This is a genomic window from Mycobacterium decipiens (genome assembly GCF_963853665.1).
In the GTDB taxonomy this organism is placed as follows: domain Bacteria; phylum Actinomycetota; class Actinomycetes; order Mycobacteriales; family Mycobacteriaceae; genus Mycobacterium; species Mycobacterium decipiens.
Genome location: NZ_OY970459.1, coordinates 4,718,306 through 4,775,976 on the forward strand (window position 1 = coordinate 4,718,306; position 57,671 = coordinate 4,775,976).

Sequence of the window (57,671 nt, forward strand, 5' to 3'; positions counted from 1 at the left end):
CGATGCCGCTGGTGCCCGGCATCTACAAAACCTCGTTCCTGCAGGCGGTTACCGGAATCAGCTGCGCCATTTTCACCCCAACGTTAGCGGCGATCACGCTGGGCGTCGTCGGCCCGCGGCTCTTCGCCAGGCGGATCGGGCGCAATGAGTCGTTCAACCACGCCGGTAATGCGTCGGCCGCCGTCGTTGCGGGCGGACTCGCCTACTTTCTTGGCCCCGTGGTGGTGTTCTGGCTATTGGCTGGGGTGGCCGCGACCGCGGTGGTTGCCACGCTGCGCATCCCGCGTGAAGCAATCGATCACGAGGTTGCGCGCGGCTTGCCCACGGCACCCGAACAACAGCACAACCAGCCGTTCCGATTCACGGTGCTGCTGCACAACCGCAGGCTGACAATCTTCGCGGTGGCAATCGTGGTGTTTCACTTCGCCAACGCCGCCATGCTGCCGCTGGTTGGTCAGCAGCTTGGGTTGCACAACAAGCAGCTCGGCACCACGCTGATGGCAGCCTCCATCGTCGCGGCGCAAGCGGTCATGGTGCCGGTGGCCTATCTCACCGGGATCAAGGCCGACACCTGGGGACGCAAACCGATCTTCCTGGCCGCCTTCGCCGTGTTGACCTGCCGCGGATTCTTCGACTCGCTGTCAGACAACTCCTACTGGCTTGTCGGTATGCAGCTACTCGACGGTGTTGGAGCGGGCATCTTCGGGGCCTTGTTTCCACTGGTCGTCGCCGACGTCACCCGCGGAACCGGCCGCTACAACGTCAGCCTCGGAGCGATCATTACCGCGTGGGGCCTCGGGGCGTCACTATCGAACTTGGTCGCCGGCTGGATCGTCGTCGCCTTCGGCTACCACGCGGCGTTCATGTCGCTGGGCACCATTGCCGGCGCCGGCTTCGTGTTCTACCTCATCGCGATGCCGGAAACAGGTGGGCTCATCGAGACGCCCACCCGGCCGTTTTCGTCACCGGGGGCGTCGACGAAGGTCGACCAGCACCATCGACACCAGATCGAAGCGCCCGTGTATGGCTCCTGCCGTGGTGACGAGGCTCTTGGCCCGCATAAACCAGCCACGGAACAGCCCGACACCGCCTGCCAGCTCGGCTGCACTGACTGCAGCCGCACGGCGCAGCTGGCCACGCGATCCTTGGCAGCCCCCTCAGGTGATTGCCAGGAAGAAGTCTGGACGAGATCGTTGCATCGCGATAGTAAACGATATATCGTTCCGAATGGAAAGAACGCTGACCCAGATCAGAATCGGAGAGACGACATGACCGAACCACAGGCACCCGGCGCGCGGGGGCGCGGGCGAGCGAAGCAAGAGCACACAGATGAGATCACCGACCCCCTGATGCCCGACGCCCCCGTCGGCGATGGTGGCGACGATCCAGTCGAACTCGAAGCCGTTCCCCAGCACCGGCTTGCACGGCAACAAGCACGGTCGAAACACGACGTATCGGACTCTGACGACATCGGCCTTTACCCGGGCGATCGTCAACTCGACTGGGACCACGACGACGAGGCTGAGCTACCCGCGTACGACGAGGAGTCCGAATTCGACGCCGACTACGACGACGAGTCCGATTTGGACTTTGGCTTTGGCCCCGGTGGAGGTCCTGGCCACCATCCGGGCCCCGGCCACGGGCCGGGCCCCAGACTCGCCCCCGGCCCCAAACACGGCCCCGGCCATCACCCAGGACCGCCCCACGAACATGGCCCCGGCGCAAAGAAAGCACCCGGCAAGAAAGCACCCGGCAAGAAAGCACCCGGCAAGAAGGCACCCGGGCCAAAGAAACACCCCGGCCACCCGCCACCACCGCCCCACCTGCACGGCCCCGGGCACGGCCCCGGGCACGGCCCCGCGCACGGCCCGGGCGAATTTGGACCCGACCCGGATTTTGGCCTCGGGCCCGGGACTGATTTCGGTTTCGGGCCCGGCCCCGACTTTGGCTTCGGCCCGGGCCCCGCGCGCGGCCGCCGGGGTGGGCCTGGCCCCGGCCGCCGCAGCCGCCGCGGTGACGTTCGCGCGGCAATCCTGACCTTGCTCACCGACCGCCCCATGCATGGCTACGAAATGATCCAGGAGATCGCCGAACGCAGTCAGGGTATGTGGCGGCCCAGCCCCGGCTCGGTGTATCCGACACTGCAGCTCCTTGACGACGAAGGACTGATCGTCGGCTCCGAAAGTGAGGGCAGTAAAAAGCTTTTCGAGCTGACTGACGAAGGGCGTACTACGGCCGACAAGATCAAGACCCCTCCCTGGGCGCAGATGGCCAAGGGCGTCGACTCGAGTCAGGTCAACCTGCGTACGGCCGTGAATCAATTGCTCGGCGCGGTGGCGCAGTCCGCTTACGTGGGCACCGCCGAACAGAAGCAGCGCATCCTCGCCATCCTGAAGAACGCCCGTCGCGAGATCTACACGCTGCTCGCCGAAGCCGACTAGCCGCGACGGCGCCTGTACAGCGGGGCCGCCTGGGGGACGCGCACCGGCCACGCGCGTCCCCCAGCCCGTGGTCGGGGATTTGTGTCCTCCACCCCGCCCCGTATCCCATTCGCGACACCCCGAAACCGAGGAGTAGTCATCATGCAGCAGCGCGTGCTAGCCGCGACCGCAATCGTGTGCGGAGCGCTCGTAGTGGCGACCGGTGTCGGCCACGGCCTCGCCCACGCCGATCCACCTCCGCCCTGCCCGGGGGGCGCGCCGGGCGGCCCCCCACCGCCGGATTGGGGGGCACCACCCCCGCCACCACCGGGCTTGGGACCGCCACCGCCGGGCTGGGGACCGCCGCCACCACCACCGGGCTGACCGACATCCGGACTGGGCGAAACCCGTTGTGGCACTGCCCCTCCCCCGACCTGGACCCCGATCCGGATCCCTCACCCCGGTGGGCTCCCATCGGACCGGCTCAAGGCATAGAGCATGCAGCCTTTCCAAAGCCTCACGGTTAAAGGTGCGAGGCGCGGCCAGTCAGCGGAACGCAGATCCCTGCTCGCGATCGAGGTAGGTATCGGCCTTGTTCTTGATGAAGAACGTGTAGACGATCAGCGACACCGCGATACACGCGGTCACATAGCCGATGAACATCGGCACCTGATCGCGTGCCTTAAGAGCCTGGTAGATCAGCGGCGCGGTACCGCCGAAGATCGAGTTCGCCAACGCATAGCCAACCCCGACGCCAAGTGCGCGCACGTGCGCGGGGAACAGTTCGGACTTGACCAGCGCATTGATCGAGGAGTATCCGGTCAGAATCACGTAGCCGACGGCGACCAATAGAAACGACGCTGCCGGGGAACGCGTTTCGGGCAGATAGGTAATGAGGACGTAGGTGTAGCTGAGCCCGCCGACACCGAACCACAGCAGCAAAGGCTTACGGCCGACCTTGTCGCTGATCATCCCGCCGACGGGCTGCAGCATCATCAAGAAGATCAGGCCGAATAGGTTGAGCCAGGTGGCGGTCATCGGTTGCGAACCATAGACGCTCTTGACGATCGCAGGTGCGTTGACGCTGTACGTATAGAAGGCGACAGTGCCACCCAGGGTGATCAGGAAACACAGCAGTAGGGGCTTCCCATAGTGGGCGACCAGTTCCCGGATCGAGCCGGAGTCGCGGTCCCGACCGGCCTTGATCGCGGTTAGGCGTTCCTGGCTGAGCGATTCGTCCATGGTGCGCCGCAACCAGAACACCACGATCGCTGCGACACCGCCTACGGCGAAACCGATGCGCCAGCCGAACTGGTGAACCTGTTCGGGGCGCAGCACCGCCAGGATGACCAGCAGGGTGAACTGGGCGAGCACATGCCCACCCACCAGCGTCACATACTGAAACGACGAAAAGTAGCCGCGCCGCTCCCGCGTCGCCGCCTCGGACATATATGTCGCCGACGTGCCGTACTCTCCGCCGGTCGCGAATCCTTGGATGAGCCGGCACAAGATGAGCAGGATCGGCGCACCGACACCGATGCTCGAGCGAGATGGCACCAACGCGACGATCAGCGAACAGGCCGCCATCAGCGACACGCTGAACGTAAGCGCGGCTCGGCGGCCACGGCGATCGGCGAATCGCCCGAAGAACCACGAACCGATGGGCCGGGTCACGAAGGTGACGGCGAAAACCGCGTAGACATACACCATCGAGTTGCGATCGGCCTTATCGAAGAACTGGTCCTCGAAATACGTGGCGAACACGGTGTAGACGTAGACGTCGTACCACTCGACGAGATTGCCCGACGATCCGCGGATCGTGTTCCAGATGGCCCTGCGGGTCTCGGTCCGGCTCGAATGCGTTGGGGGCGCGATCGAAGCGGTCATGTTGTCCTCCGCGCGATTCGCATCGTCGGGTCGGTCGACGGTCACCATGGTGGCCGACGCTATCGCCCTCGGCGCGGTCCGCCGAACCGGGCACAGTCGAGCGCCGCTCACGGGCCCCAGCCTGGCCGATCTCACCCGACTTACCCCACCGGCCGCTCATTAGTGCAACTAATTTCGTTGAAGTCCCTGTGAGCCATAGGACTCCGCGATCGGTTAATGTAGCGTTCAGCTCGTGTTCAGGTGGATGGGACCTCTGACCGAGCCGTGGATGCATTTGCCCGCACAGTTTGGTTGTCCAAGTGGACCTAAGCCATTTCGCGGTCCGTTGTGCACTCGCATTCATTGGACCAGACGCCAGCAACGCCTGTGATGCGCAGGAGGTAGGCGATCAGATCGCTTGACTACCAATCAATCTTGATCTCCCGAGTCGATGCTCGGGCTAATGGGGAGGAATACGCGCGTGGGTTTGACGGCACAACCAGAAATGTTGGCGGCGGCGGCTGAGAGACTCGGTTCCCTGGGTGCAACGCTAAACGCCAGCAATATCGCTGCAGCCGGCCCGACATTGGGTGTGCTGCCCCCAGCCGCCGATGAGGTGTCGTTGCTGCTTGCCACCCAGTTCCGTGCGCATGCGGCGATCTATCAGCAGGTCAGCGCCAAGGCCGCGGTGATCCACGAGCGGTTTGTGACCACGCTGGCCACCTGTGCTAGTTCGTATGCTTCCACCGAGGAAGCCAACAAGATGGCCGCGAGCTAGCTTGATCTGACCAAATCCGGGCAGCGCTAAGCGAAGGAAGAACAGTGGGCGATTTCGAGCTACTACCACCGGAGATCAACTCCACGAATATGTATTCCGGTTCCGGTGCGGAGTCGCTGCTGATCGCGGCCGGGATGTGGGACCAACTGGCTGCCGACCTGTATTCCGCCGCGGAGACGATTCAATCGGTGGTTTGGGGAGTCACCACGGGATCGTGGATGGGTGCGTCGTCGGGCTTGATGGCGGTGGCGGTCGCACCGTACGTGGCGTGGATGAACATCGCCGCGGCGCAGGCCGAGCTGACCGCCGACCAGCTCCGGGCTGCTGCGGCGGCCTACGAGGCGGCATATGAAATGACAGTGCCCCCGGAGCTGGTTGCCCAAAACCGGATCCGGTTGGCGATGCTGACCGCGACCAACATCTTCGGGCAAAACACTACGGCGATGGCGGCCGCCGAGACCGAATACTGCGAGATGTGGGCCCAGGACACGGCCGCGATGTACGGCTATGCGGCCGCAGCTGCGATCGCTACCGATACGTTGACGCCATTCGAGGAAGCCCCGGAGATCACCAACGTCGGTGGGCTCGCCTTGCAGGCCGCCGCAGTGAACGAGGCCTTCGACTCGGCGACGGCCAACCAGCTGATGAACAATGTGCCCGAGGCCCTGTACCAGCTGGCCCTGCCCGCACAAAGCTCCGGGCCGCTTGGCAAGCTGGGTGACGTGTGGAAGGCCATCACACCGCACCTGGGCCCGGTCAGCAACATCGTGTCGATCCTCAACAACCACGTGGGAATGGCCGGTTGCGGTGTGTCGATGCTCAGCACCTTGAGCTCGCTGTTCAAGGGGATGGTTCCCGCGGCGGCCGAGGCCCTGGAGGCCGTGGCAGAAACCGCGGCAGAAACCGGGGTCAGCGCGCTGAGTTCGCTGGGCAGCGGGCTGGGTTTGCAAGGCGTGGGCAGTGGTGTGGCCGCGGGCTTGGGCAAGGCGGTGACGGTCGGCTCGTTCTCGGCGCCGCCGGCCTGGAATGCGGCCACCGAGGCGGTCACACCCGCGGCGCGGGCGTTGCCGCTGGCCAACCTGGTCAGCGACACCCAACCAGCACCCGGACACATGCTGGGCGGGTTGCCGGTGGGGCAGATGGCCAGCGGTGCTGGCGGCGGGGTTAGCAACACGCTGCGGGTGCCGGCGCGGGCCTATGTGATACCCCGCATACCGGCCGCCGGCTAACAACTCCTGGTTTGCAGCCGCGACGGTCGCGCGTTTCCCGGCGGTGTCGGCGTTGTTCCCCGTAGTTGTTGGCGCGCCCTGGCACTCTTAGGCCAAGGGATCCGACTCCCATATCCCTCTCTCGTTGGGGCGGACCCCGCGACATCGAGGGGGCGCAATGGCATTCGAAAAGCCAGCACCGGTGACGGAGTTGACGCAGGAAGTCCGATTCGCGACAACCATGACGGGCGGCGTCAGCCTCGCGATCTGGATGGCCGGTGTCACGCGGGAGATCAACTTGCTCACGCAGGCGTCACAGTGGCGCAGGCTCGGCGGAACGTTCCCGACCAGCAGCCAACTCACCAACGAGTCGGCCGCTTCGCTGCGCCGCTACGCGCAACTCATCGACCTCCTCGACCTGGTTGTCGACGTCGACATCTTGTCCGGGACAAGTGCAGGCGGCATCAACGCGGCGTTGCTCGCGTCATCGCGGGTCACCGGGTCTGATCTAGGTGGGCTCCGCGACCTGTGGCTCGATCTCGGCGCCCTGACCGATCTCCTGCGAGATCCGCGCGACAAGAACACACCGTCCCTCTTGTACGGCGACGAACGCATGTTCGCCGCGCTGGCCAAGCAGCTTCCCAAACTGGCGACCGGGCCGTTCCCGCCGACGGCCTTCCCGGCGGGTGCGCGCACCCCCTCCACCACCCTGTACATCACCACGACGCTATTGACCGGTGAGATAGGCAGATTCACCGACTCGTTTGGCACTCTCGTCCAAGACGTCGATCGCCGCGGTCTGTTCACCTTCACCGAGACCGACCTGGCGCAGCATGACACGGTTCCGGCACTGGCGCTGGCCGCTCGCAGCTCCGCGTCGTTCCCGGTTGCGTTCGAACCCTCCTTCCTCCCGTTTACCAAGGGAACCCCCAAGAAGGGGACCAAGAATGCGGAGGTGCCGGCTCGACCAGCGATGGCGCGCTTCACCAACCTCACCCGGCCGCACTGGGTTACCGATGGCGGCCTGCTCGACAACCGGCCAATCGGCGTGCTGTTCAAGCGCATCTTCGACCGTCCCGCCCGGCGGCCGGTTCGCCGGGTGCTTCTGTTCGTCGTGCCGTCTTCCGGACCCGCACCCGACCCGATGCATGAGCCACCACCGGACAACGTCGACGAGCCACTCGGGCTCATCGACGGGCTCCTCAAGGGTTTGGCCGCGATCACCACCCAGTCGATCGCGGCCGACCTGCGCGCGATCCGCGCCCATCAGGACTGCATGGAGGCGCGCACAGATGCCAAACTGCGGCTTGCAGAGCTGGCGGCGACGCTTCCCGACGGCACCCGCCTGCTCACCCCGTCCCTGCTGACGGACTACCGGACCCGTGAGGCAACCAAGCAGGCTCACGTGCTCACCGACGCGCTGTTGCGCCAGCTCAGCACCTGTCCGCCGGACGCTGGCCGGGCCGCCGAAGGACTGCCCAAGAACTGGGAATCCGAGCTCACCGTCGGCGGTGACGCCGAGAAGGTGTGCCGGCGTCGGATCACCGAGACGATCCTGCTGCGTTGGTCGCAGCCGAGGAACCAGCCGCTCCCGCAGACTCCAGCAGACCTGGCCCGGTTCGGCCAGTCGGCCTACGACCTCGCAAAAGGATGTGCGCTCACCCTCGTCCAGTCGGCGTTCCAGCTGGCACGCGCCGATGCCGATGTCGCTGCCTTGGCGGAACTCACCGAAGCGGTCCACCGGGCATGGCGACCGCCCGCGCCGCTCGATCTGGGTGCGCTGGTCCGGACGGTGTGTAGGAGACCGGCAGTCCGACAAGGGACGCTCGAGAACGCCGCCGACCTGCTCGCCGCGGACTATCTCGAACAATCCACGGTGAACGAGGAAGCCTGGGACCGGCTCGGCGCGGTCTTGGTGAACGCCTACCCGGGCTTGACGCAACTTGCCGCCGGAGCTGCAGCGGACACGGGTGCCCAGGCAGACTCTCCAGTCGCGCGGGACCACGTCGCAGCCGGTCAGCTGACCACGTACCTGACCTATCTGGGGACCTACCAGGGGCGTGCCGACGACCCGCGCAACTCGCGGACCATGGCATGGAAGCTATTCGACCTGGCCACGACGCAGCGGGCGATGCTTCCGGCCGACGCGGACATCGAGCAAGCCCTGGAGCTTGTGCAGGTCAGCGCCGACACCCGCAGCCTGCTCGCCCCGGACTGGCAGACAGCCCAGCAGAAGCTCACCGGCATGCAATTGCATCATTTCGGTGCGTTCTACAAGAGGTCGTGGCGTGCCAATGACTGGATGTGGGGCCGACTCGACGGAGCCGGATGGCTCGTGCACGTGCTACTGGATCCGCGCCGGGTACGCTGGATCGTCAAGGAGCGTGCCGATACCACCGCGCCAGAGAGCCGGGCACAGTGGTTCCTGCGTCAACTCAAAGAACTTGGGGCACCTGACTTTCCGAGTTCGGGATATCCGCTGCCAGCCGTCGGCGGCGGGCCGAGCCAAAACTTGACCGAGGACATGCTGCTCGACGAGCTTGGCTTCCTGGACGACCCCACAAAGCCAATACCCGCCAGCATTCCCCGGACATCGCTGTGGCTGTCGCAAGCGTGGCAGCACCGGATACTCGACGAGGAATTGGACGGGCTGGCCAACACGGTGCTCGACCCGCAGCCGGGCAAAATCGGGGACTGGAGCCCGGCGAGTTCACGAACCTGGGCAACGAAGGTATTGGCCGCGAACCCGGGGGACGCCAAATACGCTCTGCTGAACGAAGATCCGATCGCCCGGGAAACGTTCGCCAGCGACAAGGGCTCACCGCTCATGGCGCACACTGTCGCGAAGGTCGCCGCGACTGCCTCCGGAGCGGCCGGCTCGGTCCGACAGTTGCCCAGCGTTTTGAAGCCACCGCTGATCACGTTGCGAACACTGACCCTCAGTGGATATCGAGTGGTGTCGTTGACCAAAGGCATTGCCAGGTCGATCATCATGGCTGGCGCCGTGCTGCTCGTGCTCGGCATCGCGGCCGCGATCCAGTCCGTAACCGCGTTCGGAGTCACCGGCCTGATCATGGCCGGCACCGGTGGCTATCTCATCGTGATGGGCACCTGGCAGTTCTCCAGCAGGCTACTTTTTGCTCTGTTGTCTTTCTCCGTTGTCGGCGCGGTGCTTGCGCTGGCGACACCCGTGGTGCGCGAATGGCTGTTCGGCACCCAGCAGCAGCCCGGCCTGGTGGGCACTCACGCGTATTGGCTGGGCGCCCAATGGTGGCACCCGCTGATCGTCGTCGCAATCATCGCTTTGGCGGTTGCCGTGATCGCAGCGGCCAGGCCAGGACGAAGGTGACGGCGAGCCACACACGCTGGTTACATCGCATGAAGTCCGTTGTAGAGGACCAGCAAACCGATCACGACCAAGATGACGGCGAGCATCCCCGCATGGTTTTTTTCCATCCAGTCTTTGAGTCGTTCCAGCGAATCGTCGAGCCGGTCACCGGCAGCCAGGTACGCCAGTATTGGGATGGCGACGGTGGATGCGGCCAGCGCGACAAAGAATGCCGTGTAAACCCAGGAGCCCGCGGCGCCGTGCCCGCCGCTGCCGATGGCCAATCCGGCCGCCGCGCAGATGATCAGCACCTCGGGTCTTACCACCACCAGCACCGCACCTACCACCCCCGCGCGGGTCGGGGTGAAGCTGGTGAAGGTGCGCATCCAGCCGGGCATTTCGGTGCTGCGATGCCGGGTCAGCCATCGGACGACGCCGAACACGATCAACGCCGACCCGAGGACCACTCGCAGCCAGGATGCCCAGGCCGGCGGTGTTTTACGCAACCCACCGAGTACGCCGGAGGCCGCAACGAAGACGGCGGTCACCGCGGCCAAGCCGAACAGCCAGCCGACCAGGAAGGCCAGGCTGCTCGGCCGCGGCCGCGGCGTGTGTAAGACCAATACGGCCGGGATGACCGACAACGGCGAGAGCGCAACGACCAACGCCAGCGGCACCAGCCCGGTTAGCACGGAAAACCAATGACCTGTCACGGGCAGCAATTTTCGCATTGACACCGCCCGGTGACCACCGAGCGCGCCGCATACTCAGGGGACTAGCGGCAAGCCTCGATAGTCTGGGCGTCGCGTGCGATGATCCGGCGTGGTGGTCGCAAGATCCGTCGAACACCAGGGGGAAGGATCAAGTGGCAAGTCGGATTCATCTTGGGCACATCTTTCACCTCGCCGACGCTCCACTGGTGACGCATGCCGCCAAGGCGCTGGTGTCGATTTCCGAAGGCGCTCTGATAGTTGGTGATGACGGCCTTATCCAATTCTGCGGAGAAGCGGCGGACGTCCCGTGGCGTTTCCAATCCGCGACCGTGTCGGATCACCGGCCCGGCTTTTTGCTTCCAGGCTTCGTCGACACCCACGTGCACTTCCCACAGACGTACGCGGGCGCCGCATACGGTGGGGGGCAGCTGCCGGAGTGGCTGACCCGGTGCGTGTACCCTGCGGAAGCCCGTTTCGCCGATCCGGCGTTCGCTCAGCCGGCGGCGGTCGAGTTCTGTGACCGACGCATCGCGACCGGAACCACCGCCGCCATGGTCTTCGGATCCGCGTTTCCCCATGCTCAAGATGCCTTGTTCACCGAAACGCAGCGCCGCGGACTACGCCTGGTCAGCGGGCGCGGCATCCAGACCGCAGGCCCAACGGCGGCCGCACCGTTGATGACGTCGGAGCAGGACGCCATCCGGCTGGCCCGCGAGGAAATCGACAAATGGCATGCGGCTGACACCGGCCGAGTGAGCACCGCACTACTGCACGTCGCGGTCGCCCCGCGATATTCGCTAGCGGTGACCCCATCGACCTTGAAAAGGCTTGGCGATCTGTATGACTCAGTGCGAGATCGCGGTGTTTACTTCCACAGCCACCTCAACGAGAACAATCGGCCGGGCACCGGCGAGGTGGCTGCAACCAAACAGGCATACCAAGTCGACTCATATCTGGACACCTACGACGGCAAGTTCCTGCCCGGGTCGGCGGTCGGCGGTTCAAGCATGCTCGGCCGGCGCAGCATATTGGCGCATGCGGTGCACTGTCAGGACTCCGAACTCGAGCGAATGGCCGAGACCGGCACCTCCATCTCGCACTGCCCGATCTCCCAGCAGTTCCTGGGCTCGGGCACCATGCCGTGGCTGCGGACGGTGGAGTCCGGTGTAAACATCGCCGCCGGAACGGATTTCGGTGGCGGAGATGAGTGGCTTATCCCGCAGGTCGTCGCCGCTGCGTACAAGGTGCACATCTCGGAACCGGGCACCGCCGGTGTTTGTATGCATCCGGCCGAAATGCTGTTTATCGCGACACTCGGCGGCGCGCGCGCACTCGACATGGAGGATCGGTTCGGCAACTTCGATGTTGGCAAGGAGGCGGACTTCGTCGTAGTTGACCCGAGACGCACCCCGGCACTCAACGCCGCGCTGAACCACGGCGTGCGCTCAGACGATGCCGAAATTGCCCGTGACCAGACGCTGTTCGGGTTGTTGATGGGAATCCGCGAGACGTCCATCGCCGAAACGTATGTGCAAGGGCGCCGGCTTGGGTGAGCCACCAACGACGTGATCTGATGGTTTCGACGTCCGAGTGCCCCGGGAGAGAAGATGCGCAGGTACATCAGCGGAAGTGCCGGCGCTGCTGCGGCCGGACTGGTCGCGGCGGTGCAGATATGGGGCGCCGCACCGAACTCACCGGTGAGCGAAGTCTCGCTCACCGACGCGAGCAAAAGCATGTGCGGTGCAAATGTCGTGTGCCCTGGCGCTCCGGCCCCCGACGGCGGTGACCAAGCCAGCGCGGAGCAGCGGATCATCGACGGCTACATCGCCAAGCAGGTCGGCTGCACACCCGACTTGTCACCCAACCCACAGTCGATCACCTGGGATCCCCCCGGCTTCACACCGAATGCCGGCGGCTCAGGAGAAGTCAACGACGCCGACCCGCGACTGGGTGGCCACTTCCTCGCCGACTACGTCAACGGCCGCTGGCACATCGACTACATGTACTGCTGAGCTCAGCCCGGCACAGGCTCGCCCTGACAGAACTGCGACGCGAAATCCACCGTCACGGTCGACGGCGTGCTGAACCGAGCTGCGAGGGTGAGCTGCGGATCCACCGGTGGTTGATCGAGCCCCAGTCGCTTTACCGCGAGGTTGATCTCCACGGTGTCGGGCGCAGTTCTGCGAGCATTGGTGTCCCGGTCCGGCCGCATGTTCGGCTCGGCGTTGTTGCTCGCGGCGGGCTTTCTGATCGCAAGGTCGTCGGTATCCTCTTGCGGGCCCAGCTCGACGAACTCTGCCCCGTTGTTGGCGATGGTGTACGTCAAGAGGTAACCGGCAAAGCCAGACCCGAGCGAACCCGATGGCGACGGCGGCAGCGGCTCGGCGAATCGAACTACCAGCCGTAGGACATCGCCCCGGGGATGCGAGACGTCCACGGCGGCCACGGAAATGGTCGCGGGCGGTTTCGGCCCGAGCCGCAACTGGCAGCTCAGTCGCTTCGGCAGCTGCGACCAGTCGTCCCGCGCCGGCCTGACCCACGCGTAGACCGCGACACCGACCATGATCAACACCAGCACGGCGGGAAGTGTCAACCGCAGGCCGACCGGCATCCTTAGCCACCAGCGCCGGAGACGATCGGCGAACACGCCCAGCGGCAATCGTGGTGCACAGGGATCGGGCCGACGATGTCTGGTCCAGTCGTCACCGTCCCAATATCGTTGCCCCGCGCAACCGTCGGGATCGGAATACCATCCTGCCGGCGGCGAAGTGGCCACGTGGTGCTCCATTCAACGGTCGGGAAGGGGTCGGATGCGGCGCCGCCCTCACGGACTACGGCGGCGAGTCGAACACCTCCGGCAGCGGGTCCAGGATCTGCACGTGGTCGCCCTGCCAAGCAAACCCCACGATCGTCAAGATGCCGTCTTGGCAGCCGTCACAGCTCTGCAGCGTCCGATAGCTCAGGACCACGATGTCGTTCGTGGAGGCCGGACCGATCAAGCTGGTGAATGGGTAGGCGCTCGGCGTTGCGGTTCCGACGAACTTTCCCCGATGAAACATCAGCGCCTGGTCGGGGGAACTGTTGGTGGCGTCTTGCACCGTCACCAGCACCGCGGACAGGTCGACGCACGGGTCGTAATTGCTGTCCTCCGGTGTGCTATTCCAGGACCTGCCGGTTTTGGAATCGGGCGGAAGCTGGGCGAGCGCAGCGCGTACGGCCGCTGCTTCATCCGGGCCACACGGCGCCGCTGGTGCGTCGGCTGCCGGGGAAGTGGGGCGCGGCGAGACGGCGGTCGTTGGCGGGGGCGTTGGGACCGCGCGTGGCCGGGCCCGGTGCATGCCCGCGTATGCAATGACCGCGGCAGCGACGCAGGCCAGAACCAGCGACGCCACCAGCCACACGGTGCGCCGAGACCGGCGTTGGGCAGGAGGCGTCGTATCGACGTCGTCGGACGGCTGGTATGCCGGCGGAGGCCAGTCGGGATCAATCTCGTGAGACACCTGATGCTCCCGGTCCCCTCCCGCTGGCTCCCGATACTTCCCGAGCTTGGCGAATTGTAGCCAGAACGTGCTGGTAGCGGAAATAAGCGGGCCGTCTCGGTCGTGCCGCCGGGCCGGGTGAGCCTGACCACATCCAGCATTCTGATAGCTGGCTTCACAGCAATCTGTCCCATACTAGACGTCATGCAGCAAGCGACGGCACCGCAAACCGCTGGCAACGCGCCGGTGGGTTCGATGGTGCCTGGTCGAGGCATGTGATGGCACGTTCCCGGGGCAATCGCCCGCGCCATCGTGCTGTGCGCCAACCGTCGCGGATCCGCCGGCCGCTGGCGCGGGGCCTGATGACGCTGGTGTCGCTGGTTGCGGTGGTGATGACCGGGGCGGGGTATTGGGTAGCCCACGGCGCGCTGAGCGGCATCACCATTTCGCAGGCCCTTACCGCCGAAGATCCCCGTTCCAGCGACAACAACATGAACATCTTGCTCATCGGGCTGGACTCCCGCAAAGACCAGGAAGGCAACGACCTGCCCTGGTCGATCTTGAAGCAGCTGCACGCGGGTGACTCCGATGACGGCGGCTACAACACCAACACGCTGATCCTCGTGCACGTCGGTGCCGACGGCAAAGTGGTCGCCTTTTCGATCCCCCGCGACGACTGGGTGCCCTTCACCGGCGTTCCGGGATACAACCACATCAAGATCAAAGAGGCGTACGGGCTTACCAAGCAATACGTTGCACAGCAGCTGGCCAACCAGGGTGTGGGCGACCGGAAAGAACTCGAGACCCGGGGCCGTGAGGCCGGCCGGGCCGCGACCTTGCGCGCGGTGCGCAGCCTGACCGGCGTTCCGATCGACTACTTCGCCGAGATCAATTTGGCCGGTTTCTACGATTTGGCCCAGACTCTGGGCGGCGTTGAGGTGTGCCTGAACCACGCCGTCTACGACTCGTACTCCGGGGCGGACTTCCCCGCCGGGCGCCAGCGATTGAATGCGTCACAGGCGCTCGCCTTTGTCCGGCAGCGTCATGGCCTGGACAACGGGGACCTGGATCGCACCCACCGCCAGCAGGCCTTCCTGTCGTCGGTCATGCGGGACCTGCAGGATTCGGGCAGCTTCACCAACCTGGACAGGCTCGACAGCCTGATGGCCGTGGCACGCAAGGATGTCGTGCTGTCCGCCGGCTGGGACGAGCACCTTTTCCGCCGAATGGGCGACCTGGCGGGCGGTAACGTCGAATTCCGGACGCTGCCCGTAGTGCGCTACGACAACATCGACGGCCAGGACGTCAACATCATCGACCCGACCGCGATCCGGGCTGAGGTCGCGGCCGCATTCGGCAACGCGTCAGCAACCAAAGCCACCGTCGCCAAGCCCGACCCGGCCACCGTCGTCGATGTGGTCAATGCCGGCAGCATCAGTGGACTGGCCAGCCAGGTGTCCAGTGCGCTGCGTAAGCGCGGCTACACCGCGGGTCAGGTGCGCGACCGCGAATCCGGCGATCCATTCGCCACCACGATCGAGTACGGCGCCGGCGCGAAAGCCGACGCCGAGAACCTAGCGGACCTGCTCGGTATCGACGCCCCCTACCAACCGGATTCCGCCCTGGCGCCCGGCCACATCCGCGTGACCGTGGATACCAACTTCTCGCTGCCGGCGCCCGACGAGGCCGCGTCCACCGCGACGTCCACCAAGACCGGCACATATCCGATGTACAGCGATGACACCGCCAGCTACCCGACGCCCGACCAAGGGGCACCCATCGACGGCGGCGGCGTTCCCTGCGTGAACTAGGCCCCCATTAAGCGTGCGTACCGCCATCGATGCGGATTTCGGTGCCGGTGATGAACGCGCCATCCTCGGACACCAGCATGGCGATCACGCCGGCGACGGCGGACGGATCGGCCATTCCGGCGCCGCTGGACTGCTCCGTGGTGGGCAGGATCGGCAGCAGCCTGGCAAACAACTTCCAGTTGGCGTCCTGCGGAATGTATCCCCCGGTGGCGTCGGTGATCCCGGACTTGATGCTGCCCGGCGCCACACAGACGGCACGTAGCCCGTCACTTGCGTACTCGAGCGCCAAGGCATGGGTGAACGCCGCAACGCCGCCTTTGCTGGCGGAGTAGGCGGCCATGTACGGGTGCGCGAAGGAAGCCGACGTCGAGCTGAAGTTCACGATCGTGCTGCGCGGGTTCTTCAGCAACGCCGGCAGCGCTTCGCGGACCACCAGAAAGGTGCCGGTCAAGTTGACAGCGATGATCTGATTCCACTGCTCGGTGCTGGTCTGGTGGGTGTGTGCGGCACGCAAGATGCCGGCCGCGTTGACCAACGAATCCAGGCCGCCGAGCGTGTCGACGGCGCGGCGCACGCCTTCGGCCACCGACTTCTCCTCGGCGACGTTCATCTCGAACGTGGTGAGCCGATCGGCTGATCCGGCCTCCTGCGCCCGGTCCCGCGTCGTGCCCAGGCCGTGCGCGGCAATGTCGGCGCCGACCACCGCGGCACCCTCGTCCAACAGCCGCAGCGCGCTGGCCGCGCCGATCCCCGACCCCGCGCCGGTCACCAGGATCCGCTGGCCTTCGAGTCGCTTCATGGCCTCAGACCACTCCGCGCAACCCGTCGGGACCGAACACCGGTTCCAGCATCGGGGAGAAATCCGGGCCCCGGCGCAAGATGTGGCCGCCGTCGACGTTGATGATCTGTCCGGTGATCCAACTGGCCGCATCGCTGAGCAAGAACATTGCCAGGTTCGCGACGTCTTCGACCTCACCAATCCGCGGCAGCGGCGTGCAGAGCCGGTAGTCCGCGCTCAGCTCCGGCGACTGGGTCACGGGCACCACCAGATCAGTGCGGATCAGGCCCGGACGGATGCCGTTGACCCGAACCCAGGACGGGCCGAGTTCGTCAGCGGCCAGCTTCATCATGTGGTCGACGGCCGACTTGGTGACCCCGTAGGCCCCAAACCAGCGATGGGTGTTGCTGGCCGCGATCGACGAGATACCGACGAACGAACCGCCGCCGCCGCGCACCAGCTCACGGGCGGCGTGCTTGAGCACGTACATGGTGCCGTTGACGTTGAGGTCCACCGTGCGCCGCCAGGCCTGCGAGTCGATCTGGGTGATCGGCCCAATGGTCTGAGACCCGCCCGCACAATGCACCACACCGTGGAGCCGGCCATGCCATGCCGTTACCGCGTCCACCACGCGGAGGGTCTCGTCCTCGTCGGTGATGTCGGCCGGCTCATAGCAGATCGTTCCTGCCTTGAGCGCCGCGATGTCTTTGACGGCGGCCGCCAGCTTGTCCGGATTGCGTCCGACGATCATGACGGCGGCTCCGGCCGCGACCAGGCCGGCGGCCACCCCCTTGCCGATACCGCTGCCGCCCCCGGTGACCAAGTACGTCCGGTCTTGGAAAGAAAGCTGCACTTGAGCCCCTCACGCCGAAACTGAAACAGGTTCTAGCCATCGAACCATGCGCGGGTCGGCGCGGACACCACCTCCCCCGCCCCCAACTGGTCGGTCACCTATGCGGTATCTACCGGGCTACGGCGTGTCGCGGCGAGCCAGCTTGGTCGGCTTCGCCGTGCGCCAGTCCTCGACATCGGGCGGTAGGCCGACCGGGTATCTGTTCTCGTTATGAGCCGCCCAGTGGGCGTGTCCCAACTCGTGAACATGGAACGCGTGTCGCAGCGCCTCAGTGAATCCCATTGCGTCCGAAGCGGCGTTTACCGAGTCCTTGATCAACAGTGCTGCCATCGTGGGACGCTCGGCGATACGCCGCGCGAACTCGAACGTCTTTTCCTCCAGCTCGTCGACCGGGAAAACCTTGGACACCATGCCCAGCCGATAGGCCTCATCCGCGTCCAGCGAATCTCCGGTCAAAAGTAGCTCTTTGGCCTTACGCGGACCGAATTCCCAAGGGTGCGCATAGTATTCGACGCCCGGCATACCCAGCCGTACCGCCACCACGTCGCTGAACCGAGCGTTGTCGGCGGCGACGATCAGATCGCACGCCCAGATCAGCATCAGGCCCGCGGAGATCGCGTTACCCTGCACCTGCGCGATGGTGATCTTGCGCAGGTCGCGCCAGCGGCAGGTGTTTTGGAAGAAGAAGTGCCACTCCTGCAGATACGTCTTCTCCATGATCGCGTCCCGGGTGCCGCCGTGCGACCGAAAGGTTGGATGCTGCGCGGGCCCGGGTTTACGCTCCAGCAGCGCTGCGTCCGAGCCGAGGTCGTGACCGGCGGAAAAGTTCTTGCCGCGCGCTGCCAGGATCACCACGCGGACGGTGTCGTCGGCCTCGGCGCGGCAGAACGCCTCGTCGAGCTGAACGAGCAGGGTGCGATTCTGGGCGTTCTGGGCCTCGGGCCGGTTGAGCCAGATTCGGGCGATACGCCCCTCGTCGAGGGTTTCATAGGCCACCAGCTGATCAGCGGCAGCGCCGTCCGCCTTGACGCCGGCTTGGTCGGAGACTGTCATTCCGCCCACCTCAGTTAGTCGTCAGATCCCACCTTATTTACACATTACGGCCAGGGTGTAAGTGGATGCCCGCTGGGTTGGTCGCCGCGCTGGGCTGGCAACGGCGCCATCGGTAGGCTCGACCCAAGAATTCATCGGAACAAGAAATCGGGGACCGAGTTGGCGAGAACTGATTCGGCTCGAGTGTCATGGCAGCGACTACAACGCGCCGATGGTCCGCCCGCCGTGATTTGCATACGGCTGTTGGTGGGGTTGGTGTTCCTCAGCGAGGGAATTCAGAAATTTCTGTACCCGCATCAACTCGGTCCGGGTCGCTTCGAGCGGATCGGCATCCCCGCCGCCACGTTTTTCGCCAATCTGGACGGGGTGGTCGAGATCGTCTGCGGCATACTGGTCCTCCTGGGTCTGCTGACCCGGGTCGCGGCAGTTCCACTTCTCATCGACATCGTAGGTGCGATAGCGCTGACCAAACTCCGAGAACTGCAGCCCGGCGGGTTTTTGGGGGTGGAAGGCTTCTGGGGCATGGCCCACGATGCCCGGACCGATCTGTCGATGTTGCTCGGATTGATCTTCCTGCTGTGGGCGGGCCCCGGCCGTTGGTCATTAGATGCGCTACTCACCAAACGCGCCACGGCAGCGGGTTAGCGCGCGGGATAACCCGCGCCGGGTCGCGCACCTCCCCCTCAGAACGCCGTCTCGTGCGCGGACTCGCGCACCGCGGTGGGCCAGCGCAGCCGCACCAGCAAGTCACCGGGCAGATCTGTGTGCCCGTCCAGTCGCTGTATTGACAAGGGATTCAGTGCCAGCAGCGCCGCGCGGTGGTTGCCATGCTGGGGAACCAGGCCTGGCGGCGGGGCGCCCCGCGGCTCCGCGCTGGTCCGGAAGGCACACGCGGCCGCCAGGGTGCGACCGGTTCCGTTGCCGGCGATTTCCAGCGCTGTCCAGGTCTCGCGCGCCGGATGGCACCGGATCGCGGCCAGGGTTTCGGGCAGCGCGTCATCGACGCTGATCCGGTAGGCCGCTACACAATCCCTCTTGCCAGTTGCCGTCTCGCGCACGACCCCGCGCCAGCTCTCGCGCGCCGATCGCGCGACCAACGGCGGGACGTCGCCGGGCTCAGCCGTGCTGGCCGCCCATCCGACTTCGCGGAGCTGCTCGGCGAGCCGGCGAGCCGCGACCTGAGTGGTCTGGTGCAACGGGATGCGCGACGAGCGGGCCTGCAGCGCCGCCAGGTTGTCGACGGCTGACACCGTCAGCCCGATCCAGGTCTCCCAAATTTCAGTTTCGATGTCATGGTTGGTAATTCGGATCCGCTCAGCGCGGATGCCGTAACGATTTAGATACCCGGCGATCAGCGGCAACGGAAGCGCGTCCGGATTGGCCGTCAGCGGTCGGATGCGTATCAGTGCGGTCGTCTGAACGTCGATTCCCGCTATCCGCCCGGACCGTCGGTGGCCGAATCGTCGCCGGCGGCGGGACATCGCCAGCCGGCGGCCCAGGATCGTGGTTAGGTGCACGCCGCGCCACCACGCCAACACCACGATCACAACGACGACAGCGACGCCGAGCACCCATTGCTCGCGTGTCGACCGCCAGGGACAAGCCAATGTCGCAGGCACCGCGACCAGCAGTGCCAGTGTCATCCGGCCGGTGCCCGGCCAGACACTGGGAAACCGCCTTGCGGCTGCGTCGAACCTCACAAAGGCGGTGTCCCCTCATCGCTCATCGAGTGGCGGCCGCGATGCCGATATCACGACGTACGCCACCGCCCGGGAGGCCTCGTCGCCGGTTAACCGCCCCATTTGGCGGCTTCGGCCCCGTCGCGGGCCAGCATGGCCACGGTGTTGGATTCATGGCTGCTGGCCATCGAGTGGTAGGCGCGTATCAGGTCCTCCACGGCAAAGTTCCATCGCGTTTGCCAGCCCTGATAGGTCGACCCGGTATCCCCCTGCCAGGCACGCGACAGTACCGCCTGCTCGCTGGCGATATCGGCCCCCAAGCTCTGCAGCGTGCCCGCATAACCCGACATGTCCCCGGCGTGCGCCATCATCGCCGGGTAGTTGTACATGATCTGCGACATCACAAACCCTTTCAGAAACCCGTGTAACTGGACGCCGCGGCCGCATCGGCGGCCACATAGGTGCCCGCGGCCTCACCCATGTTGGCCTGCGCGATATCCAACAGCATGTTGCCCCTCGAGGCGGCCGCCACGAACCGGGCATGGGCGGCTTGAAACGCCCCTTGATGAAACGCTTGCGCCGACATCGCCGACTCCTCGGCCTGACTAATCGTGTGCCGCATCAACCCCGCCTTGGCGGCAAACGCCGACTGCGACGCCACCAACTGCGGAATATGGGCATCCAACAAACTCATCATGCTCCTCTCGTTTTAGGTTGCCAATTGCTCGCTATCACGTTGCGAAGCCGACCTAACCCTCCTCAACTCGCCACCCGCGGTCCAGCAGGGAACTCATCGCTAGCCAACGTGGTCAGCCCGGCGGGCTGGGTGAGCGTCTGCTTCCGCCACCCCGATCCGAAGGCGCCACCGATTCCGGTGCACCCGCCGGAGCGGCAGCAGCGGCGAACGGCGCCCCAGCCAAGTTCATCTGGGACGCAACGAGCGCAACTAGCGGGTTTGGCAACGCAGCGGCCAATCCGGTGGTGGTGCCTGTGCTCCCCGAAGGCGTTGACCATCGCGATGATGTTGCCGATCGGGTCCTGTCGGAAAGGGCGTCTTCCTTCAGCACCGGCAAGTTGGAGTCAAGGTAGATTTCCGCCAGAAGCTTGCCGAATTCCCGGATCAGGTCCCAGGGGGACTCCTCGGTGCTCATCGCAGTCGCGGCCGGGATCCGCATCCGCAGACGGTCGGCCTCGTTGGGCGCGATCGGGATGACATTGATCCATGTGGAGACGTACTCGACACTCAGCGACGTCCACACCGCTGCGACCGGCACCTCCGGCGGCGGAGCTTCCCAGGCCGGTGCGGTCATAAGCCACCCTGGATCAGGTACGTCGACGCAGCCGCGGCGTCACCGGCCGCATAGCTGGCACCGGTTTCACCCAGCCCAACCCCGGAACGCCAAAGCTCCTCGGCCCCTTCAGCCGCCACCGCGACATACTCATTACCTATCGCGCTGAACCCAACCGCGCTCCGCAACGACACCGGATCCGCGGCCGGCGGCACCACCGACGTGAGCAGCGGCGCCGCAGCGGCCTCCGCGGCCGCCAACCGAGCGGTCAACGCTTCCACCGCAGCGCTCGCAGCCGCCAAACCTTCAGGAATCACCCGGAGCACCACGCGCATCTCCCTACGAGTAGGGGCTATCGCCGGGCGGTGATGCAGGCAGCGACTGCCCGGGAAACCCAAGTTGTCAGGTATCACGTCCGCGACGCTGGGTGACGCTTCAGCCGTAATGCTCACCAGCCGCATGCGAAGCCACCAGGGTTAAATCATCCCAACCTGTGCGACGGGCTGAAGCAAATCGCCCTGCCTATCGTCCGCATTTCCGTATGACGTGTACAAAATGTCCCAACGCGAGCCAAACTTTGTGGCAAATTCGCCATGCCAAAGCGTTATGCGCCCTGTCGCCCGGGAGGTCGTAAACCCAGATTGTTGCCGGTGCCAGGCCGACGCCGGTGCGTCCGCAACGAATGGCCGGTATCACCGAGATTGCGCACCTAGGTTACCCTCCTGAAATGGCCAGACAGTGACAAATTCCCCTTTGTCGAATTATTTTACAACAAGCATACAGCAAATTCTCAGCGATTCGCCCGTACGCTTCAAGGGTTGCGTGATTCCATAAACATGGACAGCCCCAAGCACTGGCCCCGCGCTCCCCGGGCGCGGGACGAACGGCTATCTGAAGACGTTGTCACGTTGCAGTGCAAGCAGATCGCCGCAGCGACCAGCACGCTCGAGGACATTCCGTGCCCCGCCGAACGGACACAGGTTGACTCTAGAGAAGGATGAACAGAATTCATTGCTGCGCCGCTTCGATTTATGTCAGCGCGAACTTCGAAGGTGCGATGCGCCTCACATTGCAACGGGGCGTGAGATATTGGACATGAGCGCAATGAGCTATAAATTGGGTAGAGCTGGATTGCCTATTCGCACGCGTGCTGCGGCTACCGCACTTGGGGCGTGCAGATTTCGCGGATTTCCAGACGGGGATAGACAAACACCTATTCACGTTCCGGTCGCCGAGGTCCTGCACGATGCGCAGCTGGGCGCCGGCAAGCTGGCGAGTTACCTCTTCGCCGCGAAACGTGGCGTCACGGAAATCGGCGAGGCAATGGTGGTAGCAGCGTTGGTAGTCCCGAGTCGCGCACTGCATAAGTTGGGCGCCAACTACCCCGCGGCGCAACGCTACCGCGCCCCCGATGGCCTGCGGCAGGCCAACCTCGATTTCACCAGTAGTCAACCGCTTGAACACGGAGCGAGCGCTGCCTTCGGCTCCACAAAGGCAACAGGAGCGAGCTATGTCCCAGACCACACGATTCCCCAGCGAGGCTGAACCGGTTGCTTGGGAGCAGCCGTCCGAGCGTACCCGCGAATTGATCCGGGCAGGAGCCCGCATCGCGCTCAATCCTCGGCAAGAGTGGCTCGACCGCCTCGACTGCGCCACCGTGGGGAACAACGCGGCAATCGCCAAGGATCCGGTCCTGGCAGCGGCCGTTCGCCGCGCTAGCCGCGCCAACGTGTTGCACTGGGCGGCGGCCAACGTGCACGAACCCGGTGCCCCGGTGCCAGCCAACCTCGGCCCCGCGCCGCTTGCCTTGGCTAGGGATCTGGCGCGCCGCGGCCTGGACTCGGCGGCCGCTGAGATCTACCGCGTCGGGCAGGACGTGGCCTGGCGGCACTGGATCGAAATCGCGTTCGGGCTCGGGGCCCAACCGGAGGAGCTGCGGGACTTCCTGGTCGTGTCCTTCTTGTCCATCAGCCAGTTCGTCAGCGCCACGCTCGCCGCAATCGCCGCTCAGGTTAAGTTGGAGCACCATCACCTGGCCCTGGGCACCGATGCCGAACGTCGCGAGATCGTCGAGGCGATTCTGGATTGCGCCCCTATCGGCCACCAATGCCCCAATGCGAAATTGGGCTATTCCTTGGATCGATCCCATACCGCCGCGATCCTGTGGAATGACGAGTTCATTGGCGACTACATCTACCTGGACCGAGCCTGCGATGCCTTCGGCCTCGCCGTCGGAGCGCCGCGGCCGCTGACCGTCGCCGCTACCGCGGCCACCCGCTGGTTGTGGGTCGCCGACGCCGCCAGCCTCGACGTCGTAGCAATTGAGCAGGCGCTCGACTGCGCACCCGGGGCACGCATCGCCATCGGCCCTACCGCGTCCGGAATCGAAGGCTTTCGGCGCAGCCACCATGATGCGCGAGCCACTCAGCGCATGGTGACACGCCTGCAATCGGACCAGCGGGTGGTGTTCTTCGCCGACACACAATTGGTCGATTTGATCACCCAAAACACAGCAGCCGCAAACGAATTCATCAAAAGCACCCTCGGGGAATTCGAGTCAGCCAGCCCCGACCTCCACGCAAGTCTGTTGACATACATCTACCAACAATGCAACGGCTCCCGGTCCGCCAAGCTCCTGCACACGCACCGCAACACGTTGCTGCGCCGGCTCGAATCGGCCGAGCGGATGCTGCCCCGTCCCCTGTCCGAAACCTACATTCACGTCGCCGTCGCCCTAGAGGCTTTGCAGTGGCGGGGCAACAACACGAGTCAGGCATAGCAGCCTCGGCCGCCACCGGCTACCGAGCTTGCCCGTTGGGCGACTCGGCGCCCAACGCAGCTACCGGCGTCGCCTGGACGATTGTCGTGGCGTCAAAGTCCGCGAAGAACGCACGGCCGAACCAGCGGTGGCCTCACGAATGTACTGCCCGATCTGCCGCAACGACCGGGTCGCTTCGGGCACCACCGGCGCGGCAAGTTGGAAAAGATGAGCCTGACCGGGCCAAACCCGTACCTCGGCGGACACCCCGGCCGCCGCTAACTTGCCAGCACCCAACTGCGCGTCATGCAGCAAAACCTCAGCACCCGAAACATGAATAAGCATCCGCGGCAGATCGGAATCGATATGGTCCAACGGCTCATAGAGCTCTTCGGGCTTGCCGTCCACCGGATTACGGGCAGCCGCCGCCCCGATCCAGGCCGCCAAGCCATCGAACGCCCGCGCCGAAAACATCGCATCGGTCCCAATATTGGGATGGGCCAGCTTGGGCCCCTTGGCCAACTGCAGCAACGGGGACATCGCCACCAACGCCGCCGGCCTCTCACCATCCACCCGCAGCCGCTGCGCCAGCGCCAACGCCAGATAACCACCCGCGGAGTCACCGGCCACCACAATCTGATCCGGCTCATACCCCCGAGCCCGCAACCACCGGTAGCCATCATGACAATCATCAAGAGCCATCCCCAGCGAATGCTTAGGAATCAACCGGTAATTGACCACCAACACCGGCGCATCAGCGAACTCCGACAACGCGGCGACGATCCTGCTATGCGAATTCGCCCCACACATCACGAACGCACCGCCATGCAAATACAGCACCACCCGCCCGCGACCATCCGCACGGCGCACACCCGGCGCACGCACCAACTGCGCACCGACCTCCGGCAACTCAACGGCCTCCCGGACCGTACCCGGCCCCGGTCGCACAACCCGGCACACGAAATCGACGAACCCCAACGGCAACGGCAGCGGCGACAAACAACTGCCCACCGTCATCACCGGCTTAAGCGTCATTCGCGACGCCAACGCCGCCAACCGACCCGCAACACTAGGACCGGACTCAGTAATCTCGACGGGAGAGTGAAGAAGCGATTGATCTACCGCAAATCTCGCAGCTCTCGACAAACGCTTTCCTTTACGTCGCGACTCACGCGAGACGCAGCTCACTTTCCGCGCCTCGCCTCTATCAGCCATTCGGTGGCGCGAACTGCAACAGCCTAACGGCGCCACGCAGAATGAGAACGAGCCGGGGACGCTGGGCGCCCTGGCTCGAACTGTCTATAGATAGACAATCAAGCCCACCTTGAAGTGGGCAGATGTGTAGCTGAGAGTTGGCTGTACGTCGTTTTTGCAGGCAATTTTGGCTGATGAGCCGCGCCAATTCGGCCGCTGCTGGTGGTGACCACGCGGCACGGGGTGTTCGCCCTCCCAGCACACTGCCGGTCATCGGCAGCACTCGCCTGCGCCGGAACCGCCGAAACCACGATCCGAACCGTTCGGCACTACCGCACCATCAGCATTCCAAGCCCCCCGGGGCCCTTCGGTCAACGGCTACCTTGACGCACCCGCAGGATGCCCGGGAGGTTGCTGTGCGCATTTTTGTTAAAACATTTTTGACATGCCGTGCCATATTCTGCGACGCGTCGCGGTGCCCATAGCCTGGGGCCAAATCGCCCAACGATGGCCATGCAATGAGACAAGCTGCCCGCGGCACCGAGCCGCCCGCGACGCGGATTGTGCAAAATGTCCAGTGCGACGCGAAAGACGCAACAATATTGCTTCTTTTGGTGGGTTATCAATTTGATATTCACCTGGTACCTTGCTGCGATGTGCGCTGGACTCAGTCATCGGTGGCGATCGTCGCTGCGACGCTATTGTTATGCGGCAGTGCGAGTTTCGCGGGGGCGGCGCATGCCGACGGCGACTTCGACTCGGAGGGCGACCAAAGCCAGTACGAGGAGTTTTACCACCCGCCTGACCCGCTGCCGCCTGGCCGTCCCGGGGACCTGATACGCACCGAGCCGTCCCGGTTGGTGCTTGAGCCGTCCGGGCAGCTGGGCGCGATCATGGCAACGGGCACTCGAATCATGTACCGCAGCACCGATTCCCGCGGAAATCCGATCGCGGTAACTGGCACGTACTTTGAGCCTGACAATCCCTGGCCGGGAAACGGACCGCGGCCGCTGGTCAGCTATGCAGCCGGCACCCAGGGCCAGGGTGATCAGTGTGCACCGTCTCGAATGTTCAACCAGGGCATCCATTGGTCGCCATGGCTCGACTTCATGGCGAATTACGAGGAGACCTTCATCGCGACGATGGTGGCCCGCGGTTTCGCCGTCGTCATGACCGACTATGAGGGACTGGGCACACCCGGCGTGCACACCTACGTGAACCGGCTGGCCGAGGGCCAAGCTGTGCTCGATGCCGCGCGCGCCGCCCAGCGGCTACCCGGGACGTCGCTGGACCCGGCCGGCCCCGTCGCGTTCTGGGGCTATTCGCAAGGCGGTGGCGCGACCGCCTCGGCGGCCGAACTCGCCCCCACCTACGCCCCGGAACTGAATGTGGTGGGCACCTATGCGGGCGCACCCCCAGCGAACCTGGCTGAAATGCTGCCGTACTTGGACGGCAACGCGATGGTGGGCGTGGTCGGCTATGTGATCAACGGCTTTATCTATGCCTACCCGGAGTGGGCGGAGGCGATTCACGACCGGATGACCCCGCGCGGTGAGGATGTACTGGCCAAAACGCGGCACCAGTGTGCTGGCGAAACCGGCCTCAAGTTCATGTTTCGGCATCTTCGCGGCTACTTCACCGAAGACGTGGGCCAGCTGGCCGCCGAGCAGCCGTTCAAGACCTTGTTTGACATGCAGCGGATCGGTCGCCTCAAACCGAATGCACCGGTATTGATCGACATCAATCGGTATGACCCCTTGGTGCCGTGGACGCAGGCCAATCAGCTCGGCCGCGATTGGTGCGATCAGGGCGCCAACGTCGAGTTCTGGACAAACGAGCAGCCACCCTTCCTCAACAAGACTTCGGCCAACCATGTGCTGACGATGTGGGTCGAGGGCGAGCGCGGAATGCAGTGGATGGCCGACCGATTCAACGGGGTTCCCGCCATATCCACTTGCGGCCATTTCTAAGCCAGCGGCCCACCAACTGCAGATGGCGACGCATCTCGTCATCGTCGATGGCCAAACCGGCGCGGCGTCGGTGCGCACACCTCGGGGCCGGCATCGTCGCATCGCGCCACCCAGAGCCGGCCACGACGGCCCGCTCGTGCAGCGTCCCTACAAACGCGCGCAAGCTATAGATGGACCGCCGACGTGTTTGAGTGCGTGAATATTTCACCGAATTCGGCGAGCAGGCAACGTCGATCGTCCCGGCCGAGCAGCGCGTGAATCCCAGCGCGATCGCGAGAAGCGAGAGCCGGTGACCACGTGACCGTCCGCGTTGAGTGCCACCCCGGCGGGCGCCGCACGAGCGACCAGCTGAAGTGCCGCGGCTGCTGCCGTCCGTTGGTTGGCCGGAAGCAGGCTCAAGGGCTGCGTGCCGTTCGGGTACTCGAAGCTTTGGACCTGGGGCGCTGCAGAGCTCGCAGGGATTCGGCGTTGGCATAGCCCACACGCGTGGCGATCTGGTCGATCGTGAGATCTGTGGTGCGACGAAGGTATTCGGCTCGTTCGACCCTCAGTCCGCGAACGACGTCGAGGGGGCTCAGTCCTAGCACCTTGCGGGTGCGTCGTTCCAGGGATCGCCGGCTGGTTCCGATGGCACGCACAGCGCGTGCGATTTCCATGGGCTGGTCAAGGTTTTGCCGGACGTAACGCTCGAACGCCAGCACGATTGGGTCGCTGTGGTCTAGGTGGTCGCACATGACGGACGCTACCTGGGATGGACGTTCATCGATGAGAAGTAGCCGGGCGACGTGGTGGGCTAGGTTGACCGAAACGCCACGCAGGATGGACAGGGCTAGGTCGATGTGTGCGAATGCCGCCCCAGCGGTTATGAAGGGACCATCCGCGACGACCATGGCGTCGAAGTCGATAGCCACGGCTGGAAAGCGCGTCCGGAACGGTTGAGCGAGAAACCATGTGGTGGTAGCACGCCGTCCGTCCAGCATCCCCGTTTCTGCCAGGGTGAACACACCGGTGCAGGCCGCGGCCAAGCGGGCGCGGCCTGGGTCCACGGTTCGAAGCGCGCCAACGATACGCTGCCCGGCTTTACTGGCAAGGGCCGATTCGGTGGTTGGCCCTGTGATCGTGCCCAGAGCAGGCACAATCACGATGTCGAGATCGGCCAACTCCGACAAGGTCCGCGTCGCGTTGATCGTCATCCCGGCCGTGCCCGTAACACTGCGCCGTGACGCCGCCACTTCTACCGTTATGGCCACGATTGACGAATCGATCTGCGATCGGATGGCCTCGGCGGTCTCGAAGATGTCAATCATCGATGCGACCGCCGAGGCGAAGCATCCCTCCTGCGCCACGATTCCGATCTTCATGGCGCAAACAGTAGTAAAAGAGCCGCATAAGCCGGTGTTTAGCCGCGTTCACCGCTCCTACTGTTGCTAGGGCGCCGCCTGGTGCGGCACGAAACCCGATAGGAGCAGCCATGCTAGCCGAACAAATCACACCCACCGTGTCCCTCGTCGTCCAGCTCGTGGCTAAGCCCGAGACCGCTGATGAAGTCCACACCTTCCTCGCCGAGGCCGTCGAGCTTGCCAACCAGGAACGGGGCACCATTGTCTGGTTCGCGCTGCGAACCGACCAAACGACCTTTTGGATCGTTGACGCCTTTTGCTCCGACCGTGACCGGCAGGCCCATCTGGACGGCCCGATCGCGGCGGCCCTGCTGGCCAACGCCGCACGCCTACTAGACGCGCCACCGGCCATTCTTCCCGCCGAAGTCCTCGCCGCCAAGCTGCCTCGTTGACCCAGGTCGCTGCATAGTCGCGGAGCGGGCCGGTGTTGGGTAGGCCCGCTCCGAGCACACGAATGGTCACCCTTAGGATTGCGGACAGATGCAGTTTGTCGGATGATCGGTGCTACGACCTACTCGATAAAGCGTTGCGGCGCACTGAAATCAGACGACATCGTCGCAGGCTCACAACCCTGTGGCCGATGAACCTCCCCAGCATGACCGCCTATGCGATCCACCCCAAAATGCCTCAGAACGCGCACTTTTCCTTCGGAAACACCCGCAACGCGGTCTGGGTGCTTAGATGCGGCCGCCCGCACTCAACGGAGTCACGCCCGGTTCGAGCTCTGGCCTGCTTGCATCGACGCGATCCATTTTGCGCATGGCCGTCCTGGTTGTGCTATCCGGCGGCCGGCGGGCGTGGCATCACGAAACGCCGTGCCGCGACCCGGAACACACTGGAGATCGCATTGCCGTCAGCCGGACGCGACGCCGCCCCCATCGGCAACCCACCCAACAACTGTCCCGTCCCGATCGCGCCACTGCCGCCGGTTGGCGGCAAGGCGCGGACCGCCGGTGCGCCTGCCTGATTCTCCGCTTCCCAGGCCTGGGGCACCGATAGCTTGCCGACCAAGGCCGCCTCGCCCAAGCTCCCAGCCACCCCCGAAACGCCAAGGCCAGATGCGCCCAGCCCACCGCTCAGGGCTGACCCCAGCGCGGCAGCCTCGCTTTGGACCGCACTTTCGACAGCGCCGGCCGCCGCGGGCGCCATCCCCTTCAGTAATGAGCTCATCGTGTTGGTCATCGAAACACCGGAGTTGAGCATCGAAACATGGTTGCTGAGCATCGACACCACGCTGCTCAGCGGCGAAAAGTGCGGCGAGATGGTAGTCCACGCACTCGCCAAACTCGATAGCATTCCCCCCGGCGCGGGAGCCACCGCCCCCGCCGCCCCGGCCGCCCCGGGAACTGGCGGGGGCGGCGGGGCTTGCGGGGTTGGCACGGGCTGGGCAAGTTCCTCCAGCGCCACCGAAACCCGAGACATAATCTGCTGTGCCGCAGCGACGTCGACGGCTTCTTCGACCGAGGCGATCTCGCCGAGCCAGCCCGCCGGGTTAGTGGTCTCGGGCGCCTCCTCGAACGGCGTCAGCACCGACGCCGCCGCTGCCGAACCCGCATAGTCATACATCGCGGTGGCGCATTGAAGCCACATCTCGATGTACTCCACCTCCGTCTCGGCGATCGCCTCGAGGTTTTGCCCGAAGAAATTTGTAACGATCAGCACCTGCAACTGCGCGCGGTTCGCGGCAATCACCGGCGGGGGCACCATTAGCCCGAACGCCGTCTCGTAGGCGGCCGCCCCGGCGCTCAACTGGATCCCGGCCACTTCAACGTTCGCCGCAGTGACGTTGAGCCACACCAAATACCGCGCGGCCGCGCTCGCCATCAACGCCGACGACGGACCCATCCACGGCCCAGCGACTAGTCCCGCGATCACCGCCTGATACTGCGCCGCCGCGGCGTACAGATCGGCGGCCAGCCTGCTCCAGACCGCCGCAACAGCGCGCAGCGTGCTCGCGCCAGGACCGCAATACATTAGGCCGGAATTGGTTTCCGGTGGTCGCGCCCCAAAATCCGGCATCTCGCATCACCCCGTCATCGACTTGTGGCAGTGCGCTTCGGCCCCCGGCTACTTGTCCTGCCGTCAAGACCGGGATCGGCGGCACGCCGAACCACACCGGTGGTGCACACGACCGCCGCGTCGCGGTCGCTCGCCGTCCAGCCCACGCCCGCAGCTTTGGCGGCTGCTGCCGTCAGTGCTTTCAGGTGCGTCTTCACAACGAACCCACGCGCTTCCTCCTTGAGCGGCAACCATTGGGCCTTTGACAGGCGACATCGATCTACGCCCCGTTGGCCGGGCCATACAGCAGTAATACTGAACGGTTTGCGTGTGCGTTGCCTGCGTCAGAACACCCCACAAATTTGATTCGATAGAGCAAAGTGTGCGATACCGAGCCGGTTCAGCCGGCGAGTGTGCAAAAGGTCCCACTAACGGCCAAGGATGGGGCAAAGTGACTACATTCAGCCGGCGGAATCGGCTGGCGGACAATGGGCAACGACGACGCGACTACCCGGGCACGCCGCACCACGACCGAACTCACCACCACCTTTACCGACAACCCGCAGGCTGCCCGACAAACTCCGTAGCAACAGCCCCCACGAGCCCGACCGCAGAACTACCGGATCGCGGCGCGGCCGGAGCACTTACCAATACAGGAGCCACCGTCCTTCGATGGGCGTCGAAAGACTCGGCACCGACTTCAGCCAAGGAGTCGACGTAACCAACACCCCCACCGATAGAAACCGGCAACACGATCGGCGGCGCGATTGCAGCGATGACAGGAGAACTCCCTAGAACGGGCAGAAAAAGAATGGTTCGGTTGTCGTCAGGAAAAGGAACATCATCGCCAACGTATAGAAAACGTTGTAGGGCAGGAAGTCCAGCACGCCAAGTAGAACCCACCACAGAAACGCCAGTAGGTCCTCGAACCCGTACACCAGGGCTGCGATACGTTCCGTGATCCAGTCCCAGATGCCGCCGATTGCCGCGGCACCGGTGGTGGCGGGGCGGGACGGGACTGTGCGCCGGGTCTTAAGAGTATTGGTGCTGGCGTGGTGCGTGGCGCCGAGGCCAATGCCGTGTCTGAGATCTGTTGGTAGATGCGCAGGTGGGAACCTCATAGCTTTCAGCACTTCGGCCCTGCCAAGCGCCGACCTGCACTGCGCCCAGCGTGGCAGTGAGTTCGGCTGCCACCAAGGCGTATTCAGAGCTCAGCGATCTCCACGCTGCGGCTGCGACCAACAGGGATGTTTGCCCCGGACCGTTGCCGAGCAGGGCCGAATGCACCTCCGGCGGAACCGCCGCCCAAACGGGTGCCGTCATCACGAACCGGCCGAAACAGGTATGCCGTCCCGGCTGCGCATCACGTGCCGGATGACCAACGCCGGACTCACCAACACTGATACCGGAACGACCAAGCTCCGCGATCCCATCAGCGGCCACCCACAACATCACATGTCTTCCTCTACCCATTCACGGAAACAGCCGAGAGTTGCTGTCAAGCTGAGCTATTCGCTGCGCGACGTCATGCCGCGTATTCATCTCGGCCACTCACGACATGCCGTGGTTCAACGAAATCTGTTCCAAAAAATCGACATTCGAGATCAAGCTCTACTGCAGAGCTACTTTTCCAGAGTGAATTGGTTGCAGTCGATATAGCCCACCCGGAACGCTTTGGCGCAACCGGTCAAGAACTTCATGTATCGCTCGTAGACCTCGTCGGACTGGATCGCGATGGCCTCGTCCTTGCGCGCCTCTAGACCTTCGGCCCACAGGTCTAGGGTCTTGGCGAAGTCGGACTGTAGTGACTGGATGCGGGTCACGCTGAAACCTGCCGTGGCCGAATGTTCCTCGATGGTTTCGATCATCGGCAACCGGCCGCCTGGGAAGATGTCGGTCACGATGAACCTGATGAATTTGGCCATCTCCATCGTCAAAGGTATGCCGCGCTCGATGACCTGCCTTGGGTGCAAACCGGTGATCACGTGCAGCAGCATCACACCGTCATCCGGCATGGCGTCATAGGCGAACTTGAAGAAGTCGCCGTATCGTTCGAAGCCGAAGTGCTCCAACGCTTCGACGGTGACGATCCGGTCGACCGGCTCACTGAACTCTGCCCAATCACACAAGAGGACCCGGCGGGAACGGTTGGTGTCGAGTCCGTCCAACACCTCTTGGCAACGAGCATGCTGGTTCTTCGACAGCGTCAGCCCCACGACGTTGACGTCGTACTTCTCGATGGCGCGCTTCATCGTCGAGCCCCAGCCACAGCCGACGTCCAGCAGCGTCATTCCCGGCTGTAGCCCCAGCTTGCCCAGCGTCAGGTCCAGCTTTGCCAGCTGGGCTTCCTGCAATGTCATGTCATCGCGTTCGAAGTAGGCACAGCTGTAGGTGCGCGTTGGGTCTTGGAACAGCGCAAAAAACTCGTCCGAAAGATCGTAATGCGCCCGAACATTGTCTACATTGGCCTGCGCGACAATTGAGCCCGTGGAACTGCCAGACATGGATCCTCCTATAGGGGTAGTACTTCGGGCAAAGCCCAGATTTGGGCCGGTAGCCGCGCCAACACCACCCCGGCACCCATACAGGAGCGGGCGTATGGCCAACTGATGATTCGTTAAAAGTGGATCGAATTGTAGCGAAATCGCTGCCGTGACGACGAAACGGCTAGTTCTCGCTCAATGCACTTCAGAAGCTCCAGAGTTTTCAATAGTTCTTCTTCGATGTACTTTAGAAGTTCCAGAGCTTTGACCGAGTTGAAGCAAGGAAAGGCGATTCCATGTTCAGGGCCAATCGGTTCATCGGACGTCACCCAACATAGCGTATCCGCGATGAATTTGACCATATTCACTGGCCCATTGCCCTTCCCAAATACAGCACTCATCGCAGTCACTTCAATCGATGGAACAGGAAGCCGGACGACCCCTCTTTAGGCCTCCGACGTGGAACAACTAATGTATCACTCATACACAGTGCGGAGAGGAAAGTCCAGCTTGTGCGCGATAGGTTACACAGATCACAGTCTCGCATGGCTGTTTCTGTAAAGAATGTTGACATGACACGTGCAACTTACGAACACTGCTTCCGATAAGAAGAATCTATCGGCGACAGCGCAGTTTGTTGCATTTGTAGCACCGGGTCGAAGCGAATTGTGCACATTGACACAGTGCCCGCCCGGGGTGAGGACAATTTGTCTCGTCGTACCCCGCTTGATGGGGCACATTTTCCAGCCGATGCTGGGCGTATACGCACCCGCTACGTTTACCGGTTCTTGCTGCCGCGCAGTATTCCGTGCGCGTCTGTGGCCGACCTCGGGCTGGCCAGTCGCGTCGGCCTCTCGAGACCGCGCAACGGCGTTTGCTTGCCCAACTCCCACCACAGCTGTTCATCGGCATCGCTGGCCCGCACCGCGTCGGCCGAAGCCACGATCCGGCATGGGTAGGACTTGGCCAGTTCGCACAACCGGGCGGCCGTGTTGACCGGCTCACCGACGACGGTGTACTCGAATCGTTCAGCGGCACCCACGTTGCCGGCCAGCACCGTTCCAGCCGAGACCCCGATCGCGGCCAGGCATTCGGGGACCTCCTCGGCGAGCCGTTCGGCGACGGCACGAGCAGTGGCCAGCGCATCGGTTTCCGGAGAATCAGACCACACCGGGGCGCCGAAGACCACCAACGTCCCGTCGCCCTGGAACTTGTTTATCAGGCCGTTGCGGCGGTCGACCTCCGCGACGATGGCCGCAAAGAACCGGTTGAGCAGCCCGACAACCTCGGCGGGAGGTCGAGTCGTCACCAAACCCGTGGAGCCGATGATGTCGACGAAAAGCACTGCCACATGGCGTTCTTCACCGCCAAGTTCGATTTGTTGTTCCTCGGCCGCAGCGGCGACCTCGCGCCCGACGTGGCGGCCGAACAGATCCCGGATGCGTTCTCGCTGCCGCAACCCCTCCACCATTGCGTTGAACCCACGTTGCAGCTCGCCAAGCTCGGTGCCGTCGAATACCGCCAACTGGCATTCCAAATCACCGGCTTCCACTTGTCGTAGGCCCGCATGCACCAAGCGAACCGACGTCGCGGTCAGCCAACCAGCGAGCAGGTTCGACGCGAACCCGAACCCGAACGCCGCCAACGTCAGCAGGATCACCGCAAGCCCGAGTTCAGTGATCGTCATGTCCCGTCGAGACAGGGCGTACGCAACAGCCATAATGATGGCGATCAACGGCACACCCGAACCCAACAACCACGACACGGTGGCACGGCCCATAACGCCGGGTATAAGACGTCGGCCCGGTCGCCCGGCCCCTAGCGCTACGGCGGCCGCCGGCCGCAGCATCAACTCGGCGAAGAAGTAGCAACTCGCCGACAACAGAATGCCGCTGAAACTGATCCCGAAGACGAACTTCGGCACGTAGCGATAACTCACACTGCCGTACAGCACCGCGAACAGGACGGTGCCGATCGCCCACATCGCCCCCGGAACCAGCGTCAAACGCCACGGTGCACGGAAGGCATTGCGTTGATCCCTAACAGTCAGCGGCTGATCGTCAGTCTGCCAACGCAATTCGTCAAGGATGCGTTTCGTCATCCAGGTCCAACCCACCACGATGGCGGCTGCGATGTATACGGGGGCGACCTCCTCGGAAATCCATGCCACGCTCGGGTCGAACACATCGGGCTCCGGAATCGCCACGGTGACTAAGAGCAGCACCACGCCGACCCCAATCAGGTTCGAGACCGTCACGAAGCCGAACAACACCGGGCGGGTGATGGGCTTGTTGTCACGCGGCACCACCGCGCTACGGACAATCCGCCGAATGTTCATGATCAGTGCACAGCCCGGCCCGGCCAACCGGCCGATGCCAACACAGGCTGAACGGCCTGCCCGGCCGGCGGAATATTCGAAAGCCACGCTGGGCGTCTTTCCGTCCCTAAAATGGTGGTGCTCCTATCGCTACATCGTCCACTAATCCGCACAGCCCGCAATTGGGCGGCAACGAATTTCGGGGGAATCTGCTGCGAGTGCGTCGTCGCCAGGCGCCGAAGATCCTGCATTAGAAAGTGGCCCGCCAACCACCGGTCCCGTCCATACTACGGCTCCTCGTAGACCCTACCGTGGCATGGGGCGGCCCCGTGGAAAGCACCGCTCACGATCCACCAATGCGAAATTGGCGGCAACCTTGACCATCTCGTTCGCAGAGCGATTATCGGCTCGGCGCCGCTGCCAACCGGCATCCTTGCCCGTTGGGCGACTCGGCGCCCAACGCAGCTACCGGCGTCGCCTGGACGATTGTCGTGCCGTCAAAGTCCGCGAAGAACGCACGGCCGAACCAGCGGTGGCCTCACGAATGTACTGCCCGATCTGCCGCAACGACCGGGTCGCTTCGGGCACCACCGGCGCGGCAAGTTGGAAAAGATGAGCCTGACCGGGCCAAACCCGTACCTCGGCGGACACCCCGGCCGCCGCTAACTTGCCAGCACCCAACTGCGCGTCATGCAGCAAAACCTCAGCACCCGAAACATGAATAAGCATCCGCGGCAGATCGGAATCGATATGGTCCAACGGCTCATAGAGCTCTTCGGGCTTGCCGTCCACCGGATTACGGGCAGCCGCCGCCCCGATCCAGGCCGCCAAGCCATCGAACGCCCGAGCCGAAAACATCGCATCGGTCCCAATATTGGGATGGGCCAGCTTGGGCCCCTTGGCCAACTGCAGCAACGGGGACATCGCCACCAACGCCGCCGGCCTCTCACCATCCACCCGCAGCCGCTGCGCCAGCGCCAACGCCAGATAACCACCCGCGGAGTCACCGGCCACCACAATCTGATCCGGCTCATACCCCCGAGCCCGCAACCACCGGTAGCCATCATGACAATCATCAAGAGCCATCCCCAGCGAATGCTTAGGAATCAACCGGTAATTGACCACCAACACCGGCGCATCAGCGAACTCCGACAACGCGGCGACGATCCTGCTATGCGAATTCGCCCCACACATCACGAACGCACCGCCATGCAAATACAGCACCACCCGCCCGCGACCATCCGCACGGCGCACACCCGGCGCACGCACCAACTGCGCACCGACCTCCGGCAACTCAACGGCCTCCCGGACCGTACCCGGCCCCGGTCGCACAACCCGGCACACGAAATCGACGAACCCCAACGGCAACGGCAGCGGCGACAAACAACTGCCCACCGTCATCACCGGCTTAAGCGTCATTCGCGACGCCAACGCCGCCAACCGACCCGCAACACTAGGACCGGACTCAGTAATCTCGACGGGAACTTCATGTTGGTACGGAGTGGATCTCGAGCATCCTGACGGTTGCACCGGCCCGCTAGCTCCGCCATCCGATGAGATCTTGGGCGGACGCCGGCGCACTGACCGCGCGAGCGAAATTCGAGAGGATTTTCGCGCAACTGCTATGGCGCCCGACACGCACTTTTCGTCGACTTAGCCATTTACACGAGGCAGACCGCGCTTCATGTACCTTGCTCCTATTGACCATGCGCCTTCCAGGGTTCAGTTCTTGAGTTCATCCCGGTGGTCCGAACTTCAATAAGCCAACGATGCCGCACAGAATTGAAACGAGCTGGGTACGCCAGATGCGCGTTCCCGAACTGCCTGTAGCTACACAATCACGGCACAACTTGAAAGCGCACAGGCATATCACTGAGAGTCTGCTGTACGCGCATTGTAAAGTTTCTTGACAACTCGGGTTCGCCCCGGTGGCGCAGCGCGCCGCCGCCACTGCGATGCGGCGTGCGGCCTCAAGCGATCATCACGACCGAGCGACCAGCCCACACCACCCCTGCGACGCGAGTGATCCCGATCCGAAGATGGCATTACCCCTATCGCTTTCTCAATATTTGAGCCCACCGCGCGGGTTATACGGCAAATGATCTGAACAAATTCGCGGCGGGCGCCGCCTGACGCTAATATGCCTGGCAAAATAGCGGCCCTCACAGTGCCTGGTTCCTGCCGGACTGCGTCACTTTATATGCCCAGTCGTGGCACAACTCACAATCGCGAAAGTACCCCGTTACGGTATTTTTACATGACGTGTGGGAGCGAATCACAAAAATCACCAACCGGCATGCCGTGCTTATCGTGGGGCTCTGGGTCATTGCCGCCGCGGTGGGCAACCTGTTTGTGCCACAGGTGGAAAGCACCGCGCGTTCCCATGAACGAGGGTTTCTTCCCGCAGACGCGCCGGTGTCCATTGCGGGCGCCCGCATGGGCGCGCAGTTCCAAGACGGGAACGCCGGAAACATCAACTATCTCGTTCTGGAGAGCGATCATCGGCTCGGTCCGCCAGAACGCGCCTACTACAATCAGCTGCTGGCCAAGCTCCGCGCCGATCCCACGAGTCTGGCATCGGCCACGGACCTGTGGTCGGACCCGCTTACCGCTAAGGCGGCACTGAGCAACGACGGCAAGGCCGAGTACACAATGCTGCGACTAGCCGGGGATCTCGGTTCAGCACAAGCCAACTCGGCACTGGACACGGTGCGGCGGATCGTCGCGAGCCAACCAACCCCGCTGGGACTACACGCCTATGTCACCGGTCCGGGGGCCACCGTTGCCGACGAACTCAGCGCGATCGACAAGCAGATGCTGCTGCTGACCGGCGTGACGGTCGTGCTCATCGCGCTACTGCTGCTCGGTGTGTACCGGTCGGTGATCACCGCCGCGATCCCACTGCTAGCAGTGGGACTCGGCCTGGCGGTTGGTCGTTCGATAGTTTCCCTACTCGGGGAACACAATCTTGTCGAGGTCTCCATCTTCTCGGTCGCGTTGCTGGGCGCAATGGTGCTGGGCGGGGCCACCGACTATGCGATCTTCCTGATCGGGCGCTATCACGAGGCACGCCGCGACGGCGCCGGGCATGAACAGGCACTCCTGGCCGCCAACCGGAACGTCATGCCGGTGATCTTGGCCTCCGCGCTCACCCTCGCCGCGGCCCTGTCCTGTCTGACTTTTGCCGACGTCGGCATGTTGCGCAGCGCCGGACTGCCCTGTGCCATAGGCATTCTCACTGGCATGTTGGCCTCGCTTACCTTGTTGCCCGCGCTGCTTGGCCTGGCGGGGCGGCACGGATTGGCACAGCCACGCGACGTGAACCGCCAGGCCCGCCGCCGCTGGCGGCGAATCGGAACGATGGTGGCCCGGTGGCCCGGCCCCGTGCTGGTTGCCGCGGCCCTGGTGTTGCTGATCTGCACGCTGCCCATCGCCGGACTGAGGCTCGGGTTCGACGAGCCTGCCGCGCAACCCGATTCCACGCGCGCCAATCGGGGATACCAAGCCGCCGACCGCCACTTCCCGCCAAATCAGCTGCTCCCAGAGATCGTGTCCATCGAGTCGGATCGCGATCTACGTAACCCCGCCGGCGTCATCGCGATCGAGCGAGTGACGCGCAAGCTCATGGAAACACCAGGGATCAGGATGGTGCAATCCGCGTCCCGCCCAGCGGGTTCCATTCCCGAAGAGGCCACCTTCACCAATCAGGCGGGCGCGATCGGCGATCAGCTCGACGTGCAGATCGACCAACTGGATCAGCGCCTCGCCGCGGTCGACCAGATCGCGCCGACGCTCGCCCGGTTCTCCGCGGCAATATCGCGGCTACAGGATGGGCTTTCGGGCAGCGTGAACGGACTCGGCCGGGTCAATTCCAATGTTGACGTCATGGGCTCCGGATTGGCGCAGCTCCATGACACCGCGGCGCAGGTGTCCGGCTATCTGGACCCGCTACGGGACTACACCAACAGCAATCCCAATTGCTCGAATGATCCAATCTGCTCGCTGGTGCTCAAGGTTGTCGCACCGACGAATTCAATTGTAGCGGAAACTAATTCGCTTACGCTGGGTGCATCGCAACTTGGCGCCGGCATCTCGGATGCGGCGAAGGCACTCGCCACGGCCGACCAGTCGGCCGGATCCATGCGCGCTGACATGGCACAGCTCAGCGCGACGACGGAGCAACTCGCCGGCGCTGTCGGCGACACCCACACCGCGTTTTCCAGCCTCATTGAATATCTCCGCGGCGTGCGGCAGGACTTCCAGGGCAGCGGTGAGGGAACGTTCTACCTGCCGCAACGGGCGTGGAATGACCCCCGGTTCCAGCGAGCGGCCAACCTGTACTTCTCCCCTGGAGGTCAGGTCACGCGGTTGCTGATCTACGGCAACGGAGCGGTCTTCGGTGCCGACGGTGCCAACAGGTCCCCGCAGATCGTCACGGCGGTCAAAGAGGCAACCAAAGACGGCGTGCTCGCGGGAAGCACGGTAGACATCACCGGCTTTGGCACCGCGACGGCCCAGTTGCGCGGGTACGTCCACCACGACTTCGTGTTGCTGGCCGCGGCGGCGCTCGCGTTGGTGTTTCTTATCGTGCTGGTAATGCTGCGAAGCCCAGTCGCGGCGGCGGTAGTTATTGGAGCGGTCATCGTGTCGTATCTGTCCGCACTGGGTATCAGCACGCTCATCTGGCATGACCTATTGGGCAAGGATTTGCATTGGGCGGTGCAATCCATGGCCCTCATTTCACTGGTGGCGGTGGGTGCCGACTACAACCTCTTGCTGACCATGCGGGTGCGCGAAGAGGTATTCACCGGTTCCGAACAAGGGGCCCGGCTACGCACCGCGATGATCCGCGCCTTCGGCGGCGCCGGCGGGGTGGTAACCACCGCGGGAATCGTCTTTGGGATCACGATGTTTGCGATGGCGTCCAGCGACGTGCTGAGCATCGAGCAGGTCGGCACCACCATCGGGGTCGGCCTCGTCATCGACACGCTCGTGGTGCGCATCTTCGCGGTACCCGCAATCGTTGGGCTGTTGGGCCGGTGGTTCTGGTGGTCGCCGCCCGCGTTCCTGTTGAGGCCGCTGTTGAACAGATGGCGGGGCGTGCCTTGGCCCCGAACGCGGTTCGTTGCGGCCAGGTCTCGGCTGTCCCAGGCGGCGGCCCAGCTCGCGGTCACACACCAGCGGCTTCGTTACCGGGTCAGCCCCGGCACCTCGTATCCCATCCTGCACCGGCTCACAGCGCGGCCGGTCGAGCGGCACTGACCGAGCATCGATGGCGGGCCGAATACGCGTTCTGCCTGCACCGACGGTACCCATCACCGGGGTCAAACCGAGACGACGCCTGCGACGCGTTGTGGCTTGGCTTACAGTTATGTAATGCCTACCAAATCTGACCACGGCGAAATCGGCGACGTTGAACCGCTGGCCGACAGTACCGCGAGCCAGGCCAGGCGTGTCGTCGCCGCATATGCGAACGACGCTGATGAGTGCCGGATTTTCTTGTCCATGCTCGGTATTGGACCGGCCAAACTCGAGAGCTAATGGCTTCCGCGGGAGGCCAGGAGGCGCAGGCTTGCGATTCGGAGACCTTCGGGGACTCCGACTTCGTGGTGGTTGCCAATCGACTGCCCGTCGATTTGGAACGGCTTCCCGACGGCAGCACAACCTGGAAACGCAGCCCCGGGGGTTTGGTCACGGCCTTGGAGCCGCTACTGCGGCGCCGGCGCGGGGCGTGGGTCGGCTGGCCCGGGCTTAGCTACGACGGGCCCCAGCGCGAAGTCGATGTGCAGGATGCGCCCATCGTCCAGGACGAGCTGGAACTTCATCCGGTACCGCTGAGCACCGAGGACGTGGCGCAATACTACGAGGGATTCTCCAACGCCACGCTGTGGCCGCTCTACCACGACGTCATCGTCAAGCCGCTCTACCATCGCGAATGGTGGGACCGCTATGTCGACGTCAACCGCCGCTTCGCCGAAGCCACGTCACGCGCCGCCGCTCGCGGCTCAACCGTGTGGGTACAGGACTACCAGCTGCAGCTGGTGCCGAAGATGCTGCGCACGCTGCGGCCCGATCTGACCATCGGTTTCTTCTTACACATCCCGTTCCCGCCGGTGGAGCTGTTCATGCAGATGCCGTGGCGCACCGAGATCATCCAGGGCCTGCTGGGTGCCGACCTGGTGGGCTTCCATCTTTCGGGCGGTGCCCAGAATTTCCTGATCCTGTCCCGGCGGCTGGTCGGCGCCGACGCCTCCCGCGGAACCGTCGGTGTGCGGTCGCGGTTCGGTGAGGTGGTGCTCGGATCCCGCACCATCCGGGTCGGCGCCTTTCCTATCTCGATCGACTCCGGCGCGCTCGACCACGCCGCCCGCGACCGCAACATCAGACGCCGGGCCCGCGAGATTCGCGCCGAACTGGGCAATCCGCGCAGGATCCTGCTGGGTGTCGATCGGCTCGACTACACCAAGGGCATCGACGTCCGGCTGAAGGCCTTTTCCGAGCTGCTCGCCGAGGGCCGAGTCAAACGCGACGACACCGTGCTGGTCCAGCTGGCGACACCGAGCCGCGAGCGGGTGGAGAGCTACCAGACGCTGCGCAACGACATCGAACGCCAGGTCGGCCACATCAACGGTGAGTACGCCGAGGTCGGCCATCCGGTGGTGCACTACCTGCATCGACCCGTGCCACGCGACGAGCTCATCGCTTTCTTCGTGGCCAGCGACGTCATGTTGGTCACCCCGCTGCGCGACGGGATGAACCTGGTGGCCAAGGAGTACGTCGCGTGCCGCAGCGATCTTGGCGGCGCCCTGGTCCTTAGCGAATTCACCGGTGCCGCAGCCGAACTCCGGCACGCATACCTGGTCAACCCGCACGACCTGGAAGGCGTCAAGGACGGGATAGAGGAAGCGCTCAACCAGACGGTGGAGGCCGGCCGGCGCCGGATGCGCTCGCTGCGACGCCAAGTGCTCGCTCACGACGTGGACCGCTGGGCACAGTCGTTTCTCGACGCTCTCGCCGAAGCACATCCGGAGGGTTCAGGGTAGCCGCAAACCATGGTGCTGCCACCCAAACGCTGTGATACTCGATGCAGCGGTAAGGGAGGAACGATATGAACGTTCGTCGCGGGTTGGCCGCGGGCGCCGGCGTTGTCTCGGTCGTCGCGCTGGGAATCGCGTTCGAGTCGGGCGACCCAGCGCGCGCGCTCGGACCACCGCCGGACGGCGCATACGCCTTCCACCAGGCGGGCGTGTCCGGAGTGACCTGGACAATCACCGCACTGTGCGATCAGCCATCCGGAACCCGCAACATGAATGACTATTCCGACCCAATCGTGTGGGCGTTCCAGTGTGCTCTCAACGTGGTGAGTACGACGCCCCAGCAGATCACCCGTGCGGACGGCCTGCAGAACTTCAGCGGCCGGGCGCGGATGAGCAGCATGCTGTGGACCTTCCAGATAGATCGGGCGGACGGGGTGTTGTGTCCGGGCGGTGGTACCGCGCCGTCTACCGAAACCTACGCGTTCAGCGACGAGACGCTCACCGGGACCCACACCACGTTGCACGGTGCCGTCTGTGGCCTGCAGCCGGAGATGAGCAAGCAACCGTTTTCACTGCAGCTGACCGGGCCCCCGCCCAGCCCGATCGAGCGTTACCCGTTGTACTGCAACAACATTGCGATGTGCTACTAGATGGGCGTGATGTAGGCGATCAGCCATTTGCCGTCAATCCGCTGGAAATCCACCCGCAGCCGGCTGCCGTCGTAGAGCGGCTGCCGGGTCTTGTCGGTCACGGTGCGGTTCATGTAGACCATCACCGATGCCGAATCCCGTTTGGCGTCCAGCACTCCCACGCCGACGACATTGGCCTGAACGACCACCTCGCGCTTCTTCGCCTCCGGGATGATCTGCGCATTGGCGCTCTTCTGGAACTCGTGGCGGTAGGCGGGCGTCAGCAGCGGGTACGCCGCGGTGAGGCTGCGCTCGACGGTCTGGTAGTCATAGCCGAAAACCTGCGGGATTTCGTCCTTGGCCAGCTTCGGTAGTAGTGCCCGCGCGGACGCCTCGCCCCGAGCCTGCACCCGCTCCCAATAGAACCAGCCACCGGCGGCGGACAGACCCACGATGACGGCGACCATCAGCGGGTAGCCGACGAAAGCCAGCCGTCGCATCAGTTACCCCCATCCGGGTACTTCAAGTCGTAGCCGGTCATTCGGCCATTCTCGTCCTCGTGCACGATGACCCGAAGACGGTAGGGCATCGACGGCTTGTTGACGCCGTCGATGTCGGCGACCGTCACCCGCACCGACACCAGCACCGATGCGTTGTCGCTGACTTCGTCGACGCCTTCCAAGGCAGCACCGTTGATGACGGCCTCCGATGTCGCGTTGGTGGCCCGAAACAGGCCCTTGAGATTGTCCACGTTGTTGTTGGCGCTGAGCATGCCGCGAAGCGGCCCACTGGTGCCGCTGACGAAGCGGTCCACGCTCTCATCGATGGTGTCCGGTGTGTAGCTGAACATGTTGACCACGGTTTGAGTGGCGGTGTCGACAAAGCGCTGATCGCGGGCCTGCGCCGCTTCCGCATGCCGATGCTGGAGGACCAGCACGGTCAGGCAGCCGGCCAGCGCGGCAACCAGCAACAACCCGGCGGCCACCGAGATCCATCCGACCAAGGCCCGGTGAGCGGGCCGCCGCGGCGGCGGTCGGACGGATTTGAGGGGCTTGACCGGCCGCTTCGGGGCCGCTTTGGCGACCTCCACCTCGACCGCGCCGTTATCTGTCCCGAGGTTGGTGGACGCGCTTCTCGCGGGACCCGCCGCGCGGGATGCCCGCCGACGAACGCGTTGCGTTGGCGATTGCTGCCTCGTTGCTGGGGAAGCCGCTGCATCGGCCACTACATCGGCCTCGGATCACGCATCAGGTCCACCCAATTCTCGGCGCTAGATATACCGCTGACTCCGGGCGCGAAAATACCAGTGCCGCCCAGCGGGTCCTGGAAGACTCCCGTGGTTTGGTCGTAAACGCTGTAGGCCGCGCCGCTTGCCTGCGGTTCTGGACCAGGCGCCGGGCCGGGCGCCGGGCCGGTGCCCAACGGCGGAGGCGGGGGCGGCAGCGTCTTCGGATACGGAAGCAGTGGCGGCTGCGGCGGATAGTCCGGCGGCATCCACGACGTGAACGGTGGCGGCGGCCCGTTGTCGTTGGGCGGCGGCGCGGGCTGCGCCGGCTGGTGCGGCGCCGGGCCCGGGCCGGGTACCACACCGGGCGGGGGCGGGCCCACAATGGGAACACCCGGGTCCGGTTCGGCGTCCGGTGGAATGAACGGGAACTTGTTGGGCGGCAATACGTTCAGCCCGTCCGTTATCGGTGTGCCGTACGGGATAGGCGGACCGCGCCACGGGTTGGTACCGGTCGGAATGTAGCCCTTCGGGTCGCGGCAAAGCTGCACCGTGGGGGCGCGCTTGCCGGGGTACTCCTGGCACGGGTAGTTGCGGGCGCCGCGCACGGCGCTGGGATCGTTCTGCGCCGTCTTGCAGTACATATCCGTTGGGAGTTCGCGCACCGACTCGTCGGCGGGCGACCTGATCAATGGCGGAGGCAGGAAGCCGGTCATGCACGGCGGCGGGTCGTTCAGGTCGATCTTGAAGTCCAGCTTGGCGCCCTCGTCTTGGGGTACGCCGCCGGCGGCCGTCGTGATCGCGGCGAACAGCGCCGGAAAGACCACCAGCAGCTGTTCGATCGACTTGTGATAGATCACGCCCACCCGGCCCAAGTTAGCCAGGCTAGCCGCCAGTGCCGGGAAGGAAGGGCGGATCCCGGAGAACGCGGTGTTGGCTTCGTCGATCGCATCGGGGGCGGTGGCCAACGTGTCGCGCAGCCGCGGATCGGCCGCACGCAGCTCCGAGGTGAACCTGGCCAGCCCGTCCGCGAGGGACTTGATGTCACCGCCCGCGCGGATCTGGGCTTGCAGGAACGGGCCGGCCTGGTCGATCAACTGCGAGACCTGCGGATAGTTGTCGTTGGCCGCGTCCACCAGCAGCCGGGCCGATTCGATCAGCCGGGCCAGCTCGGGACCGGACCCGTTGGTGGCGGCGAACGTCTCGCGCAGCACCTCTTGGAGCCGGGTGTCACCGAGGCTGTCGACCAGCTTCTCGGCCTGACGCAGCAACGCAGCGACATCTTGGCCGATGCGGGTGTTCTTGCGCTCGATCCGGGACCCGTTGCGTAATTTGGTCGAGGCCGGCGGGTCGGGCGGCACCAGATCGACGTACTGCTCACCGACGGCCGACACACTCTTCACGGTGGCGATGACGTTCGACGGGATGGACGTGCCGCTGTTCAGCCGCATTTCGGCAGTGACTCCAGCTGGGTTCAGCCCCACCGAATCGACCCGTCCGACCGCGACACCCCGATAGGTGACGTTGGCGTTCTTGTACAGACCGCCGCCGGCGACGAAGTCGGCAGTCACGATGAAGGTGCCGACGCCAAATGTGGCAGGCAAACGTAGATAGAAGATCCCCATCACGGTCAGCGTGATGACGGTGACCACCGCAAATATTGCCAGCTGGATCCTGGTCAGTCTGTCGATCATCTGCGCCGCCCCTACTGTCCGGACCCGGCCGGAATGGTGAATGGATCGGCCGCTTGTCCGGACAGGTTGGCCAGTTCGCCGACCAGGAAGTCGGGCGGGTTGACGATCTCGGCCATGTGCGCCATGTTCGGGTCGAAATAGGAGGTGGTGAAGAACGTCTCACCGATCCGGCGCAGGGTGAGATCGAACGTGGTGAACACGTTGAGGTAGTCGCCGCGCACCGCTTGCTTGATGCCGAAATTGGGGAACGGGAACGTCAGCAATATCTGCTGCGCCGTGACGAAATCACTGCGGTTGTCGCTGAGCGCCTTTACGACCGGGTACAGGGATCTGAGGTCCTCGGCGAAGTCCACCTTGGTCTTGGCGAGCACGTGCGACGTGACCGTCGCCAACCTCTTGAGTGCGGCAAAGGCGTCGACGATGTGCTCGCGATTCTTGTTGAGCACCCGAACCGCCTCCGGCAGGGTGTCCAACGCCCGGCCCAAGTTGTCCTTATCGCGCGCCAGGATCGCCGAGAATCGGTTCAATCCCTCTACCGCGTCGATGATGTCGTTGACTTGCCGGTTGAGTCCCGCGGTCAACTCCGCCAGCCGTGGCACCAGATCGACGAACTGACCCTGGCGGCCCGCCACGGCTTGGTAGGCCTCGTCGGTGATCTCTTCCAGCGCACCGAAATTGCCCTTGTTGACCACCACACCGAGGGCCGAGAACACCTCCTCGGTGGTGGGGAAACGGCCCGTGCGGGACTCCGGGATTCTCGACCCGTCGACCAGCCTGCCGATGGCCGGCTTGTCCACCGGGCGCGCCAGCTCGACATGCATCGAGCCCAGCAACGACGTCTGGGAGACCTTTGCGATCGCGTTGGCCGGCAGCACCACGTTCTGGTCCAGCGACAGTTGCACTGCGGCATAAAAGGATCCGTCCGACCGCTGCTCGGCGGTAATACCGGAGACGCTGCCGACGGTGACGTCATCGACCATGACCGGTGAGTTCTGCGGCAGCGTCGCCACGTCCGGCATTTCCACGATGATCTCGTAGGCACCCGGACCGTGACCGGCGGTGCCGGGCAGCGGCAGTGAATTCAGCCCGCCGAACTGACACCCGGCCAGCAGCGCGCTGCCTGCCGCCAAGACGCTGCCGCGCAACCAGATTCGCTTCATCCGCCGGCCCCCTGCTCGGCCGGCAATGGCCCCCCAGGCGCCGCGCTCGGCGGGGGTCCGGGCGCGGGATCACGGGTCTGCCCGGCTGGCGCGGCCGCGTCCGGCGCCGGGCCAGCAGCGGGACCCGGACCGGGCGCCGGCCCCGGGACGGGGGGAACCAGCAGGCTCTGCAGATCGGTCGGCTGTGGGGCCGGCGCGTGTCCGTTGGCGGGTATCCACGTCAGCTCCGGAACCGGGGTCTCCGCCTTGGCCTGGGTGGCCGGGGTGTCGTAGATGATCTGCCCCTTGTACGCCGTGATCGTATTGAGCGGGTGGAACATGAGCGGGGGGAAGTTCACGGTGAGCCGCCGCAGCACCGGCCCAAGCCGCTCACGGCAGAGCTCGGCCCGCCTGAAGTAGTCGGGTGCGGATGTGCCGGCGGCGGTGTCGAAGGAACCGCCGCAGATGAATTGCACGGGGTTGGCGAAGTTGGGTATCGACAGCAGACCGTTCAACGTGCCCTGCGCTGGGTCATAGATGTTGTAGAAGTTGGTGATAGCTGGGCCCGCCACGTGCAGCACCTGCTCGAGGTTCTCGCTCTGGTCACTCAACGTCTTGGCAAGATCGTTGAGCTGATTGACCGTTTCGATCAGCGTCGAGTTGTTTTCGTGCAGGAACCCTCTGATGTCCGACAACGCCTGGTTGAGAGTGCCCAGGGTGTGGTCCAGATTCCGCGAGCTGTCGGCAAGCACCTGCGACACCGACGCCACGTGTCCGGCGAACTGCACGATCTGTTCGTTGCTCTCCGATAGCGCGTCAACCAGTATCTGCAGGCTCTTGACTGTGCCGAAGATGTCGTTGCGCGAATCCCCCAGGCGCCCAGCAACTTGCGATAGCTCCCGCAACGCGTTGTGGAACGAGTCGCCGTTGCCGTTGAGGGTATCCGCGGCCTGGTTGATCGCCAACCCCAGCGGCCCTTGCAGCTCTCCCGCCGTCGGGCTGAGCTCAACAGCCAGTTGGGTCAGCGCTTCCTTGACTTCGTCCCACTCCACCGGGACCCCGGTGCGCGACAGATTGATGCTTGCGCCATCGGGCAACACCGCTCCGCTGGCATATACCGGGGTCAGTTGAATGAACCGAGCCGCCACCAGGTTTGGCGAGATGATAATGGCCTGGACGTCCGCTGGCACCTTGACGTCCTTGGCCACCGACATGGTGATCTTGACGTCGGATGGGCGCGGTTCAATCGCGTCGATCTTGCCCACCGGAACACCGAGGACCCGGACCTCGTCCCCGGGATAGATCCCGACAGCGGAGGTGAAGTAGCCCACAATGGTTCGGTCGTTGCCCGCGGACGAGAGCACGTACACGCCGCCGACCAGCGCCGCGACCAGCGCGATCACGGTGGCGTAGCGCAGCCCCCGGCTACCGAGAATCCGTTTCATCATGGCGACTTCGGCCTGATGATCCACCGCTCCTGGATGAAGCCCCGCAAGTAGTCCGCGAGGCTGTCCGGGAGCTTGCCCGGCTGGAAGACGAGGTCGAACATGGTGGCCACCAGCGGCGCCGGCAGCACGCTGTAGACGTTGACGTTGAATCCGGGTCCCGAGCCAACCACCTCGCCCAACGAGGTGGCGTACGGGGGCAGCCGTTTGAGCGCTTCGGTGATGTAGTCGCGGCGTTCGTTGAGATTGGCCAACACCAGGTTGAGCTTGCTCAGAGCCGGCCCGAACTCCTTGCGGTTGTCGGCGACAAAGCCGGAAATCTGGGCTGCGAGATCGTCTATCCCGGAGATCAGCGCACTGAGCGCCCCACGTCGCTCGTCGAGCACGGCAAACAACCGGTTACCGTCGTTGACCAGCTTGTTGACCTGCTGGGCTCGTTCCGACAACACCGACGTGACCGACTTTGCCCGCGAGAGCAGACCTTGGAGGGCTTCGTCACGGCGGTTCAGCGTGCGGGACAGCGACGTCACCCCGTCCAAAGCGCCACGCAGCTGCGGGGTGGCGTCGTGCAACGATTCGGTAAGTACCGTCAGCGCCTGCTCTAGCCGGGGCTTATCGATGTCGTTCGCGCTTTGCCCCAGATCCTGCAGGGCGCCGGCGAGCGTGTAGGGCGTGGTGGTGCGGCTCAACGGGATGGTGGTCGCCTTGCCGGTGCCGGCCGGAGTGACCGCGACGGAACGCTCGCCGAGGATGGTGTCGGTCCGGATCGCGGCAAGTGACTGGTCGCCGACGGCGACCTTACGGTCCACGTTGAAGGTGATCTTGGCGCTGTCCCCGGCCAGACCCACACCCGTCACGTTGCCCACCTTGATACCCGACACGTACACGGAGTTACCGGGCGTGATACCAGCGGCGTCGGCGAAATAAGCGGTGTACGTCTTGCCCTGCGGGAAGAACGGAATGCTGCTGTAGCCGAACGCGATCAACACGACGCAGACCACCAGCACGACGCCGAAGACGCCGGTGCGAAGCGGGTCGCGCTCACGCTTGGGATTAGTGGTCAAAAGCGCACCTCCCCTTGCTGGGATCCGGCTGGCCGCCGATCGGCAGCAGGATGTCGCTGCCGGCCGGTCCGTTAATCTTGATCGTCACCGTGCAGAAGTAAATGTTGAAGAACGCTCCGTAGCTGCCCAGCGCGGCCAGCCGCACATAGTCCTCGCCCAATTGCTCGACGTCGTTGTTGATCTCGGCCTTACGGTCATCCAGTTCGGTGGCCAGCGGCCGGACGTTTTGCAAGATGCCCTGCAGCGGGCGGCGGGAGTTCCGCAGCAGTTGCGTCAGGTCGGTCGTCGTCGACGCCAGCGGCGGAATCGCACCCGCGATCGCGTCCCGGTTGTCCGCCAGCCCGGTGATCAGCTGCTGCAGCTGGTCCACGCTGGCCGAAAATTGGGCGCTCTTCTGGTCGACGGTGCCAAGCACCGTGTTGAGGTTGTTGATCACGTCGCCGATCAACTGGTCGCGCCTGGCCAGCGCCGACGAGAAGGCACTGGTGTCGGCGAGCACGCCCGACAGCGCTCCGCCCTGGCCCTGCAGCAATTCGATTACGGCGCTGGTGATCGTGTTGACCTTGTCTGCGTCCAGGCCCCTGGTCACCGGCCGCAGGCCACCCAGCAGCGCATCGAGATCCAACGCCGGCTGGGTGTGGCGGGCGTCGATCGTCCCGCCCGGCGGCAGCTTCCGCAACTCCCCGGGACCCGACGTGATCTCCAGGTACCGGTCCCCGACCAGGTTTTCGTACCGAACCACCGCCCGTGTGGACGAGTACAGGGTGTAGCGCTTGTCGACGCCGAAGGTCACGTCCACGCTGTTGTCGCGGTTGAGCTTGACGCCCTTCACCGAGCCGACCGGCACCCCCGCGATGCGGACCTTCTGGCCGGCCTTCAACCGCGACGCGTCCAGAAATGTCGCGTGGTAGGAGCTTGCCGGACCGAACCGGAAGTCACCGAACACCACCACCAAAGCCGCGGCCACGACCAACATGACCACCGCGAAGATGCTGACCTTGATCATCATCGACCGGTGCGACGGCACACCCGCGCCCGCCATCAGAAGTCGTCCCGTTCCGCGAAAGCGCCGTGGAACAAGAACTGCAACGTCGAGGGCGCGTCGACCTGCACTTCAGTGAACGGCTCGTAGGGGATGTAGGCGTTGTCCGTGACCAAGAAGGGCGCCCGGTAGAACGAGCCGCCGGTCTGCTTGGTCGGAATGTCGGGCAACCCGCGGCAGTTCGGACCACCAGAGGCATTGACGATCGGCAGGCTCTCCGGATAGGTGTAGGAGGGCGCGCCCAAGACGAAGCTCGACGAGGTGAACAGACCCGCTTTGCGGCCACCGATCAGCGGGCCGAATTCCTTGACGCCTCGCGTGATTCCCTTGAATAGGCAACCGAATTCCGGCGAGTAGTCGCCGGCAACCTTGAGCGGGGCCCGCAGCCTGTTGATGGCGTCGATGAAATTCTGCTCGGCCGGCTCCAACGTCTCGTAGGCAGTGTTGGACAAGCCGATCGTGGCCAACAGCGTGTCGTTCAGGTTGTTCTGTTGGTCCACGACGGTCTTGTTGATCGTTGGCAGGTTGTCGAAAACGGTGTTGAGGTTGGGGGCCGCGTCGGCGTAGATGCCGGTGACGATCCCTGCCTTACGGAAATCCTCCTGCAAGGCGGGCAGCTTCGGGTTCGCCTGGCGGGTCAGGGTATTCAGCCCCGACAGCAGGGCACCCAAGTCGTCGCCGTGCCCGCGCAGGCCCTCGGACAGCGCGCTCAGGGTCCCGTTCAATTCGACCGGGTCGACCTTGTGCAGCAGGTCGATTAGCGACTGGAACAGGGTGTTGACTTCCAGTTGTACCGCAGAGGCTTGCACATGCGCATTCGGCGCCAATGATTTCGCGGCCGGCGTCTCGGGCGGAATGAATTCCACCGATTTGGCGCCGAAGATGGTGTTACCCGCGATGCGAACCGTCGCGTTGGCGGGGATGAAGCGCATGTCACCGCTGTAGATCGCCAGCTTCAGCCGCGCCTGGTCGCCGCTGTAGCTGATGTCTTCGACCTTGCCGACCTGAATGCCGCGGTACTTGACTTTGGCGCCCCTCTCCATCACCAGCCCGGCCCGCGGCGCGCCAAGGGTCACGGTGTCGGTCGAGGTGAACGCCGCGGTGTAGGAAAGGTAAGTCAGGACCGCGAAACCCACAATCAAGCCCGCCAGCACCGCCGCCGCCAGTCTGACGGAAGTGCGTCGCGATCCGGTCTTTGCCATAGTCGTTTACCCAGAGAGATTGAAGTTACCGGAAGCGCCGTAAACCGCCAGCGAGATGAACAAAGTAATAACGACGACAACGATCAGCGAGGTCCGCACCGCCTGCCCGACCGCGATGCCGACACCGACCGACCCGCCGCTGGCGTTATAGCCGTAATAGGTATGCACCAGCATCACCGCGATAGCCATCACGATGGCCTGCAGGAACGACCACAACAGATCGGCTGGGATGAGGAAGGTGTTGAAGTAATGGTCGTACAGGCCCGCGGACTGGCCGTTGACGAACACCGTGGTGAAGCGGGCCGCGAAGAACGCGGCGAGCACCGACAGCGAATACAGCGGAATGATCGCGACCAGGCCGGCGATCAGCCGGGTTGACACCAAATACGAAACCGAGTGCACCGCCATGCATTCGACCGCGTCGATCTCCTCGGAGACCCGCATGGCGCCCAGTTGCGCGGTGGCGCCAGCGCCGATGGTGGCCGCCAGTGCGATACCCGCAATCACCGGGGCGACGACACGGACGTTCAGGAAGGCGGAGAGGAACCCGGTCAGCGCCTCGATGCCGATGTCGCCCAGCGACGAGTACCCCTGCACGGCGATAACCCCACCGGAAGCCAGGGTCAGGAAGGCCGCGACCCCGACCGTGCCACCGATCATGACGAGTGCCCCTGCGCCCAGCGTCATCTCGGCAACCAGCCGGATCGTCTCCTTGCGGTAGCGGGTGATGGCGTTGGGGATGTAGCGCATGGTTTCGCCGTAGAACAACGCCTGCTCGCCAAGGTTGTCGGCCGGCCGCTGGAGCCGGGAAAAGAAGCGGCGAAATCGGATAGTGACGTCGTAGCTCATCGCTTCATCACCATCGCTTTTTCACCATAGTTTGTTACCGCGCCGAGATTCGCACACCGATTGCGGTCATGACTACGTTGATGACGAAAAGACAGATGAACGCGTAGACGACGGTCTCGTTGACGGCATTGCCCACGCCCTTGGGCCCACCCTTGACCGTCAGACCGCGGTAACACCCGACCAGCCCGGCCATGACTCCGAATAGCAATGCCTTGATCTCCGCCAGTATCAACTCGCGCAGTCCGGTGAGCACGGTCAGCCCGTTGATGAACGCACCCGGGTTGACACCTTGAAGGAAGACGGAGAACACGTAGCCGCCGGATAAGCCGATGGCGCACACCAATCCGTTTAGCAGGAGCGCAACCAACGTGGACGCCAGGACCCTGGGCACCACCAGCCGCTGGATCGGGTCGATGCCCAGCACCCGCATCGCATCGATTTCCTCACGGATGGTGCGAGCGCCCAGGTCGGCGCAGATCGCCGTGGCACCGGCACCGGCCACCACCAACACCGTCACAACCGGGCCCAACTGGGTGATGGTGCCGAACGCCGTTCCGGCGCCGGACAGGTCGGCGGCGCCGATTTCACGCAGCAGGATGTTGAGGGTGAACGCCACCAGGACCGTGAACGGTATGGACACCAGCAGCGTCGGGACTAACGAGACGCGGGCCACCATCCAGGTTTGGTCCAAAAACTCGCGGAACTGGAACGGCCGACGGAAAGCGGCACGCGCGGTGTCTATTGACATTTCGAAAAACCCGCCGACTGCCCGGGCCGGAACCGCAAGTTGTTGAATCAACTGGGTTCCCCCGATCTACTGCTTGCGGCGAAGCCTGTGAGTCTCCTGAACGCACCCAGGGCCGCAGGTTGCTCGGTGTGAGCCGGCCCATCGTAACCCAGAACAAGTTTCCATTGTCAATGAAGAGCGTTGCCGATCGACCACGTCAATTTCGCTGGTTAGGCCCGTTGTTGCGGCGGTGATCTGACACAGGTTCTACCTGTCGGGCGGGCCGCACGAAAGGGCGGCAAATCCCCTCACTCGCGCATCAGACCGGTCGCAGCAAAGTTGTGTTCCGGATCCCGACCGGCAAAATACTCGCGCAACGTCACGTTGAGCTGGGCGGGCTCCCAAGCCGAACCGTCCGCGGTGAAGCGGCGCTCAATCTGCGGCGCCGACACCAACGTCACCTGCGGACCGTAGACGATGAACACCTGACCGTTGACTTCCGCGGCAGCCGGGGACACCAGAAACCGGACCAGGCTCACCACATGCTCCGGTGACAACGGGTCGATCTGGCCCTGTTCGTTTTCGGGAGCGGCACCGAACACATCGGCCGTCATGGCGGTGCGGGCCCGCGGACAGATCACGTTCGCGCAAACCCGGTACCGCCCCAGTGCCCGCGCGGCCGACAGGGTCAGCGCGGTGATGCCCGCCTTGGCGGCGGCGTAGTTCGCCTGCCCCACCGGGCCCACCAAACCCGCCTCCGACGAGGTGTTGACGAGCCGGCCGTAGACCGGTCCCCCGCTGGCCTGCTTCGCTTTGCCCCGCCAGTAGGCGGCGGCGTTGCGGGTGAGCAGAAAATGACCGCGCAGGTGCACCGCGATCACGGCGTCCCATTCCTCATCGGACATGTTGAACAGCATCCGGTCGCGGGTGATGCCGGCGTTGTTCACCACGATGTGCAATCCGCCCAGCCCGTCCGCGCAGCTGACCAGCTCGTCGGCGGTGGCGCCTTGGCTGATATCGCCGGTCACCGCGACCGCCTTAGCGCCGGTCTTCGTGATCTCGTCGACGACATCGGAGCCATCCAGGGCGGAGGCGAGATCGTTGACGACGACGGTGGCGCCCAGCCGAGCCAGGCCAAGCGCCTCGGCCCGACCCAATCCCGCGGCCGCGCCGGTGACCACCGCGACCTTTCCGGACAGATCAGTCTCGTTGGTGCCCCAGCCCGGCGACGATGCCGACCCGGTAGCGGTCTGCGCAGGGGGCGGGCAGTTGGACATAGTCAATTTATGAATACCTCTAGTTCCGGGCTACGCCCTGCTCAGTTTTCACGCAGCAACGCCGCGCGCGGGCATTCGGCGATAGCCTGCTCGGCCAGATCCTCCTGATCAGCGGGAATCGGATCGGTCTTCACGACGGCATAGTCCTCGTCGTCCAGGTCGAAGATGTCCGGCGCGATTCCCAAGCACACCGCGTTCCCTTCACACCGGTCTCGGTCCACGATCACCCGCACGGCAACCTCCTTACACTGGCCATCCATCCCTTACCTGGCCCTATTCCGGCCCGGGACTCTTAGCTCCACCATAGGGCCCTGGTACGCCCGAGGAAACGGTCGCTGGATTCCCAGACTAGAACGTGTTACAACCGGGGAGACGGACAGGTAGCCGTTGGCATTGGTTGTTGACGGTTTGTTGGCGGTTTGTTGACGGCACGCAATTGCTGTCGATAGTGGCGCGAGCATTCGATCGGAGGCGGCTGGAATGCGCATCAGTTACACCCCTGAACAGGAGGAGCTGCGTCGCGAGCTGCGCTCGTACTTCAGCACGCTGATGACCCCGGAACGCCGAGAGGCGTTGAGTTCGGTCCAGGGCGAGTACGGCGTCGGCAACGTGTACCGGGAGACGGTCGCACAGATGGGCAAGGACGGATGGCTCGCCCTGGGCTGGCCCAAGGAGTACGGGGGTCAGGACCGCTCGGCGATGGACCAGCTGATCTTCACCGACGAAGCCGCCATCGCCGGTGCACCGGTGCCGTTCCTGACGATCAACAGCGTGGCGCCGACGATCATGGCCTACGGAACCGACGAGCAGAAGAAGTCCTTCCTGCCCAAGATCGCCGCCGGGGACTTGCACTTCTCGATCGGCTACTCCGAGCCCGGCGCCGGCACCGACCTGGCCAACCTGCGCACCACCGCGGTCCGCGACGGCGACGACTACGTGGTCAACGGCCAGAAGATGTGGACCAGCCTGATCGCGTACGCGGACTACGTGTGGCTGGCGGTGCGCACCAACACGGAGGTCAAAAAGCATCGCGGCATCTCGGTGCTGATTGTGCCCACGACCGCCGACGGTTTCTCCTGGACGCCGGTGCACACCATGGCCGGCCCGGACACCAGCGCCACCTACTTCTCCGACGTGCGGGTGCCGGTGACCAACCGGGTCGGCGAGGAGAACGCCGGCTGGCGGCTGGTGACCAACCAGCTCAACCACGAGCGGGTCGCCCTGGTGTCGCCGGCGCCGATCTTCCTGTGCCTGCGCGAGGTTCGCGAATGGGCGCAGAACACCAAGGACGCCAGCGGAGCCCGACTCATCGACTCGGAGTGGGTGCAGCTCAATCTGGCCCGGGTGCATGCCAAGGTCGAGGTCCTGAAGTTGATCAACTGGGAGCTGGCGTCGGCGAAGGACGCCACCCCATCACCGGCCGACGCGTCGGCGGCCAAGGTTTTCGGAACCGAGCTGGCCACCGAGGCCTACCGGTTGTTGATGGAGGTGCTGGGCACCGCGGCAACCCTGCGTCAGGATTCACCGGGCGCGTTGCTGCGCGGCCGGGTCGAGCGGATGCACCGGGCGTGCCTGATCCTGACCTTCGGCGGCGGCACCAACGAAGTCCAGCGCGACATCATCGGGATGGTCGCGTTGGGCCTGCCCAGGGCCAACCGCTGACGTTATCTGGGAGGACTATTCATGGATTTCTCGACAACCGAAGCGGCACGGGACCTCGGTGGCCTGGTCGACACCATCGTGGACGCGGTGTGCACACCCGAGCATCAACGGGCGCTGGACAAGCTCGAGCCACGGTTCGACCGCGATCTGTGGCGCAAGCTCGTCGACGCCGACATCCTGTCCAGTGCGGCGGCTTCGTCGTTGGGCGGCGAGGGTTTTGGCGTGCTCGAGCAGGTGGCGGTGCTGGTTGCGATGGGGCATCAGCTGGCGGCGGTACCGTACCTGGAGTCGGTGGTACTCGCCGCCGGCGCGTTGGCCCGGTTCGGCTCCGGGGAACTGCAGCAGCGCTGGGGGGTGCCGGCGGTTTCCGGCGAAAAGATCCTCACCGTCGCCCTCGACGGCGAGATGGGCGAGGGTCCGGTGCAGGCCACCCGTGCCGGTGCTGGCCATCGTCTCACCGGCACTCGCACCCAGGTGGGGTATGCCCCGGCGGCCGACGCATTTCTGGTACCCGCCGAAACGGATTCCGGCACAGCCGTTTTCCTGGTTGCCGTCGACGACCCAGGGGTTGCGGTGACGCCGCTGCGGACCACCGGCCTGGGCAGCGTCGGACACCTGGCGCTGGATGGGACCGAGGTCGACGCCGGGCGCCGGGTCGGTGGGGGTGATATCGCGGTTTGGCTGAGTACTCTTGGGACTCTGGGCCGCACCGCATTTCAGCTTGGTGTGCTCGAGCGCGGATTGCAGTTGACCGCCGAGTATGCGCGCACCCGTGAGCAGTTCGACCGCCCGATCGGCAGCTTCCAGGCGGTGGGGCAACGGCTGGCCGACGGCTACATCGATGTCAAGGGATTGCGGCTGACGCTCACTCAGGCGGCCTGGCGGGTGGCCGAGGATCTTCCCGCCGACATCGACGTCGCCACCGCGGCGTTCTGGGCCGCCGAGGCCGGGCATCGGGTGGCGCACACCATCGTGCACGTGCACGGCGGCGTCGGCGTCGACACCGATCACCCGGTGCACCGCTATTTCCTGGCCGCCAAGCAGACCGAGTTCGCGTTGGGCGGCGCTACCGGGCAGCTCCGCCGAATCGGCCATGAACTGGCGGAAACCCCTGCCTAACCCCGTCGCCGTGACGAGCGTGACACCAGCGTGACGCTCGCGACGACGGGAGCGGACGAGTTGAGCACCCGCCCGACGACGATGCGATCCGCACAGCGGATCGCTGAGGAGCGGACGAGTTGAGCACCCGCCCGACGACGATGCGATCCGCACAGCGGATCGCTGAGGAGCGGACGAGTTGAGCA

The 57,671-nt window shown here is 64.5% G+C and carries 47 protein-coding genes and 3 pseudogenes (1 of these 50 cut by a window edge); 18 read left to right on the top strand and 32 right to left on the bottom strand.

The window, feature by feature from the left end; genetic code table 11:
• Both AADZ55_RS20730 and AADZ55_RS20735 read left to right on the top strand, forming a co-directional pair.
• A pseudogene (locus AADZ55_RS20730) lies at window positions 1–968 on the top strand (MFS transporter) (its annotated part extends 289 nt beyond the left edge of the window); the annotation flags it as partial.
• A gap of 855 nt (window positions 969–1,823) precedes the next feature.
• The gene (locus AADZ55_RS20735; RefSeq protein WP_085327645.1) at window positions 1,824–2,441 is read left to right on the top strand and encodes a PadR family transcriptional regulator; all 618 of its coding nucleotides are present in this window, start codon (window positions 1,824–1,826) and stop codon (window positions 2,439–2,441) included.
• Between the two features lie 525 nt (window positions 2,442–2,966).
• Here AADZ55_RS20735 and AADZ55_RS20740 read toward each other — a convergent pair.
• Entirely contained in the window at window positions 2,967–4,307 is a 1,341-nt protein-coding gene (locus tag AADZ55_RS20740) for an MFS transporter (protein ID WP_085324205.1), read from the bottom strand.
• Window positions 4,308–4,767: 460 nt separating this feature from the next.
• Between AADZ55_RS20740 and AADZ55_RS20745 the strand changes: the two genes are divergently transcribed.
• From AADZ55_RS20745 to AADZ55_RS20755, 3 genes are all read left to right on the top strand, one after another.
• Window positions 4,768–5,064, top strand: a complete 297-nt coding sequence (locus AADZ55_RS20745) for a PE family protein (protein ID WP_119184905.1) — start codon at window positions 4,768–4,770, stop codon at window positions 5,062–5,064.
• 44 nt (window positions 5,065–5,108) lie between these two features.
• A complete protein-coding gene (locus tag AADZ55_RS20750) occupies window positions 5,109–6,293 on the top strand; it encodes a PPE family protein (RefSeq protein ID WP_085324171.1) in 1,185 nt (394 codons plus the stop codon).
• A 157-nt stretch (window positions 6,294–6,450) separates the two neighbouring features.
• Window positions 6,451–9,621 (top strand): patatin-like protein, encoded by a 3,171-nt coding sequence (locus AADZ55_RS20755; RefSeq protein ID WP_085324170.1) that lies wholly within the window; start codon window positions 6,451–6,453, stop codon window positions 9,619–9,621.
• A 20-nt stretch (window positions 9,622–9,641) separates the two neighbouring features.
• Here the strand turns inward: AADZ55_RS20755 and AADZ55_RS20760 are convergent, their stop codons facing one another.
• Window positions 9,642–10,331 carry a GAP family protein gene (locus tag AADZ55_RS20760; protein WP_085324169.1) on the bottom strand — a complete coding sequence of 230 codons (690 nt, stop codon included), beginning with the start codon at window positions 10,329–10,331 and terminating at the stop codon, window positions 9,642–9,644.
• 134 nt (window positions 10,332–10,465) lie between these two features.
• Between AADZ55_RS20760 and AADZ55_RS20765 the strand changes: the two genes are divergently transcribed.
• Both AADZ55_RS20765 and AADZ55_RS20770 read left to right on the top strand, forming a co-directional pair.
• Window positions 10,466–11,866: an amidohydrolase family protein gene (locus AADZ55_RS20765; protein WP_085324168.1), complete on the top strand. Its 1,401-nt coding sequence runs from the start codon at window positions 10,466–10,468 to the stop codon at window positions 11,864–11,866.
• Window positions 11,867–11,920: 54 nt separating this feature from the next.
• Window positions 11,921–12,325: an integrase gene (locus AADZ55_RS20770; protein ID WP_085324167.1), complete on the top strand. Its 405-nt coding sequence runs from the start codon at window positions 11,921–11,923 to the stop codon at window positions 12,323–12,325.
• A 2-nt stretch (window positions 12,326–12,327) separates the two neighbouring features.
• Here the strand turns inward: AADZ55_RS20770 and AADZ55_RS20775 are convergent, their stop codons facing one another.
• Together AADZ55_RS20775 and AADZ55_RS20780 are read right to left on the bottom strand one after the other, a co-directional pair.
• Entirely contained in the window at window positions 12,328–13,101 is a 774-nt protein-coding gene (locus tag AADZ55_RS20775) for a DUF2510 domain-containing protein (protein WP_085324166.1), read from the bottom strand.
• A 43-nt stretch (window positions 13,102–13,144) separates the two neighbouring features.
• Window positions 13,145–13,813 (bottom strand): LppP/LprE family lipoprotein, encoded by a 669-nt coding sequence (locus AADZ55_RS20780; protein ID WP_085324165.1) that lies wholly within the window; start codon window positions 13,811–13,813, stop codon window positions 13,145–13,147.
• A gap of 257 nt (window positions 13,814–14,070) precedes the next feature.
• On the opposite strand from AADZ55_RS20780, the gene AADZ55_RS20785 reads away from it, so the two are divergent.
• Window positions 14,071–15,603: an LCP family protein gene (locus tag AADZ55_RS20785; protein WP_085324164.1), complete on the top strand. Its 1,533-nt coding sequence runs from the start codon at window positions 14,071–14,073 to the stop codon at window positions 15,601–15,603.
• 7 nt (window positions 15,604–15,610) lie between these two features.
• On the opposite strand, the gene AADZ55_RS20790 is transcribed toward AADZ55_RS20785, so the two are convergent.
• From AADZ55_RS20790 to AADZ55_RS20800, 3 genes are all read right to left on the bottom strand, one after another.
• The gene (locus tag AADZ55_RS20790) at window positions 15,611–16,402 is read right to left on the bottom strand and encodes an SDR family NAD(P)-dependent oxidoreductase (protein WP_085324163.1); all 792 of its coding nucleotides are present in this window, start codon (window positions 16,400–16,402) and stop codon (window positions 15,611–15,613) included.
• Between the two features lie 4 nt (window positions 16,403–16,406).
• Window positions 16,407–17,234, bottom strand: coding sequence for an SDR family oxidoreductase (locus tag AADZ55_RS20795; protein WP_085324162.1), 828 nt, complete (start codon window positions 17,232–17,234; stop codon window positions 16,407–16,409).
• A gap of 117 nt (window positions 17,235–17,351) precedes the next feature.
• Window positions 17,352–18,287, bottom strand: a complete 936-nt coding sequence (locus AADZ55_RS20800) for an enoyl-CoA hydratase (protein WP_085324161.1) — start codon at window positions 18,285–18,287, stop codon at window positions 17,352–17,354.
• 183 nt (window positions 18,288–18,470) lie between these two features.
• Between AADZ55_RS20800 and AADZ55_RS20805 the strand changes: the two genes are divergently transcribed.
• The gene (locus tag AADZ55_RS20805; protein WP_085324160.1) at window positions 18,471–18,932 is read left to right on the top strand and encodes a DoxX family protein; all 462 of its coding nucleotides are present in this window, start codon (window positions 18,471–18,473) and stop codon (window positions 18,930–18,932) included.
• Window positions 18,933–18,970: 38 nt separating this feature from the next.
• Here the strand turns inward: AADZ55_RS20805 and eccE are convergent, their stop codons facing one another.
• The 5 genes from eccE to AADZ55_RS20830 all read right to left on the bottom strand — a co-directional run bounded on the left by eccE (window position 18,971) and on the right by AADZ55_RS20830 (window position 21,584).
• Window positions 18,971–19,930: a type VII secretion protein EccE gene (gene eccE / locus AADZ55_RS20810; protein ID WP_085324159.1), complete on the bottom strand. Its 960-nt coding sequence runs from the start codon at window positions 19,928–19,930 to the stop codon at window positions 18,971–18,973.
• 146 nt (window positions 19,931–20,076) lie between these two features.
• On the bottom strand, window positions 20,077–20,367 hold the full coding sequence (locus tag AADZ55_RS20815) for a WXG100 family type VII secretion target (RefSeq protein ID WP_085324158.1): 291 nt from the start codon (window positions 20,365–20,367) through the stop codon (window positions 20,077–20,079).
• 11 nt (window positions 20,368–20,378) lie between these two features.
• Complete coding sequence (esxG, locus tag AADZ55_RS20820) at window positions 20,379–20,660, bottom strand: type VII secretion system protein EsxG (RefSeq protein ID WP_341286237.1); 282 nt, start codon at window positions 20,658–20,660, stop codon at window positions 20,379–20,381.
• 115 nt (window positions 20,661–20,775) lie between these two features.
• Window positions 20,776–21,276, bottom strand: a complete 501-nt coding sequence (locus tag AADZ55_RS20825) for a hypothetical protein (protein WP_085324157.1) — start codon at window positions 21,274–21,276, stop codon at window positions 20,776–20,778.
• Window positions 21,273–21,584 carry a PE family protein gene (locus tag AADZ55_RS20830; RefSeq protein WP_085324203.1) on the bottom strand — a complete coding sequence of 104 codons (312 nt, stop codon included), beginning with the start codon at window positions 21,582–21,584 and terminating at the stop codon, window positions 21,273–21,275. Before AADZ55_RS20830 ends, AADZ55_RS20825 begins: the two co-directional genes overlap by 4 nt.
• Window positions 21,585–22,765: 1,181 nt before the next feature.
• Between AADZ55_RS20830 and AADZ55_RS20835 the strand changes: the two genes are divergently transcribed.
• Entirely contained in the window at window positions 22,766–24,034 is a 1,269-nt protein-coding gene (locus AADZ55_RS20835; protein WP_085324156.1) for a PucR family transcriptional regulator, read from the top strand.
• 60 nt (window positions 24,035–24,094) lie between these two features.
• Here the strand turns inward: AADZ55_RS20835 and AADZ55_RS20840 are convergent, their stop codons facing one another.
• The gene (locus AADZ55_RS20840; RefSeq protein WP_119184904.1) at window positions 24,095–25,228 is read right to left on the bottom strand and encodes an alpha/beta hydrolase; all 1,134 of its coding nucleotides are present in this window, start codon (window positions 25,226–25,228) and stop codon (window positions 24,095–24,097) included.
• A 656-nt stretch (window positions 25,229–25,884) separates the two neighbouring features.
• On the opposite strand from AADZ55_RS20840, the gene AADZ55_RS20845 reads away from it, so the two are divergent.
• Window positions 25,885–27,177, top strand: coding sequence for a lipase family protein (locus tag AADZ55_RS20845; RefSeq protein ID WP_423202409.1), 1,293 nt, complete (start codon window positions 25,885–25,887; stop codon window positions 27,175–27,177).
• 395 nt (window positions 27,178–27,572) lie between these two features.
• Here AADZ55_RS20845 and AADZ55_RS20850 read toward each other — a convergent pair whose 3' ends face one another.
• Window positions 27,573–28,538, bottom strand: coding sequence for a GlxA family transcriptional regulator (locus AADZ55_RS20850; RefSeq protein ID WP_085324155.1), 966 nt, complete (start codon window positions 28,536–28,538; stop codon window positions 27,573–27,575).
• Window positions 28,539–28,648: 110 nt separating this feature from the next.
• On the opposite strand from AADZ55_RS20850, the gene AADZ55_RS20855 reads away from it, so the two are divergent.
• Window positions 28,649–28,969 (top strand): putative quinol monooxygenase, encoded by a 321-nt coding sequence (locus AADZ55_RS20855; RefSeq protein ID WP_085324154.1) that lies wholly within the window; start codon window positions 28,649–28,651, stop codon window positions 28,967–28,969.
• A gap of 385 nt (window positions 28,970–29,354) precedes the next feature.
• On the opposite strand, the gene AADZ55_RS20860 is transcribed toward AADZ55_RS20855, so the two are convergent.
• The 6 genes and pseudogenes from AADZ55_RS20860 to AADZ55_RS20885 form a co-directional block, all read right to left on the bottom strand.
• A complete protein-coding gene (locus AADZ55_RS20860) occupies window positions 29,355–30,596 on the bottom strand; it encodes a PPE family protein (RefSeq protein WP_085324153.1) in 1,242 nt (413 codons plus the stop codon).
• A 770-nt stretch (window positions 30,597–31,366) separates the two neighbouring features.
• Window positions 31,367–31,696: a hypothetical protein gene (locus AADZ55_RS20865; protein ID WP_165759342.1), complete on the bottom strand. Its 330-nt coding sequence runs from the start codon at window positions 31,694–31,696 to the stop codon at window positions 31,367–31,369.
• Window positions 31,695–31,898: pseudogene (locus AADZ55_RS20870) on the bottom strand (PPE domain-containing protein); the annotation flags it as partial. The gene AADZ55_RS20865 and the pseudogene AADZ55_RS20870, both read right to left, overlap by 2 nt.
• 299 nt (window positions 31,899–32,197) lie before the next feature.
• Window positions 32,198–33,079, bottom strand: a complete 882-nt coding sequence (gene mmaA3 / locus AADZ55_RS20875) for a methoxy mycolic acid synthase MmaA3 (RefSeq protein WP_085324152.1) — start codon at window positions 33,077–33,079, stop codon at window positions 32,198–32,200.
• A gap of 757 nt (window positions 33,080–33,836) precedes the next feature.
• Window positions 33,837–35,483 (bottom strand): adenylate/guanylate cyclase domain-containing protein, encoded by a 1,647-nt coding sequence (locus AADZ55_RS20880; RefSeq protein WP_242670016.1) that lies wholly within the window; start codon window positions 35,481–35,483, stop codon window positions 33,837–33,839.
• A gap of 357 nt (window positions 35,484–35,840) precedes the next feature.
• Window positions 35,841–36,905, bottom strand: coding sequence for an alpha/beta hydrolase (locus AADZ55_RS20885; protein WP_242670015.1), 1,065 nt, complete (start codon window positions 36,903–36,905; stop codon window positions 35,841–35,843).
• A gap of 732 nt (window positions 36,906–37,637) precedes the next feature.
• Between AADZ55_RS20885 and AADZ55_RS20890 the strand changes: the two are divergent.
• The 4 genes and pseudogenes from AADZ55_RS20890 to AADZ55_RS20905 form a co-directional block, all read left to right on the top strand.
• A pseudogene (locus AADZ55_RS20890) lies at window positions 37,638–40,493 on the top strand (RND family transporter); the annotation flags it as partial.
• A gap of 258 nt (window positions 40,494–40,751) precedes the next feature.
• Window positions 40,752–40,916 (top strand): hypothetical protein, encoded by a 165-nt coding sequence (locus tag AADZ55_RS20895; RefSeq protein WP_085324148.1) that lies wholly within the window; start codon window positions 40,752–40,754, stop codon window positions 40,914–40,916.
• Window positions 40,916–42,418 carry an alpha,alpha-trehalose-phosphate synthase (UDP-forming) gene (locus AADZ55_RS20900; RefSeq protein WP_085324147.1) on the top strand — a complete coding sequence of 501 codons (1,503 nt, stop codon included), beginning with the start codon at window positions 40,916–40,918 and terminating at the stop codon, window positions 42,416–42,418. The genes AADZ55_RS20895 and AADZ55_RS20900 overlap by 1 nt, the downstream gene beginning before the upstream one ends.
• Window positions 42,419–42,483: 65 nt before the next feature.
• Complete coding sequence (locus tag AADZ55_RS20905; protein WP_085324146.1) at window positions 42,484–43,062, top strand: hypothetical protein; 579 nt, start codon at window positions 42,484–42,486, stop codon at window positions 43,060–43,062.
• Here AADZ55_RS20905 and AADZ55_RS20910 read toward each other — a convergent pair.
• The 12 genes from AADZ55_RS20910 to AADZ55_RS20965 form a co-directional block, all read right to left on the bottom strand.
• Window positions 43,059–43,541: a mammalian cell entry protein gene (locus AADZ55_RS20910; RefSeq protein ID WP_085324145.1), complete on the bottom strand. Its 483-nt coding sequence runs from the start codon at window positions 43,539–43,541 to the stop codon at window positions 43,059–43,061. The genes AADZ55_RS20905 and AADZ55_RS20910 overlap by 4 nt on opposite strands.
• Window positions 43,541–44,266 carry a mammalian cell entry protein gene (locus AADZ55_RS20915; RefSeq protein WP_085324144.1) on the bottom strand — a complete coding sequence of 242 codons (726 nt, stop codon included), beginning with the start codon at window positions 44,264–44,266 and terminating at the stop codon, window positions 43,541–43,543. Before AADZ55_RS20915 ends, AADZ55_RS20910 begins: the two co-directional genes overlap by 1 nt.
• On the bottom strand, window positions 44,266–45,960 hold the full coding sequence (locus AADZ55_RS20920) for a virulence factor Mce family protein (protein WP_085324143.1): 1,695 nt from the start codon (window positions 45,958–45,960) through the stop codon (window positions 44,266–44,268). Before AADZ55_RS20920 ends, AADZ55_RS20915 begins: the two co-directional genes overlap by 1 nt.
• Before the next feature lie 11 nt (window positions 45,961–45,971).
• Window positions 45,972–47,120 (bottom strand): virulence factor Mce family protein, encoded by a 1,149-nt coding sequence (locus AADZ55_RS20925; protein ID WP_085324142.1) that lies wholly within the window; start codon window positions 47,118–47,120, stop codon window positions 45,972–45,974.
• Window positions 47,117–48,547: a virulence factor Mce family protein gene (locus AADZ55_RS20930; protein WP_085324198.1), complete on the bottom strand. Its 1,431-nt coding sequence runs from the start codon at window positions 48,545–48,547 to the stop codon at window positions 47,117–47,119. The genes AADZ55_RS20925 and AADZ55_RS20930 overlap by 4 nt, the downstream gene beginning before the upstream one ends.
• The gene (locus tag AADZ55_RS20935; RefSeq protein WP_085324141.1) at window positions 48,544–49,608 is read right to left on the bottom strand and encodes a virulence factor Mce family protein; all 1,065 of its coding nucleotides are present in this window, start codon (window positions 49,606–49,608) and stop codon (window positions 48,544–48,546) included. The genes AADZ55_RS20930 and AADZ55_RS20935 overlap by 4 nt, the downstream gene beginning before the upstream one ends.
• The gene (locus AADZ55_RS20940; RefSeq protein ID WP_085324140.1) at window positions 49,598–50,650 is read right to left on the bottom strand and encodes an MCE family protein; all 1,053 of its coding nucleotides are present in this window, start codon (window positions 50,648–50,650) and stop codon (window positions 49,598–49,600) included. The genes AADZ55_RS20935 and AADZ55_RS20940 overlap by 11 nt, the downstream gene beginning before the upstream one ends.
• On the bottom strand, window positions 50,650–51,852 hold the full coding sequence (locus AADZ55_RS20945; RefSeq protein WP_085324139.1) for a virulence factor Mce family protein: 1,203 nt from the start codon (window positions 51,850–51,852) through the stop codon (window positions 50,650–50,652). Before AADZ55_RS20945 ends, AADZ55_RS20940 begins: the two co-directional genes overlap by 1 nt.
• A gap of 6 nt (window positions 51,853–51,858) precedes the next feature.
• Window positions 51,859–52,701, bottom strand: a complete 843-nt coding sequence (locus AADZ55_RS20950) for an ABC transporter permease (protein WP_085324138.1) — start codon at window positions 52,699–52,701, stop codon at window positions 51,859–51,861.
• 34 nt (window positions 52,702–52,735) lie between these two features.
• Window positions 52,736–53,500: an MlaE family ABC transporter permease gene (locus AADZ55_RS20955; RefSeq protein WP_085324137.1), complete on the bottom strand. Its 765-nt coding sequence runs from the start codon at window positions 53,498–53,500 to the stop codon at window positions 52,736–52,738.
• A 236-nt stretch (window positions 53,501–53,736) separates the two neighbouring features.
• Window positions 53,737–54,705: a 3-oxoacyl-ACP reductase gene (locus AADZ55_RS20960; RefSeq protein ID WP_085324136.1), complete on the bottom strand. Its 969-nt coding sequence runs from the start codon at window positions 54,703–54,705 to the stop codon at window positions 53,737–53,739.
• 41 nt (window positions 54,706–54,746) lie between these two features.
• A complete protein-coding gene (locus AADZ55_RS20965) occupies window positions 54,747–54,938 on the bottom strand; it encodes a ferredoxin (RefSeq protein ID WP_085324135.1) in 192 nt (63 codons plus the stop codon).
• A 247-nt stretch (window positions 54,939–55,185) separates the two neighbouring features.
• On the opposite strand from AADZ55_RS20965, the gene AADZ55_RS20970 reads away from it, so the two are divergent.
• Together AADZ55_RS20970 and AADZ55_RS20975 are read left to right on the top strand one after the other, a co-directional pair.
• Window positions 55,186–56,367, top strand: coding sequence for an acyl-CoA dehydrogenase (locus tag AADZ55_RS20970; protein WP_085324134.1), 1,182 nt, complete (start codon window positions 55,186–55,188; stop codon window positions 56,365–56,367).
• 21 nt (window positions 56,368–56,388) lie between these two features.
• Window positions 56,389–57,486 carry an acyl-CoA dehydrogenase family protein gene (locus AADZ55_RS20975; RefSeq protein ID WP_085324133.1) on the top strand — a complete coding sequence of 366 codons (1,098 nt, stop codon included), beginning with the start codon at window positions 56,389–56,391 and terminating at the stop codon, window positions 57,484–57,486.
• The last annotated feature ends 185 nt before the right edge of the window (window positions 57,487–57,671 follow it).

Bases quoted from the DNA above. Each gene is read 5' to 3' on its own strand.
- AADZ55_RS20740 (WP_085324205.1), bottom strand. From the start codon at position 4,307: ATGACCGCTTCGATCGCGCCCCCAACGCATTCGAGCCGGACCGAGACC.
- AADZ55_RS20755 (WP_085324170.1), top strand. From the start codon at position 6,451: ATGGCATTCGAAAAGCCAGCACCGGTGACGGAGTTGACGCAGGAAGTC.
- AADZ55_RS20760 (WP_085324169.1), bottom strand. From the start codon at position 10,331: ATGCGAAAATTGCTGCCCGTGACAGGTCATTGGTTTTCCGTGCTAACC.
- AADZ55_RS20770 (WP_085324167.1), top strand. From the start codon at position 11,921: ATGCGCAGGTACATCAGCGGAAGTGCCGGCGCTGCTGCGGCCGGACTG.
- AADZ55_RS20775 (WP_085324166.1), bottom strand. From the start codon at position 13,101: ATGGAGCACCACGTGGCCACTTCGCCGCCGGCAGGATGGTATTCCGAT.
- AADZ55_RS20785 (WP_085324164.1), top strand. From the start codon at position 14,071: ATGGCACGTTCCCGGGGCAATCGCCCGCGCCATCGTGCTGTGCGCCAA.
- AADZ55_RS20790 (WP_085324163.1), bottom strand. From the start codon at position 16,402: ATGAAGCGACTCGAAGGCCAGCGGATCCTGGTGACCGGCGCGGGGTCG.
- AADZ55_RS20800 (WP_085324161.1), bottom strand. From the start codon at position 18,287: ATGACAGTCTCCGACCAAGCCGGCGTCAAGGCGGACGGCGCTGCCGCT.
- eccE (WP_085324159.1), bottom strand. From the start codon at position 19,930: ATGACACTGGCACTGCTGGTCGCGGTGCCTGCGACATTGGCTTGTCCC.
- AADZ55_RS20815 (WP_085324158.1), bottom strand. From the start codon at position 20,367: ATGTCGCAGATCATGTACAACTACCCGGCGATGATGGCGCACGCCGGG.
- esxG (WP_341286237.1), bottom strand. From the start codon at position 20,660: ATGAGTTTGTTGGATGCCCATATTCCGCAGTTGGTGGCGTCGCAGTCG.
- AADZ55_RS20825 (WP_085324157.1), bottom strand. From the start codon at position 21,276: ATGACCGCACCGGCCTGGGAAGCTCCGCCGCCGGAGGTGCCGGTCGCA.
- AADZ55_RS20835 (WP_085324156.1), top strand. From the start codon at position 22,766: ATGTCCCAGACCACACGATTCCCCAGCGAGGCTGAACCGGTTGCTTGG.
- AADZ55_RS20840 (WP_119184904.1), bottom strand. From the start codon at position 25,228: ATGGCTGATAGAGGCGAGGCGCGGAAAGTGAGCTGCGTCTCGCGTGAG.
- AADZ55_RS20850 (WP_085324155.1), bottom strand. From the start codon at position 28,538: ATGAAGATCGGAATCGTGGCGCAGGAGGGATGCTTCGCCTCGGCGGTC.
- AADZ55_RS20855 (WP_085324154.1), top strand. From the start codon at position 28,649: ATGCTAGCCGAACAAATCACACCCACCGTGTCCCTCGTCGTCCAGCTC.
- AADZ55_RS20860 (WP_085324153.1), bottom strand. From the start codon at position 30,596: ATGCCGGATTTTGGGGCGCGACCACCGGAAACCAATTCCGGCCTAATG.
- AADZ55_RS20865 (WP_165759342.1), bottom strand. From the start codon at position 31,696: ATGAGGTTCCCACCTGCGCATCTACCAACAGATCTCAGACACGGCATT.
- mmaA3 (WP_085324152.1), bottom strand. From the start codon at position 33,079: ATGTCTGGCAGTTCCACGGGCTCAATTGTCGCGCAGGCCAATGTAGAC.
- AADZ55_RS20895 (WP_085324148.1), top strand. From the start codon at position 40,752: ATGCCTACCAAATCTGACCACGGCGAAATCGGCGACGTTGAACCGCTG.
- AADZ55_RS20900 (WP_085324147.1), top strand. From the start codon at position 40,916: ATGGCTTCCGCGGGAGGCCAGGAGGCGCAGGCTTGCGATTCGGAGACC.
- AADZ55_RS20905 (WP_085324146.1), top strand. From the start codon at position 42,484: ATGAACGTTCGTCGCGGGTTGGCCGCGGGCGCCGGCGTTGTCTCGGTC.
- AADZ55_RS20910 (WP_085324145.1), bottom strand. From the start codon at position 43,541: ATGCGACGGCTGGCTTTCGTCGGCTACCCGCTGATGGTCGCCGTCATC.
- AADZ55_RS20920 (WP_085324143.1), bottom strand. From the start codon at position 45,960: ATGATCGACAGACTGACCAGGATCCAGCTGGCAATATTTGCGGTGGTC.
- AADZ55_RS20925 (WP_085324142.1), bottom strand. From the start codon at position 47,120: ATGAAGCGAATCTGGTTGCGCGGCAGCGTCTTGGCGGCAGGCAGCGCG.
- AADZ55_RS20930 (WP_085324198.1), bottom strand. From the start codon at position 48,547: ATGATGAAACGGATTCTCGGTAGCCGGGGGCTGCGCTACGCCACCGTG.
- AADZ55_RS20940 (WP_085324140.1), bottom strand. From the start codon at position 50,650: ATGGCGGGCGCGGGTGTGCCGTCGCACCGGTCGATGATGATCAAGGTC.
- AADZ55_RS20945 (WP_085324139.1), bottom strand. From the start codon at position 51,852: ATGGCAAAGACCGGATCGCGACGCACTTCCGTCAGACTGGCGGCGGCG.
- AADZ55_RS20950 (WP_085324138.1), bottom strand. From the start codon at position 52,701: ATGAGCTACGACGTCACTATCCGATTTCGCCGCTTCTTTTCCCGGCTC.
- AADZ55_RS20960 (WP_085324136.1), bottom strand. From the start codon at position 54,705: ATGTCCAACTGCCCGCCCCCTGCGCAGACCGCTACCGGGTCGGCATCG.
- AADZ55_RS20970 (WP_085324134.1), top strand. From the start codon at position 55,186: ATGCGCATCAGTTACACCCCTGAACAGGAGGAGCTGCGTCGCGAGCTG.
- AADZ55_RS20975 (WP_085324133.1), top strand. From the start codon at position 56,389: ATGGATTTCTCGACAACCGAAGCGGCACGGGACCTCGGTGGCCTGGTC.